This window comes from Methylobacterium sp. WL69, assembly GCF_008039485.1.
Taxonomy (GTDB): domain Bacteria; phylum Pseudomonadota; class Alphaproteobacteria; order Rhizobiales; family Beijerinckiaceae; genus Methylobacterium.
This window is the reverse complement of the sequence record NZ_VRUZ01000030.1, coordinates 1-43,830: the sequence shown is the minus strand read 5'-3', so window position 1 is coordinate 43,830 and position 43,830 is coordinate 1. Positions and strand designations below refer to the sequence as shown.

The following is a 43,830-nucleotide window of genomic DNA, read 5'->3' as shown; positions in this document are numbered from 1 at the left end:
CCTCGTGGGCGGGCGGGGCTCGCTGGCGACGCCAAAGCCGGTGCAGACGGTGGGCAGCTACTGGCCCTACGCCACCACCCTGTTCGACTACATCCGCCGCACCATGCCCTACGACGCGCCGCAATCCCTCGGCCCGGACGAGACCTACACCCTCAGCGCCTACATCCTCAGCCGCAACGGCCTCCTGCCCGACGATGCGGTGCTGGATGCCGGCACCCTGGCGGGGGTCCGGATGCCGAACCGGGACGGTTTCACCGCCGACGCCCGCCCGGACGTCCCGGCGGCCGGGCGCTGATCCGGGCTGCGCCTCAGCTCAGGGCGGGATGGAGGAACCGGTGGATCGTCTGCACCACCACCGAGCCTTCGCCGACGCCCGACGCGACGCGCTTCACCGATCCCGAGCGGACGTCCCCGACGGCGTAGATGCCGGGCGTCGTCGTCGCGAACGGCGACGGCAGGGCGCGGCCCTCGGCGTCCACCCCGGTCAGGACGAAGCCGTTGGCGTCCAGCGGCAGGCAGCCGGACAGCCACTCGGTGTTGGGCGCGGCCCCGATCATTACGAACAGGGCGCCGATGCCGTGCGCCGCGGCGAGGCCGGTTCGACTGTCGCGCCAGGTCACGGTTCGCAGGAAGGCGTCGCCGTCGAGCCCCGTGACCTCCGTGAACGGATGCACCGTGACCCGGTTCGAGGTCGTGATCCGCCGGACGAGGTAATCCGACATCGTCGCGGCGAGGCCGGGGCCGCGGACCAGGATATGGACGTGGCTCGCCGTACCGGAGAGGAACATGGCGGCCTGTCCGGCGGAATTGCCGCCGCCCACGACCACCACCTCCTGATGCTCGCACAGGCGGGCCTCCATGCCCGTCGCGGCGTAGTAGATGCCCTGGCCCTCGAACCGATCGTAGTTGGCGAGGTCGAGCTTGCGGTAGCGGGCGCCGGTGGCCACCACCAGGGCCCGCGCCCGCACGGACCCGCCGTCCTCCAGGGCGATCCGGTACGGCCGGCCGTCGCAGTGCAGCCCGCTCGCCGCCCGCGAGATGGCGAGGCGGGCGCCGAACTTCTGGGCCTGGACCTGGGCCCGTCCGGCGAGGGCCTGGCCGGAGATGCCCGTGGGGAACCCGAGATAGTTCTCGATCTTCGACGACGTCCCCGCCTGGCCGCCCGGCGCCTCCTGCTCGATGACGATGGTCGAGAGGCCCTCGGACGCCGCATAGACCGCCGCCGCGAGGCCGGCCGGGCCCGCCCCCACCACCGCGAGGTCGAACACCGTCGCGGCATCAATGGGTTCGGTCAGGCCGAGGCGGTCGGCCAGCGCCCAGGTCGTCGGGTTGGAGAGGACGACCCCGCCGGGCGCGATGACGGCGGGAAGGCGGTGGACGTCGAGGGCGTAGCGCTGGAGCAGGCCGGCCGCCTCGGGATCGCGGTCGGTGGCGACGACGCGGAGCGGGTAGCCGTTGCGCGTGAGGAAGCGCTGGAGGCGCAGGGTCTCGGCGCAATGGCTGGAGCCCAGCAGCGTCACCCCGCCATGGCCGTACCGGATGAACCCGACGCGGCGCAGGATGAAGGCCCGCATCACGATCTCGGCGATGTCGGGTTCGGCGGCCATCATCCGGCGGAACTCGCCCCGGGGCATCCGGATCAGCCGCGTATCGGCGCAGGCCTGACTGCTGACGAGGGATTCGCGCCCGTTGAGGAAGTTGGTCTCCCCGACGAACTGTCCGGCCTGATGGGTGGTCAGGACGTGGCGCTCCCCGTTCGGCCCCTCGTCGAAGGTCTCCACGGCGCCGTCGAGGACGAGGACGAAGTCGGCCGCGCGGTCGCCGCGCCGATACAGGAACGCGCCGGCGGGGATCGTCGCCTCGGTGCCGTAGGCGGCCACGCGCGCGACGAGGTCGGGGCCGAGAACCGGGAACGTCTGCGCCTCGCGCCGGTACGGGTCGGTCGGATCGAGGGCGGACGCGCCGGCGTCCGGGTCGGGCTCAAGCATCGCTGGTCCCCCTGTTTCGACGATCCCGCATCAGAACGCGTCTTCCCGGATGGGCATTCGCTGGTCCGGCTCGGCCATCCGGCGCCAGCGGCCCGGACTGATGTCGGCCTCGCGGGCGAAGACGCGGGTGAAGTGGCTCTGATCGGCAAAGCCGCAGGCCAGGGCGATCTCGGCCAGGGACCGGTCCTGCCGGCGCATCATGGCCTTGGCGCGGGCCACGCGCTGGCGCACCAGCCAGACATGCGGGGAGGTGCCGACGGATCGGCGGAACGCGCGGGTGAAGTGGCTCACGGACAGGCCGCACTCCGCCGCCACCGCCGGGAGGTTCGGTGCATCGCCGAGTCCGGCGCGGATGCGCTCCTGCGCCCGCCGCAGCTGCCACGGCGCCAGGCCGCCCCGGGTGGGCGCGGCGGCGGACCCGGACTCGGCGTGGACGCCGAGGAGGTGGGCCGCCAGGGCGCGGGCCAACTGAACGCGGAAGATGGCGGCCCCGCGATCCGGGCGGTCGAGGGTCGCGACGGCGCTGGCCACGAGGTCGTGGATGGTGGGATCGACCAGGATGCTTCCGTGCACGGGTCTCAGGGCCTCCATCGGGTCGAGGTCGGCGAGCCCCATGCTGTCGGCGACCTCGCCCAGGACCGTGCTGGACAGCCAGATCTGGACGGTGCCGGCGCGGTCCCGGGGTACCGACAGGGCGCGGATGTCGAGCAGGGTCACCGCGCTGGTGCAGATGCGTTCGGGTGCCGCGTGGGACACGCGGCCCGGACGGCGTTCCAGGGGGATTTGCAGCACCAGCCCGTCGCGCGGCAGGACGAATTGGGAGCCCCGGTCCATCGAATCCGTCGCCCGCCAATCCACGAAGGCGATCCCGTCGGCCCGCTCGTCCGGCCGCAGTCCCGCGGGTCCGGAGGGCCGGCCGCCGATTCGGACCGGGGCCGCCCCGGTGCCCCGCGGGCCGGGTGGCCGCCGGATCGGGGGCGTCGGGGCTATGGGCACGATGATGTCGCGCTGCATGGTGGGACTCTCCGCACGAACCTCCGCAGGGGTGAACCCTGCGGGCCGGGGCACCTTCGGTCTTTCGCAGGCCTGCTCGGCCGTGTCGCGATCCTGCGCATCCGCCGGGTCGGACCTCTCCCGCCGTGTCGGAGGCGGGCGCCCCGGCGATCCCGTCAGGGCGCGCGGTGCCGGTACGCCCCGGGCGTGCAGCCGACGACCCGCTTGAACGCCGTGCCGAAGGCGGCCTGGCTCGAGAAGCCGGATGTGAGCGCCACCTCGACCAGGGACATCCTGCGTTCGCTCAGAAGCCGACGCGCCCGCTCGAGCCGCGCGCCGCTGACGTAGGTGCAGGGGGTCTTTCCCGTGACCCGCTTGAACAGGCGGGCGAAGTGGAACGGGCTCAGGCAGGCGATGGCGGCGAGCTCGGTCACGCCGAGGTCGCGGTGCAGGTTGTCGTGGATGAAGTCGATGGCCCGCCGGATGCGCTCCGGGCAGTCGCGGTCGCCGCAGAACGGGTCGTCTGCCTCCGGGCGGTCGTGGCCGTAGGCCTGCGCGACCCGCGCCGTGAGCGCCAGGGCGGCGGCTTCCACCATCATCCGCCCCGCCGAGCTCTCGCGGGTCAGCTCGCCCAGGATCGACAGGCCGATCTGCCGGATCAGCGGGTCCTGCACGTCGGCGAGATAGCGCACCGCGTCGGCCCGGATCCGGGCGTCGCCGTAGAGGCTGGCGAGGGCGGAGAAGCGCTCGGCCGGCAGATAGATGTGCAGCACCTCCGCCAGGGGCGCGGAGATGTTGATGTCGTCCTCGCCGACCCCGACGGGACACAGCCAGATGGTTCCGGCCTCGACGGCCGTGCGCTGGCGGATGCCGTCGCCTTTCCGGCTCACATGGGCGCCCGGACTGCTCCGGGTCGCCAGGGTGATCTCCATCTGGGCCGGGACGATGGCCGGCAGATCGCCGGCCGGATGGCTGCGCAGCTCGGCCGCGACGCCCTGCCAGTTGCGCCCGCCCGAGGAGGCGAGGAGCCCGGCCTGGGGGAACTTGTGCGCGCCGTGCCGATGCAGATCCATGCGCGCATCGTGCAAGCCGGGTGCGGGGGCCGCCATTATACAGGTGTATCGCAGACCGGCGCGCCCGCGCCGGCTACCCTGCCGGGCCGAGGTGGAAGAGCAGCATGCCGCAGGTGTTTTCGCGGTGGCCGAGCCGGGCGAAAGCCGCGCCGCACGGTGGCCCGGTCGACACGGGTGATCTGCCGGCCTGGATGCTGGCCCGGCCGCCGAAGCGGCGGTGGGTCCGCCTCGAACGATCCGGCACGGTGGCTTTGCTGGTGGTCGCCCCCGCGATCCTCGCCGCCGCGGCGGGCTGGGCCGCGGCGACCCCGTCCGGACCGGCGACGCCGCTCATCGCCGGCATCGCGGGCCTCGCCGTGGGCGCGGCGGCCGTCCGGGTCATGCGGTCGGAGCGCGCCCTCGAAACCAGCCGGGCCCGGCTGACGACGCTGTTCGAGCGGGCCGGCATCGCCCTGTGGCGCGAGGACTGGACCGCCGTGGGCGAGGCCGTCATGGCGCTCCGGCGCGCCGGGATCACCGACCTCGAATGCCATTTCGCGAGCCACCCGGACGAGCTCCGCGCCCTGCGCGCGCGAGTCCTCATCACCGACGTCAACGCCTTCACCCTCGAGGAGACCGGCGCCCCCGACAAGGCCGCCTGTCTCGGGCCCCTCGACCGCCTGCTCCCCGACACCGACCAGACCTTCGTCCAGTGGATCGTGGCGTTTGGCCGGGGCGACCGGTTCTTCCGCTCGGAGGCCCACGTGCGGCGCGCCGACGGGAGCGAGGTCGACATGCTGTTCACCGCGATGCTGCCCTCGGACCTCGCGGGCTTCGCCGAGATCGTCGTGACGGCCCTCGACGTGACGGCGTTCAAGCAGGCGCAGCGGCATTTCGCACTCGCCGATACCGAGCTGGCGCGCGCCTCGCGGATCACCACCATCGGTGCGCTCAGCGCCTCTATCGCGCACGAGGTCAACTCGCCCCTGGCCGTCATCGTCGCCAATGCGCAGGCGGCCCTGCGCTGGCTCCGGCGACCGCAGCCCGATCTCGGCGAGGCGACGGCCGCCCTCGACGACATCGTCGCCGCGGCGACGCGGGCCCGCGACGTCATCGCCCGGACCCGGTCGTATCTCGGCAACGCGCCGCGGGTCTTCGACGCCGTCGATCTGCTCCAGGCGGCCCGTGACGCGAACCTCCTCGTCGAACGGGAGCTGCGGGCCCTCGGGGCGAGCGTCCACCTCGCCGCCGGCGGCGAGGTCCCCCGGATCGCGGCCGACCGCATCGGCCTGCAGCAGGTCTTCGTGAACCTCCTCGTCAACGCCGCGCAGGCGATGGCGGCGGGGGTGGGCCCGCGCGACATCACCGTCGCCATCACCCGGCGGGACGGCCATGTGGCCGTCGCCGTGAGCGATACCGGTCCGGGCATCGGGGCGGAGCGGCGGGCCCGGATCTTCGAGCCGTTCCACTCCACCAAGGTCGGCGGCATGGGCATGGGCCTCGCGATCTGCCGCAACCTCATCGATGCCCATGGCGGCGACATCTGGGTCGATGCGGCGCACGGCGGCGGGGCCGCCTTCCACTTCACCCTGCCGGTCTCCCATGCCTGACGTCGCCGCGGGGGCCGTGGTCGCCATCGTCGACGACGATCCGGCGATCCGTACCGCCCTCGGCCGGCTGACCCGCGCCCTCGGCTACGTCCCCGCCCTGTTCGACGGCGCCGAGCCCCTGCTCGCCGACCCCTCGGGGCTCCGGATCGCCGCAATCGTCACCGATCTCCAGATGCCGGGCCTCTCCGGCCTCGACCTCCTGCGCATCCTTCGCCGGCGCCGTCCCGCCCTCCCCGTCCTCGTCATGACGGCTTATCCGAGCGAGGCCGGCCGGGCGCGGGCCTTGGCGCTGGGCGCCTTCGCCTACCTCGCCAAGCCGTTCGATGCCGAACAGTTCGAGCACTGCCTCACCGTCGCCCTCGGTTCCGCCGGAAACCCCTAACGGGAGGCGAACAATTCGCGCCGGCGCGAAACGATGGTACGCACGCGTGTACGGTAACGAACGCGTGTGCGGCCGCGAGGATGATGCCCGAGGCAACGGTCCATATCGTCGACGATGATCCGACCCTGCGCGCGGCCCTGATCCGCCTGTGCCGCTCGGCCGGGCTGTCGGCCCTGGGGCACCGGGACGCGTCCGATCTCGCCCTCTGCGATGCCCGGACCGCCCCGCACTGCATCGTCCTCGACGTGCGCCTCGCCGACGCGAACGGCCTTGCCGTTCAGGAGGCCCTGCGGGCGGCGGGCAGCACCGTGCCGATCATCTTCCTGACCGGCTACGGCACGATCCCCATGACCGTCCGGGCCCTCCGCGGCGGTGCCGTCGAGTTCCTGACCAAACCCGTCCTGGCGGACGTGCTCCTCGCGGCCGTGACCCGCGCGCTGGAGGCCGACGCCGCCGCCCTGTCCGCCCGCACGGCCCGGCGCGCCCTCGCCGACCGCCTCGACTCCCTGACCCCACGGGAGCAGGACGTGATGCTGTGCGCCATCGGCGGCCTGATGAACAAGCAGATCGCCGGCGAACTCGGGATCACGGAGATCACCGCCAAGGTCCACAAGCGGCGGGTGATGGAGAAGATGCAGGTCCGGTCCCTGGCCGACCTGGTCCGCGCCGCCGACCGGCTCGGACTGGCGGCGACGCGCCAGCGCTGACGAGGGTTCTTTCGGGGTGCCGGAGAATCGGCGGCGGGCTGCGCGAACAATGCCGCTTTCCTTCAAACCGCGGCGGGAATCGGCAAGCCGGGCCGCGCCGGCGCGGCCATAGCTCGGGTCGGCGGTCGCCGGGGGATCGCGGGTGGGTCGGCCCGTGACATCCCCCTCCTTCGAGACAGGACATCCCCATGGCCACCCTCACCACCCAGGACGGCACCGACATCTTCTACAAGGATTGGGGCCCCGAGGGCGCCCAGCCCATCGTGTTCCACCACGGCTGGCCGCTGTCGTCGGACGACTGGGACGCGCAGATGCTGTTCTTTCTCCAGCATGGCTACCGCGTCGTCGCCCATGACCGGCGCGGCCATGGCCGCTCGGCGCAGGTCGATGGCGGCCACGACATGGATCATTACGCCGCCGATGCCTTCGCGGTGGTCGAGGCCCTGGACCTGTGGAACGCCGTGCATATCGGGCACTCCACCGGCGGCGGCGTGGTCGCCCGCTACGTGGCCCGGCACGGGGAGCCCGCCGGCCGCGTCGCCAAGGCGGTGCTGGTCTCGGCCGTGCCGCCGCTGATGCTGAAGACGGACGCCAACCCGGACGGCCTGCCGCTCGAGGTGTTCGACGGCTTCCGCACGGCCACCGCCGCCAACCGCGCCCAGTTCTTCCTCGATGTCGCGAGCGGGCCGTTCTACGGCTTCAACCGCGACGGCGCGACCGCCCTGCCCGGCGTGATCCAGAATTGGTGGCGCCAGGGCATGACCGGCAGCGCCCAGGCCCATTACGACGGCATCAAGGCGTTCTCCGAGACCGACCAGACCGGGGACCTCGCGGCCATCACCGTCCCGACCCTGATCCTGCACGGGGAGGACGACCAGATCGTCCCCATCGCCGCTGCGGCGCTGAAATCGGTCACCCTCCTGAAGAACGGCACGCTCAAGACCTATCCGGGCCTGCCCCACGGGATGCTCACCACCCACGCCGACGTGATCAACCCCGACCTGCTGGCCTTCGTGAAGGCCTGAGCGCCGGGCGGGGGGCGCGCCAAGCGCCCCCGCCCCCCGGCGCCGGAGCGCGCGGCGTCCGGTCGTGTCGGGCACCAGAGACAGGAGATCCCCATGAGCTGGCACGGTGCCGAAGATCCGATTCCGGGCGATCGTTTCACCTGCGACGCGATCCAGACCCTGATCATCCCGCGCTCGCGCGACCTCGGCTCGTTCGCCGTGCGCAGGGCCCTGCCCTCCACCGAATGCCGCATGGTCGGCCCGTTCATCTTCTTCGACCAGATGGGCCCGTCGGAATTCCTCCTCGGCCAGGGCATGGACGTGCGGCCGCACCCGCATATCGGCCTGTCCACGGTGACCTACCTGTTCGAGGGCGAGATCATGCACCGGGACAGCCTCGGGACCGAACTGTCCATCCGCCCCGGCGAATTGAACTGGATGACGGCCGGCCGGGGCATCACCCATTCGGAGCGCACGGGGAGCGCGCTGCGCGAGACCGGCTCGACCCTGTTCGGCCTCCAGAGCTGGGTCGCCCTCAGCGGCCGGGATGAGGAAGCCGCCCCAGCCTTCGAGCATTACGAAGCCGGGGCGCTGCCGGTCCTGACCGGCGAGGGCAAGACCGTCCGGCTCATCGCCGGCGAGGCCTTCGGTGCGAAATCCCCGGTGCGGACCTCGAGCCCGATGGTCTACGCCGACGTGACCCTCGAGGCGGGAGCGGTCCTGCCCCTCGACCCCGACTACGACGAGCGCGCGATCTACACCGTCTCGGGCGCCATCGAGATCGCCGGCGACGGCTTCGGGCCGGGCCAACTCCTGGTCTTCCGGCCGGGCGACCGCATCAGCGTGCGGGCGACGCAGACCGCCCGCTTCATGGTGCTCGGCGGCGAGCCCATGGACGGGCCGCGCCACCTGTGGTGGAACTTCGTCTCGTCGCGCCCCGAGCGCATCGAGCAGGCCAAGGAGGATTGGCGCCGGGCCCGCTTCGACACGGTTCCGGGCGAGTCCGAGTTCATCCCCCTGCCCGAGGACCCCAAGCCCGTGCGCTATCCTTGAGCGTGCGGCGGCCGGCGGGCATCCCCCCTTCACCGAGGTCGAGACTCCATGGCTGCTGACGCATCGGGCGCCGCCGGCGACCTCGTCCAGGTCGTCGCCCTGCTGGCGGCGGGGGTGATCGCGGTGCCGCTGTTCAAGCGCATCGGCCTCGGCTCGGTCCTCGGCTACCTCGTGGCGGGCCTGTGCATCGGGCCCTTCGGCCTCGGCCTGTTCACGGACGCGCACGCGATCCTGCACGTGGCCGAGCTCGGCGTCGTGATGTTCCTGTTCCTCATCGGCCTCGAAATGGAGCCGTCGCGGCTCTGGGGCATGCGGCGCGAGATCTTCGGCCTCGGGCTCGCGCAGGTCGGGGCCTCCATCGCCGCCCTGACCCTGGTCGGCCTCGCCCTCGGGTTCTCCCTCGCCGTGGCCTTCGTCGCCGGCACCGGCTTCGTGCTGACCTCGACGGCCATCGTCATGCAGCTCCTCGAGGAGCGCGGGTCGCTCTCGACCCCGAAGGGCCAGCGCATCGTCGCGATCCTGCTGCTGGAGGATCTCGCCATCGTGCCGCTCCTCGCCGTCGTCGCCTTCCTCGCGCCGGGCGGGGCGGCGACGGGCACGGCGGACCGGGCCTACGCCGTCGGGCTCGCCCTCCTGTCCGTGGCCGCCCTCGTGGCGGCGGGACGCTGGCTGCTCAACCCGATGTTCCGCCTGCTGGCGGCGGCGAAGGCCAGGGAGGTGATGACGGCGGCGGCCCTCCTGGTGGTGCTCGGCGCGGCCCTCGCCATGCAGTTCGGCGGCCTGTCCATGGCCATGGGGGCGTTCCTCGCCGGGGTCCTGCTCTCGGAATCGAGTTTCCGTCACCAGCTCGAAGCCGATGTGGAGCCGTTCCGCGGCATCCTCCTCGGCCTGTTCTTCCTCGGGGTCGGGATGTCCCTCGATCTCACCGTGATCGCGGCGAACTGGGCCCTCATCCTCACGGGCGTCGCCGCCTACATGGTGGTGAAGAGCCTCGTCATCTACGCCGTCGCGCGCCTCCTGCGGGCCGGCCACGCCGAGGCGACGGAGCGCGCGGCCCTGATGGCGCAGGGCGGCGAGTTCGCCTTCGTGCTCTACGCCGCCGCCGCGGGCGCCGGGATCATCGACGGCCCCACCAACGCGATCCTGACGGCGACCGTCATCCTGTCCATGGCCGTCACCCCCCTGATGGTGATCGCCTTCGACCGCCTCGGCCCCAAAGCGACCGCCTCCACGGACGGCGTCGAGGTTCCGGAGAACCTCGCCGGCAGCGCCCTCATCGTCGGGTTCGGCCGCTTCGGTCAGATCGTCAGCCAGCCGCTGATCGCCCGCGGGTGCTCCCTGTCCATCATCGATACCAACCCGGCCGCCATCCGGGTCGCGGAGGATTTCGGGTTCAAGGTCTATTACGGCGACGGCGCCCGCCTCGACATCCTGCACGCGGCGGGCGCCGCGACGGCCCGGGCCATCCTCATCTGCATCGACGACCGCGACGCCGCCCGGCGCATCGCCGCGATCGCGAAGGCCGAGTTCCCCCTGGTGCCCGTCCTCGCCCGCGCCCGCGACCGCGAGCACGCCATCGCGCTCCTCCAGGCGGGTGTCGCGTATCAGCTCCGGGAAACCCTTGAATCGGCCCTGGCCTTTGGCGAGCAGGCGCTCCGGACCCTCGGCGACGATCCCGACGCCGCCCGGGCGGCCATGGCGGAAATCCGCCGCCGCGACGCCGAACGCCTCGCCCTGGAAACCGTCGGCGGCGTCTATGCCGGCCGCGAGCTGATCCATGGCAATTCGGGCCGCGCCCGGCCCGAAGGGGATGGGCGTTTGGAAGAGCGGCGGCTTTGATGGGCGATGATCCTCCCCCCGTGTCACGACACCTTCGACACGCCGTTCGGAGCGGGTTGCGGTCGTTCCCCCGTGAGCATCGACACGGCCCCAGTGGACTCAGCCGCCAAAACCGCAATCTTTTGGGAACGCAATTTTCTTGGGAACCGGGGGCGGGCAACCGCGTTTCGTGTGCGCGAGGCCGGGTTTCGGCTCGCTGAACGGGCGCCGGATCAGGCAGCCGGCGACCCTTGTCATCACGTTGCTCCAAGGAGGATGTGGTCATGAGGACCCTTGATTTTTCCCCTCTCTACCGTTCCACCGTCGGCTTCGACCGCCTGTTCTCGCTGCTGGACCAGGCGACCCAGGCCGAGACGTCCTCGACGTGGCCGCCCTACGACATCGAGCGGGTGGCGGACGACGCGTACCGAATCACGATGGCCGTCGCCGGCTTCGCGCCCGACGAGATCGATCTGACCCAGCACGACACCACCCTCGTGGTCACCGGCCAGAGGAAGTCGTCCGAGGGCGAGCGCCGGCTCCTGCATCGCGGCATCGCCGCCCGGGCCTTCCGCCTGACCTTCAGCCTGGACGACCACGTGAAGGTCATCGGCGCGACCCTCGAGAACGGTCTGCTGACCGTGGCTCTCGAGCGCGAGGTGCCCGAGACCCTGAAGCCCCGGCGCATCCCCATCGGCGGGGCTCAGCCGACCATCGGCCAAGATGCCTCGGGCCGGGATGCGATCGACCAGGATGCTTCGGGCCGGGACAACCCGCAGTCTCGGATCGAGGCCGAGCGCCAAGCGGCCTAAGCCTGCGTTCTGTCCGTCGAATGTCCCCCGCGTACCCGCGCGGGGGACACCGCCCATCCAACCCATGCGTTCAGGAAGGATGATCGATGATGGAGACGTATCTTTCCCGTTCCGGCGCCGTGAACTCCGGTGCCATGAATTCCGGCGCCATGAATTCCGGCGCCATGAACCCCGCCGGCGCGCACCCGGCCGCGTTCGAGGCGTGGCAGGCCCTCGTCGCGCCCGGCGATGTCTTCCGCCACCCGAGGGAGGTGCTGGCCCACCCCGGGCTTTCGCCGGGGGACAAGCGCGCGATCCTCGCCTCCTGGGCGTCGGATGCGAGCGCCCTCGAGCACGCCCCGAACCTGCGCTGCCTCGTCGGGAGCAGGGCCGAACCGGTCTCCGTCGACGCCGTCCTCGCGGCCCTCGGCGAACTCGACCGGATGTCCCGACGCTCGACCGACGCCCGACCGACGCGCCCCTTCCCGCGCCGCCTGCGTCGCCTGGTGGAGCTGCACCGGTCTGTTCGCCCGCGGCGACGCGACGACGACGACGATCCGCCGCCCTGCCCGGCGGCCGCCATGCCACGTCCGAAGACCCCGCCGAGCGACGCACGGGCCGCCGTGATCCCGGCCTGACAAGAGGTCCCGATGCCGGACCGAACACCGCCAGAGCGACGACGGCCCGATGCAGCCCGGCATCGGGCCGTCGTCCCTGAGTCCATTCAATGGCGATGGGCCGGCGCATCACGTTGGCGCGAAGGAATCGAAAACCATGATCATGATGCCGCTGCACCCCGCAGTGAGCCTGATCCGGTCTCGAAAGTTGGTCGAGCAGTTGCGCGATTCGATCGTCAGCAATGAACAGATCACTTCGAGCGAGCGATATGGAACGAGCGGAACGGATTTTCGGACGACGCAAAGGCGGGTATACGGCCGATGAGTTGGCGGCTTACCGGCGATTGCGGATCGAGGCGGACAACGCTCAGCGTAGGCGAGGCATGCCCTCGGCTCCCATTTCGAACGAGATCCAGGGCTTGCGAGGACTGGCTAAAGCCGACCAGGCGCCGGAGCAAAAGAGATCGAGACGGTGGTTCGGTCGCCTAACGCTGTGTGCAGGCTTGGTCGTGCTGCAGTTCGCGACCGCTACGGTCGGCGCTTCGCTCATGGCGTGCGATCGGTGTGACCGGCCCTTCGATATCTTCGTTGATGACGCCTTCGGAAGCTGCGTCGGTCGCGGCACCAAAGAGCAGCGACATTCCCTCGAGACTGATGCCGCCCGGCCGGCATCCACCCTCGGTCGATGAGTAATTGGTCGCCCACTCTCTGGCTGACCAGCCATTCGCGGGCCTTCACGAGTGTTTTCAATATGGAAAACCCGCCCCACGGCACGTTCCCTATGGCGGTAGACCGGGCCGACCCGCGATCGAGTCACACGCTTGTGTCCGATCCCTCTGGCTTCCGATGCGTTGCACGTCCCTACCCAGGCACGACCCAACAGGATTCATGACCAGTCGCCCCTACACCAACGCAAGACGACCCACGACCCATGTCCGCGAAACCCATGCAGAGCGCACGCGATTCGACAAAGGCGCTGCGGAACCCGAGCTCGACGCCGAAGACAAAGGCGTTCACGCCATCGCCACATTGCTGCTTGGGCTAACGATCATCGGAGCGGTGGCGATGCTCGGCTTCCGTTGGACCATGAGCTGAACAGCTGTCGGTGGTCAGGACAGCTCGTGAGGGCCGTGGCAGGGTCGACGGCCACTTTTCAGCCATCGATGGACAGGGTCGCCTCGCGATCGAGTCGCACCCCTCAATCACGATATCTGGGGCGAGTCGGGCGTTGCCCCTCCTGATAGACAGGAGACATCCATGACCGTCAGCACCTACCCCACCGCCGATGCCGGCCGGCCTGCCACCAGCGCCATCAACGCCAGCGCCAACCGCGCAGGGCCCGAGAGCACCTCGATGAAATCCGAGCACCGAGCCGGGAACACCGTCGACAAGGTAGACCAAGTGAGCAGCGTGACGCTGCTCGGCATGGCCATCGTAGGCGCGGTGGCGATGCTCGCCCTTCACTGGCTGGTTGGCTGAGCGTCCCAGAAGACCGGTCAGGACAACCGATTGCGTGGATGGGCTCATGGCAGCTCTGCCCCGGGCTCGAGGGGCATGGGACATGCGCATCCCCGTCTCGGTTCCCTGGCCATTCGCACGGATGCGCGTGGGTGGGGTCGCGGGGGAAAGCGTCTCGCATCACGCGAAGCGGGTGCGGCGGCGTCAGGCCTCGTCGGTTACGCTGCGGGCGCTGCTGCCGGGTCAATGCAGGTGCTGTGAGGCAACACCATATGTGGGCTTGGATAATTCTTTTCCTAGCTCAAGCAACAACATATCGATCAACATTCTGAGAATGCTCGAATTGTCCTGAGCTAAAACATTTCTCAAAGGAATAAGGCTATCGACGAGGCGTTCGATCATGAATATTCGCAGCTCTCCGTCATTGTGGTCAACGTGAGCATTGGTGATGTCGACGGCCATGCCAAGGCAACGGACTGCTTGCCCCTCTTCATCTGCCTCGACTTGGCCACGCGCCGAAACCCAATGTACGGCACCATCGGCACGAATAACCCGAAACTGCGCCGCAAATCGCCCAACCGACCCATGCGCGTCGCGAGCGAGGGCTGACACACGGTCCTGGTCATCGGGATGAATGCCGGCCAGAAACGCGGCCAGTGGCACTCCACACGATGCGTTTTCAGGCGCGATCCCGAGCAGTTCGATCAACGAGCCAGACAGGTAAACCAAATCGGCACGGAGATCATTTTCCCACGTGCCCACGAAACCCGATGCTTCGAGCGCAGACTGGATTTCTGCACTCACAACCCTTTCGCGCTTTCCACGTGCCGGCATGGGGTGGTTCCTGCAAAATAGATTCTAACTGGCTTTCAGTTGCCATGTTCCCTTCGGGCGCCGGGCGACTTCCCGCGCCATTAGGTGATCCGCCTGATGCTCGTCCCGGGTGCCGTCTTTCCGCTGGCGGAACCAGATGCCGTCCCCTCCCCCGTTCTCAAGGATCAACGTCAGGCATGCTGTGATGCCGCCAGGCGCGTGTCGATCCGAATCTCCCTAAGAATTCGCATTTGAGTTGAATTGTTCGCACAATCCCAACAGAATGCTGCCCTAGTACGGGTCAGAAGGCTTGATTCCGCGCCCCATTCTGAAGGACCTCGGATGACTGCAACGGCATGGGATACCCCACTCGAAGGGGGCGAAAACGTATTCGGCTTCATTGGTATCGATGAGCACACTCACAAAGGCTGCGTCATTCAATGCGCAACGGATTTGGGGGTCCGCCTGATTATGCTCGATTCAAGCACGGTTCCGATTGATTTCGTTCTATTTTCATTTGACTTTAATAAATCTTATCCTTGCAAGACCATACGCAGGACAGACGAAGTGATTGACGCTTGGATCGATTCTGACGGCGATGTGATCTGCAACGATTGAGACAGGGGAGCGCCGAATGTCGAAAGGTGTGCTTGATCAGCTTTTTACTGTGCCTGACGACAGCTGGGCAGACCGTTGCCTGTCAGAGATTTCAAGCCTCTCTACTGTGCCGGCCGGATCGCATGAAAAAAGATCCAGTGTTCGGTATGCCGCGTCGGGCGTCGCGATCATTAAACCTGAGTTCGGACTACCCATCACCTGCACTCTCGTGGATCGTTCGGAAGGCGGCGCGAGATTGAAGGTCTTGAGCGTCTTGGGAATACCGGACACTTTTATTTTGATCATCGAAGCTGAGCAGATGATGGCACAGATAGCGTGGCGAAGCGTCGGCGAAATCGGTGTGGCCCTGACGCACGGATAGAACCGCCGACCGGTACCACCCATCACCAGATCCTCATGGGCCGGCTGGCGGTGATCATCAGAGCGGTGATCACACTGAACCCAAACGCCCTGAACCTCAGCCGGGGAACGTGCGGCGCCGCGTGCGTGAAAGCCTAAGGATTCAGCGGATTACTCCGCCGGATCGCGCCGCGCGCCCTGCGCCACGATCCGCATCCGAGCGTCCGGTAGCGGCCGCTGCAACTCCAGAGCGATCTCCGTGGGGGCTGCGAGCCAGGTGCTCCATTCCTCAGGCGTCGTCAGCAGCACCGGCATGGCCTTGGGGTGGACGGGGCCGACGATGCCGTTGGCCTCGCAGGTCAGGAACGAGAACAGGCGGTGCTCTTCCTCCACGCGGTCGGGGTTCTCGGCCTTCGTGCCGCGCACACCCGTCCACGACCGCCAGATGCCGGCGAAGGCGAACAGCGGACGCTCGTCGTCGAGGGCGAACCACGTCGGGGTCTTCTTCGGCTTGGTGTCGGCGTACTCGCTGAAGGATGAGACCGGCACGAGGCAGCGGAACTCCGGCTTGAGCCAGGGCCGCCAGTGCGGGCTCTTCACGTTGCGCACATTGGTGACGGGGTGCTCGCCGAACTGCTTCGGACCGGGGATGCCCCAGCGGAACATCTCCATCACGCGTTCGCCGTCCGCGCCGACGTGCACGATGGGCGCACGCTGGTCGGGAAAGATCCCCGGCATCGCCGGCAGGTTGCCGGTGCGATCGGACGAGACGCCGAAGGAATCCCGGATCTCGGCCTGCGACGTCACCAGGCTGTAGAGGTTGCACATCCGCGTTCCATTCTGTCGCAGCCACGAACCTGCGTCTGCCACGTTGGCCAAGGCTTCAGGAAAGACAGACGATGACCTCTGACCCTCGCAATTCCGGCCCGCGGCCGCCCTTCCCCGGCGATCAGCAGCAGGAGCGTCCGGGCCTGACCTCGCGGATGACGCCCGCTCCGGATCACGGCGAGGACAGTTACATCGGCAAGGGCCTGCTCAAAGGAAAGGTCGCGCTGATCACGGGCGGCGATAGCGGGATCGGCCGGGCGGTGGCCATCGCCTATGCGCGCGAGGGCGCGGATGTCGCGATTTCGTATCTGCCCGTGGAGCAGTCCGACGCCGAGGCGACCGCCCACTGGGTCGAGAAGGCCGGACGCCGAGCCGTGCTGTTGCCGGGCGATCTGCGGGACGAAGCGCACTGTCGCGATCTGGTCGCGCAGACCGTGAAGGCCCTCGGCGGCATCGATATCCTCGTCAACAACGCCGCCGCGCAGACGGTCAACCAGGACCTCGACGACGTGACGGCAGAGGATCTCGAGGGATCGTTCAGGGCCAACGTGTTCGCCATGTACTACCTCTGCCAGGCGGCGGTTCCGCACATGAAGCCGGGCTCGGCCATCGTCAACTCGACGAGCCAGCAGGCCAAGATCGCCGACAGCACGATGCTGATCTACGCCGCGACCAAGGGGGCCATCGCCAGCCTCACCATCGGGCTGTCGAACCTCCTGGCACCCAAGGGCATCCGCGTGAACTGCGTCGCGCCCGGCCCGATCTGGACCCCGATTCAGCCCATCGTGAAGAGCCCGGAGCAGATCGAGAAACTCGGAGAGGACACGCCGCTGGGGCGTGCCGGGCAGCCGGCGGAACTCGCCCCGGCCTACGTGCTTCTGGCGTCGCGCGAGGGCAGCTACATGACCGGCGCGCTGGTTCCCGTCACCGGTGGTACACCGATGTACTAGGTGCGCGAGGGCCGGAGTGTGATGGAGCATCATCGCCGCTGACGCGTCAGGCGGAGGATGCACTGCGACAGGAGTTCTTCACGGCAGCCCCCGAACGACGCCCCGGGTCCGATTTGCCGGGACGACAAGTGCCGGTCCCATCGGGGTGACAGAGTCAGCGCGCGGCCCGGAACCGATTCGTCGGCGATATCCTTGTGGTATCCACTGCCCAGGCCGTCAGCCGACGGAAATCACCCCCATGCCATATCAGGCTGAAGCCGGAGGGCCTTTCGATAGGGGAAAGTGGAGCGGGTACCGGGAATCGAACCCGGGTATTCAGCTTGGAAGGCTGCTGCTCTACCATTGAGCTACACCCGCATCGGGGACCGTATAGCACGATCACCGAGGGTCGAGACAGGGAGCCGGAACCGTCGCCCGCGATCTCGCTAGAGGTTTGGTGGGGGAAGTAGGACTCGAACCTACGAAGCTTACGCAGCGGATTTACAGTCCGCCCCCTTTGCCGCTCGGGACATTCCCCCAAACCGCCGCCCGTGGGCAGCGCGCGGGTCCTTATGATGAGGCCCCGCGCAGGTGTCAACGGGGATCGCGGGCGGATCGGTTCAATCGATGGGGGCGAGGTCGCAGATCCGGACCTGGGCGCGGTCGGCGCCGCGCCAGGTGTCCACCGCGAGGGTGCCGGCGGCGTGGAACTCGCGGCCGATGCCGGCGAGGATGGCCTGGCCCAGGGGGCCCTGCGCCGCCCGGAAGCAGATGGCGCCCACCGCCTGGCCGTCGCGGCTGCGCAGGCGAGCCCGGACGTGGCCGTTGCCGACGATCCCCGCATCGACGATGCGGTGGCGTGGCAGGGCGAAGACCGGTTCGGGCGCGCCCGAACCGAACGGGCCGGCGCGCTGGAGCAGGCGCACCATCTCGGCCGTGGCACCGCCGGCGCTCACGGTGCCGTCGAGGAGGAGCGCCTCGACGGCGCGGGCCTCGCCGACGGCCTGGGCCAAGTCGGCGGCGAGGTGGGCGGCGAACGCGCCCGTGTCGGGCCCCGCCAGGGTGACGCCGGCCGCCATGGCATGGCCGCCGCCCTTGAGGGCGAGGCCGGCCTCCACGGCGGTGCGCACGGCCCGGCCGAGATCGGCGCCCGGGATGGAACGGCCCGAGCCCGTGGCGGTGCCGTCGGGCCGGAGCGCGAAGGCGAAGGCCGGGCGGCCGAAGCGTTCCTTGAGGCGGGCGGCGATGAGGCCGACGACGCCCGGGTGCCAGTCGGCCGAGGCCGCCACCAGCACCGGGCGCTCGGGGTCGCCGGTGAGGGCATGGTCCATCTCGGCCTCGGCGGTGGCGACGGCCTGGGCCTCGATGACCTGGCGCTCGCGGTTGAGCCGGTCGAGCTCGGCGGCGATGCGGGCCGCCTCCGCCGCGTCGTGGGTGGTCAGCAGGCGGGCGCCGAGGCCCGCGTCGCCGATGCGCCCGCCGGCATTGATGCGTGGCCCAACGAGGTAGCCGAGGTGCCAGGCCTCCGGCGCCTCGCTCAAGGCGGCGGCGTCGAGGAGGGCGGCGAGGCCGGGGCGCCCGCGCCCGCGCATCACCTTGAGGCCCTGGACCACGAAGGCGCGGTTGAGGCCCGTCAGGGGCACCACGTCGGCGACGGTGGCCAGCGCCACGAGGTCGAGGGCGGCGGCGAGGTCGGGCAGGTCCGCGACGCCGTCCCGGCGCAGGCGCCGATTGAGGGCCACCAGGGTGAGGAACACCACGCCCGCCGCGCAGAGATGGCCGAGGCCCGACAGGTCGTCGAGGCGGTTGGGGTTCACCACGGCGCGGGCCGGCGGCAGGGTCTCGGGGGCGCCGTGATGGTCGAGGACGAGGACGTCGAGGCCCAGAGCCCGGGCCGCCTCCAGGGGGGCGTGGCCGCTGGTGCCGCAATCGACGCAGACGAGCAAGGTGGCGCCGGCCTCCCACAGGGCGGTGACGGCGGCGACGTTGGGGCCGTAGCCCTCGGTGATGCGGTCGGGGATGTGGATGCGGACATCGAGACCGAAGCCGCGGAGATAGCCGGCCAGGAGCGCGGCGCTGGCGGCCCCGTCGACGTCGTAGTCGCCGAAGATCGCCACGGTCTCCCGGCTCGACACGGCACGGGCGAGGCGGTCGGTCGCCGCCGCCATGTCGACGAGGCAGTCCGGGTCCGGCATCAGGTCGCGCAGGCGCGGATTGAGATGGGCGTCCGACTCCGCCGGACGGATGCCGCGCCCCGACAGCACCCGGGCGAGGAGGTCCGGCAGGCCGTGGGCCTGGGTCATGGTGGCGGCGTAGGCTTGGAGCGCCGGATCGGCGCAGCGGTCGCGCCACGGCCGCCCGAGGACCGAGCGGGAGACATCGAGGAAGGCGCGGGGGATCTCGGCTGACACGGGGGGACCCTACTCCAGTCCAGCCGGCCCGGCTCACGCGAAAACGACGACGGGGCCGGCGATGGACGCCGACCCCGTACGCTGTCCTGGCGGCGCGGGCGAGGCCCGCGCCGGGCTCAGAGGTTTTTGACGATGGAGTCGACGACCTTCTTGGCGTCGCCGAACAGCATCATGGTATTGTCGCGGAAGAACACCTCGTTCTCGACGCCGGCGTAGCCCGAGCCCATGCCGCGCTTGATGAACAGAACGGTCTTGGCCTTCTCGACGTCGAGGATCGGCATGCCGTAGATCGGCGAGGCCTTATCAGTCTTGGCGGCCGGGTTGGTGACGTCGTTGGCGCCGATGACGAAGGCGACGTCGGCCTGCGGGAAGTCGCCGTTGATGTCCTCAAGCTCGTGGACCTCGTCGTAGGGCACGTTGGCTTCGGCGAGGAGCACGTTCATGTGGCCCGGCATGCGGCCGGCGACGGGGTGGATGGCGTACTTCACATCGACGCCCTCCTTCTTGAGCATGTCGACCATCTCGCGCAGCGAATGCTGGGCCTGGGCCACCGCCATGCCGTAGCCCGGCACGATGATGACGCGCTCGGCGTTCTTCAGGATGTAGGCCGCGTCGTCGGCGGACCCCTGCTTGACCGGCCGGGTCTCGACGGCGCCGCCGCCCGCGCCCGCCGCGGCGTCACCGCCGAAGCCGCCGAGGATGACCGAGATGAACGATCGGTTCATCGCCTTGCACATGATGTAGGACAGGATCGCGCCGGACGAGCCGACGAGGGCGCCGGTCATGATCAGCGCGAGGTTGCCCAGGGTGAAGCCGATGCCGGCCGCCGCCCAGCCCGAGTAGGAGTTCAGCATCGACACGACGACGGGCATGTCGGCGCCGCCGATGGGGATGATGAGCAGGCCGCCGAGGGCGAACGACAGTAGGACGATGACCCAGAACACCAGCTTGCTCTCGGTGCCGATGAACACCGCGATGAGGCCCACGAGGGCGATGGCCAGGGCGATGTTGAGGGCATGGCGCTGGGGCAGCATGATCGGCTTGCCGGACATGCGCCCGTCGAGCTTGGCGAAGGCGATGACGGAGCCCGTGAAGGTGATGGCGCCAATGGCGACGCCGAGCGCCATCTCGAACAGCGACTCCTTGTGGATGTGGCCGTTCTCGAGGATGCCCACGGCCTGCGGCGCGTAGAGGGTGCCGGCCGCGCCCGCCACGGCCGCGAGGCCGACGAGGGAGTGGAAGGCCGCCACGAGCTGGGGCATGGCCGTCATGGGCACGCGCTTGGCGATGACCGCGCCGGCCCCGCCGCCGAGGCCGAGGCCGAGGATCACCAGGATCCAGGCGCCGAAGCCCGCCGGCGGATGGCCGACGAGGGTGGTGAGGACAGCGAGCCCCATGCCGACCATGCCGTACAGGTTGCCCTGCCGCGACGTGGTCGGGTGCGAGAGCCCCCGCAGCGCCATGATGAACAGGACACCGGAGACGATGTAGAGAAGGGCGGAGACGTTCTGGGACATCGTCTCAGGCCTTCTTCTTGTACATGCCGAGCATGCGCTGGGTGACGAGGAAGCCGCCGAAGATGTTCACGCTGGCGAGAACGATGCCGAGGAAGCCGAAGAAGCGGGCCCAGCCGGTGCCGTGCTCGAGGAGCGGCACGCCGGCGGCCAAGATGGCGCCGACGATGATCACCGACGAGATGGCGTTGGTCACCGACATGAGCGGGGTGTGCAGCGCCGGGGTCACCGACCAGACCACGTAGTAGCCGACGAAGATCGCCAGCACGAAGATCGCGAGCTGGAACACCGTGGGATCGACGGCGCCGTGGGTGACGGCCGAGAGGCCGTGTCCGAGGCCGTCGGCGTATTTCTGCGCCTGGAGGGCGTGCTGCTGCGCGATGTCGGCAGCGGTTCGGGCCGCGGCGGCGGCGGCGCGCGCCTGCTCGGCGGCCTGATCGGGGGGAAGCGTGGCCATCGTATCCTCCGGCGGGATCAGAATTTGGTCTGGAAGGCGGGATGCACGACCTGCCCGTCATGGGTCAGGTTCGTCGCCTTGACGAGCTCGTCGTCCCGCTTCACCGCCAGGGACTTCGCCTCCTTGTCGATGAGGGTCTCCACGAAGGCGTAGAGGTTGCGCGCGTAGAGGCTCGACGCCGTGGCGGCGAGGCGGCCGGGCACGTTGAGGTGGCCGACGATCTTCACGCCGTGATCCGTGGTGACGATCTCGCCGGCCTTGGCGCCCTCGACGTTGCCGCCGCGCTCCACCGCGAGATCGATGAGCACCGAGCCGGGCTTCATGGTCGCGACCATGGCGGCGGAGACGAGCTGCGGCGCCGGCCGGCCGGGGATCAGGGCCGTGGTGATGACGATGTCCTGCTTGGCGATGTGGGTCGCCACGAGGTCGGCCTGCTTCTTCCTGTACTCGGCCGACATCTCCTTGGCGTAGCCGCCCGAGGTCTCGGCCTGCTTGAACTCGTCGTCCTCGACGGCCACGAACTTGGCGCCCAGGGACTCCACCTGTTCCTTGGTGGCAGGGCGCACGTCCGTGGCGGTGACGACGGCACCCATGCGGCGGGCCGTGGCGATGGCCTGGAGGCCGGCGACGCCGACGCCCATCACGAAGACGCGGGCGGCGGGCACGGTGCCGGCGGCCGTCATCATCATCGGCATGGCGCGGCCGTACTCGGAGGCGCCGTCGACTACGGCGCGGTAGCCGGCGAGGTTGGCCTGGCTCGAGAGCACGTCCATCACCTGCGCGCGGGTGATGCGGGGCATCAGCTCCATGGCAAAGGTGTCGAGGCCGGCCTGCGCCATCTCGCCCAGGGCGGCCTCGTTGCCGTAGGGGTCCATGATCGCCACCACGGTGGCGCCGCGCTTCAGCAGCCCGATCTCGTCGGCGTTGGGGCGGCGGACCTTGAGGACGAGGTCGGCGTCGTTCGCCGCGTCCTGGGCCGAGGATGCGACCGTGGCCCCCGCGGCCTCGTAATCGGCATCCGGGACGCCGGCCGTCAGTCCGGCACCGGACTGAACGGTCACATCGGCCCCGAGGGCGATGAACTTCTTGACCGTTTCGGGCACCGCCGCGACCCGCGGCTCCGCGGGATCAGACTCTGTCAGGACAGCGATGCGCATTCAGGAAGTCCCCCTCGGCGATCGTTCCGGAACGCCGTAACTCAGCAGAAATATAGAGCCTGAACGCTGGTATACCAGCGCGTCCAGGCTACGTCACGCGAAGAAGAGGTAGAGCAGAAGCAAGACCGCGACCACGACGGGGGCCTTCCAGCCCACAGCCGGCGCGAGGGCGCCCACGGCGCCGGCGGCGCCGGACAGGACCACGGCGAGGATGGCCGTCAGCCAGGCCTCGTGGATGCCGCCGATGGCGAGGGCAAGCACCCAGCAGATCACCACCGAGGTGCCGATTTCGACGAAACGAACGAAGCCGCGGTAGGTTTGCTCGTGGGTCTTCTCGTCCATGGCGGGGCTGTAATGTACGCCGGACGCGGTCTTCAAATCGGCCATCTCAGGGTCGTCCCCATGGGTCTATCTTGATTTGTTCCAAGGGGATTTAGCGCATGCCCCGGCCACTCGCAATCAGCATGCGCGCCATGGAAAGACCACGAACGGATTTTTGTCATGCCGACGGGAATCCCCGTCGGCGCCGCCGTCATGCGGGCAGGGCCAGCCCCGCCCGGGTCAGAGCCTCGCCCTGCCGGGCTTCGAGTTCCGAGAGCGAGAAGCGCTCGATCTCGGCCTCGAACAACCGGTGATAGTTCAGCTCCGAACGCAGGTGCAGGAACACCGCGCCGAGGCCGACGGCGGCGCGGTCCATGAACACGAATTCCTGCGGCACCGTCACGGGACCGCGCGCCTTCAGGGCCTGATGCACTTCGAAGGCCTGACGCCGTCCGTACTCGCCGGGCTTGACCCCGTCGGCCACCGTGCGGGTGCGGTCCTCCAGGATCGGCCCGTAGATGAAGCGCGCCCAGATGTTGAGGATCTCGATGAGCTCCTTGTTGAGGTTCTTGAAGCCCCAGACCTCGTAGGCGTGGACGATGCGGGCCTCGTCGTTCTCCAGGAGGCCGCGATAGAGGTCGACCACGCCGCCGACGAAGCGCGGGTGGAAGATGCGCACGCAGCCGTAATCCAGCAGGTTGATGCCCTGCGCTTCGCCGCCCTCGGAGAACACCGTGTAGTTGCCAAGATGCGGGTCGCCGTGGATGACGGCGGCGCGGCTGAACGGATGCCACCACGCCTTGAACATCGCCTTGGCGAGGCGGTTGCGGATCTCGATGGGCGCGTCGGCAAAATCGAGGATGCGTTCGCCCTCGAGCCAGCCGAGGGTGAGGAGGCGCTTGGTCGAGAGATCGCGGTGGATGTCCGGCACCCGGACCTCGGCCACGTCGCGCAGGACGTCGGCGTAGAGCGCCGCGTGCTTCGCTTCCCGCTCGTAGTCGAGTTCCTCGCGCACCCGGGCGCCGATTTCCTTCGCGATCTCACGGGTATCGAGCCAGGAGCTTATGCGCCGGTGCAGGGCGAAGGCGACCTCGAGCTGCTTCAGGTCGGCCTCCACGGCCGATTGCATGTCGGGATACTGGAGCTTGCAGGCGAGCGCCGTGCCGTCGAGCCCAGTCGCCCGGTGGACCTGGCCCAGGGAGGCGGCCGCCGCCGGCTTGAGATCGAAGGTCTTGAACCGCGCCTGCCAGTCGGGGCCGAGTTCGGCCATCATCCGGCGCTTGACGAAGGCCGCGCCCATGGGCGGCGCGTCGGCCTGGAGCTTCTGCAACTCGGTCGCGTATTCGGGCGGCAGCAGGTCCGGCACCGTGGCGAGCAGCTGGGCGACCTTCATGATCGGCCCCTTGAGGCCGCCCAGGGCCTGGGCCAGGGCGGCGGCATTGGTCGGCGCCTCCTTACCGCCGAACAGGCGGGCGCCGGCCATGCGGGCCGCGACCCCGCCCACATTGGCGCCGACGCGGGCGTAGCGGCTGGCGCGCGCGGAGAAGCGGTTGGCTTCGCTGTCGTGATCGGCCATCGGGTTCTTCAGATCTCGGAAAGGATGCGTCCGGAAACCCGGAGACCCCATGGAGATAAGCCCGTCGGCGTCCTGTGCCAGGGCGCTGCGCCGTTGCGGCGCGGTGGGGGTGTCAGGTGGCCGGCCAGTTATCGCGAATCCAGCGGGCGAGGCCCTCTTCGGTAATCTCACCGGCGGCCAGCCCACGGACCATGACGACGGCCTCGGCCTCGTCGGTGACGAAGTCGATGCCGTTGAGACCGAGGAACACGACGAGGGCAAGCAGAGCCGCGCGCTTGTTGCCGTCGACGAACGGATGGTTCTTCGCGATCCCGAACGCGCAGGCAGCCGCGAGTTCGGCGAGATCGGCCTCGCCATGAACGGCTCGGTTCACCGGCCGACCGACGGCCGATTCGAGGGAACTCCCGTCAGGCAAACCCTTTCGACCGCCGAACAACTTGGACTGGCGGACATGAATGGCCTGGACGAGGTTGCTCGTCAGCCGGACGACCGTGGTCATTTGGCCAGCTCGGACAGGGCGTTGCGGTAGGTCTTCATCGCCTTCTCGGCGATCTCCATGCCACGCTCGAAGGTCGGGTCGAGGGGGGACAGCCGGACGGAGCCATCGCTATTTTCAATGACCGAAAGCCAATCGCCCTGTGCGATATTGAGCTTGGTCAAAAGTTCCTTGGGCAGGATCAGCCCGGTGGAGTTGCCGATTTTCTTGACTTCGAGCTTCATGACGATTCGCCTTTCGTTGTACGGAATGTACAACGAAAGGCCGGGTCGGCCAAGCCGTCGTCAGCCCTCCATCGCCTCCAGCTCGGCGATCATGCCCTCGATCATGTTGAGGCCGATCTGCCAGAAGCCCGGATCGCGGGCGTCGAGGCCGAAGGGAGCGAGGAGTTCGCCGTAGGGCTTGGCGCCGCCGGCCGAGAGCAGGGCGAAGTAGCGCTCGACGAACCCGTCCTCGGCCTTGGCGTAGACACCGTAGAGGGAGTTCACGAGGCAGTCGCCGAAGGCGTAGGCGTAGACGTAGAACGGAGAGTGGATGAAGTGCGGGATGTAGGCCCAGAACGGCTCGTAGCCCGCATCGAGGGTGATGGCCGGGCCGAGGCTCTCGGTCTGCACGGACATCCAGAGGGCGTTGATCTGCTCGGCGGTGAGCTCGCCCTCGGCGCGGGCGAGGTGGACCTTGCGCTCGAAGGCGTAGAACGCGATCTGGCGCACCACCGTGTTGATCATGTCCTCGACCTTGGCCGCCAGCATGGCCCGGCGCTGGGTCGTGTTCGTGGTGGCGGCGAGCAGTCGGCGGAAGGTCAGCATCTCGCCGAACACGCTCGCGGTCTCGGCGAGCGTCAGGGGGGTCGGCGCCATCAGGGCGCCGTTGGGGCCGGCCAGCACCTGATGCACCCCGTGGCCGAGCTCGTGCGCCAGGGTCATGACGTCGCGCGGCTTCCCCTGGTAGTTCACCAGCACGTAGGGGTGGGCCGAGGGCACCGTCGGGTGGGCGAAGGCACCGGGCGCCTTGCCGGGCCGCGTCGGTGCGTCGATCCAGTTGCGGTCGAAGAACGTCTTGGCGATGCTGGCCATGCGCGGGGAGAACGCGCCGTAGGCGTCGAGCACCGTGTCCCGGGCCTCCGTCCAGGGGATCGTGCGCTGCTCGACCTTCGGCAGGGGCGCGTTGCGGTCCCAGTACGGCAGGGCCTCGACCCCGAACCACTTCGCCTTCAGGGCGTAGTAGCGATGCGACAGGCGCGGATAGGCCGCCTGCACCGCCTCGACCAGGGCATCGACCACCTCGGGTTCGACCCGGTTCGACAGGTGTCGGGATTCGGCGACATCGGTGAAGCCGCGCCAGCGGTCGTTGATCTCCTTGTCCTTGGCCAGCGTGTTGGTGATGAGCGTGAAGGTGCGGAGATTCGCCCGGAACACCTCACCGAGCGCGCCGGCGGCCTCCTTGCGCACGGCCCCGTCGGGGTCCTGAAGGCGGTTCAGGGTCGGTTCCAGGGTCAGCTGCTCGCCCTGCACGGAGAAGCGCAGGGACGCGATGGTGCCGTCGAACAGGCGGTTCCAGGCCGAGCGGCCGGTCACCGACTTCTCAAGGAACAGCTTTTCCGTGCGGTCGTCGAGCTGGAACGGTTTTTCGCGGCGCAGGTCCTCGATCCAGGGGGCGTAGGCCGCGAGCGGCCCGTCGGCCATGGCCGCGTCCAGGGCGGCGTCGTCGATGCGGTTGAGTTCGAGGGCGAAGAACAGCAGGTGGCTGGAGGCCGTGGTGAGGCGCTCCTGGGTGTCGCCGTAGAATTTCTCGCGGGCCTCGTCGGTGGTGTCGCCCGAGTAGACGAGGCCGGCGAACGACATCAGCCGCCCGAGGAGATCCTCGATGGCCTCGTAGGCCCGGACCGCCTCGGCGAGGCGGGCGGAAGCGTCCGGGCCGGTGGCGAGCGCTTCCAGGCGCCCGGCATAGAGCTCGGAGACCTCCCGGCAGGCCGCCTCGGCCCGGGCGAGGTCGGCGCGGAAGTCGGGGGCGTCGATGCCGGAATAGAGGTCGCTCAGGTCCCATTCGGGCAGGGCGCCGAGGTCGGCGGCGTGCGCGGCCGCCCGTGCGGCGCTCGCCCCCTCGGGAGTGGCGACGATGCCCGCGCGGACGGCATGGGCGACGGCTCGGCTCGGCATGATGGGCTGCTTCCTGGGGCTGGGCACCGGCGTGCCGTGGGCGGTGATATCGAGCGGTCGGGCCCCGCGATCAACCGCCTTGCGCGTGAAAGCCAGGGTCCTCGCGCGGGAAAATTCCGGGTGCGGCGTCGGCAGCCGGCGATCCCCGGAAAAGTCCGATCGTCGTTAAGCGCGGCTTTACGCTCTTGGGGCACCCTGCGGATCGAAACGAAACAGTCCGGCGCCGCCCTCCGAGCCCGTCTCGCGATGCGGCCGCCCTCCCCGGATCGAGGCGCAGCCCATGACGACAACGGTCCTCATCGTCGACGACGATCCCGTGCAGCGTCGCCTCGCCGAGGCGATGGTGCGCCGGCTCGGCTTCGACGCGAAGGTCGCCGAGAGCGGAGAGGACGGCCTCGGCCTCCTGCGCTCGGGCGAGCCCATCGACGTGATGCTCCTCGACCTCGTCATGCCCGGCGGCCTCGACGGCCTCGGCGTCATGGCCGAGATGCGCAAATCCGGCCTCGACGTGCCGGTCATCGTCCAGACCTCCAACGGCTCCATCGACGCCGTCGTCACCGCCATGCGGGCCGGCGCCGTCGACTTCGTGGTCAAGCCCGCCGGCGCCGAGCGCCTGCAGGTCTCCATCAAGAACGCCCTCAAGGTCGATCAGCTCGAGGAAGAGGTCCGCCGCATGCGCCGGCGCGCCTCCGGCTCCCTCTCGTTCAAGGACCTGACCTCGAAGAGCCCGGATATGGAGCGGGTGATCCGCCTCGCCGAGCGCTCGGCCAAATCCAACATCCCGGTGCTCATCGAGGGCGAATCCGGGGTAGGCAAGGAAGTCCTCGCCCGCGTCATCCAGGGCTCGGGCGACCGGCGCGGCAAGGCATTCGTCACGGTCAATTGCGGGGCGATCCCCGACAACCTCGTGGAATCGACCCTGTTCGGCCACGAGAAGGGGGCGTTCACCGGCGCCACCGAGCGCCACATGGGCAAGTTCGTCGAGGCGTCCGGCGGCACCCTGTTCCTCGACGAGATCGGCGAGCTGCCCCTCGACGCCCAGGTGAAGCTCCTGCGCGCCCTGCAGGAGGGCGAGGTCGATCCCGTCGGCGCCAAGCGCAGCGTGCGCGTCGACATCCGCCTCGTCTCGGCGACGAACCGCTCGCTCCTCGATCTCGTCAAGCAGGGCCGGTTCCGCGAGGATCTCTACTATCGCCTCAACGTCTTCCCCATGACCCTGCCGCCGCTCCGCGCGCGCCGCGAGGACATCCCCGACCTCGTGCGCTCGTTCTGTGCCCGGTTCGCGGCGGAGGAAGGCAAGAAGGTCCGCGCCATCACCCCCGAGGCCATGGCGCTGCTCACCCGCTACGGCTGGCCCGGCAACGTCCGTCAGCTCGAGAACGCCCTGTTCCGCGCCGTGGTGCTGGCCGATGGCGACGAACTCACCGTGGCGGAATTCCCGCAGATCGCCGCCCAGGTCGAGGGCTTCGACGTCCGCATCCCGGCCGCACCCGTGCAGCCCATGGTCCAGGCCGGGGCGCCCGAGCCCGTGCGCGAGATCGTCCGGGTCGAGGTCCGCGATCCCCACGCCATGAGTCTCGTGGCCGAGGAGACCGGCGAGATGAAGACCATGGATGGCCTGGAAGCCGAGATCATCCGCTTCGCCCTGCAATTCTACCGGGGCCGGATGTCCGAGGTCTCGCGCCGCCTCGGAATCGGCCGATCCACCCTCTACCGCAAGCTCAAGGAGCTCGGCCTCGACGGCGACGACAAGGCCGAGGAAGCCGCCTGAGCGACCCCACCGGTCGCCCGGAACCGAAATGACACAGGCCCGCCCCTCGAAGGGGCGTGCCATGGGGACGTGCCGTTGCGCACCCGTGCGCGCCGGTCGATATCTTTAACTGAAGCGACCGGCCGTCCGGTCCGCAGGAGTTGCACCCATGGGCGTCACGCGCTCCGCCTCCGTCGCCGTGTCGGCCCTCATCGCGGGCTGCCTCGGCTACGGTGCCCACGCCGAGGTCGCCGCACCGGACCGACCGGACGCGCCCGTCATGCAGAAGGCCTCCGTCGATCCCGCGGTCCCGGAGGCTTCGAAGCCCGTGGCCGCGCCGGCCTCTCCGGTGGCTGCTCCGGCATCTCCCGTGGCTGCGCCGGCTTCCCCCGTGGCTGCGCCGGCTTCCCCCGTGGCTGCGCCGGCTTCCCCCGTGGCTGCGCCGGCTTCCCCCGTGGCTGCGCCGGCCTCGCCCGAAGTCGCCGTTCCGCCGTCCGAGTCGTCCCCCGCGCCCACCGCCGAGGTGCCCCCGCCGGTGCCGAGCGATCCGCTCGCCGCCGCCGTGGCGGCCCGCCTCGCGGATTCCGCGCCCCTGCTGCCCCGCCTGACCACGAAGGATCGCGAGGCGATCCAGGCATTCTACGCCCTGGGCGCCTTCAAGCCCGTCTGGATCGTCGACGGGGCCTATACGGCGGCCGCCAAGGCGGCCGCGGCGCGCCTCGCCACCGCCGGAGAGGACGGCCTCAAGGCCGCCGCCTACCCGGTGCCGGTCCTCGGCACCCAGCCCCTTACCGAAGCCCAGGTGGCGGATGCCGAACTCAAGCTCTCGGCGGCGGTCGCCCTCTACGCCCGCGACGCGCGCGGCGGCCGCATCCACCTGCCCAGCCTGTCGCGCCTCATCACGCCGACCCTCGAGCTGCCCGCCGCCGACGCGGTACTGGGCCGGATCGCCCTGGCCGGGGCGCAGGCCGGCGCCCTGCTCCAGGCCTACAACCCGAGCCAGCCCGGCTACCTCGCCCTGAAGGCCCGCCTCGCCGCCGCCCGGGGCGGCCACGTGCCCGGGGCCGAGCCCACCGTGCAGCTGCCGGCCGGGCCGGTGCTGAAGCTCGGCATGCACGACCCCCGCGTGCCGGCCCTGCGCGCCCGCTTCGGTCTCGCCACCCGCACCGCCGGCACCCTCGACGCCGCGCCGGGCGAGCCCGACACCTACGATTCCGCCGTTTCGGCCGCCGTCGCCGGGTTCCAGCGCCGCCGGGGCCTGCCCGTCACTGGCACCCTGACCCCGCAGACGGTGGCGGCCCTCGGCCGGCCCGACGCCGCCCCGCAGGCCGATGAGAACGAAGGCGCCCTCCTCGTGAACATGGAGCGCTGGCGCTGGCTGCCGGCCGACCTCGGGCGCGACTACGTGATGGTCAACATCCCCGAGTTCCAGGTCCGGGTGTTCAAGGACGGCCGCAAACGCGACGAGGCCCGGGTCATCGTCGGCAAGACCGAGAGCCCGACGCCGATCTTCTCGGGCCTGATGGAATACGCCGTCGTCAACCCGTCCTGGAACGTGCCGCCCTCGATCCTGAAGAACGAGTTCCTGCCCGGCCTCGCCCGCGACCCGAACTACGCCGCGCGCCGCGGCTACGAGGTGGTCTACCGCAACGGCAACGTCTCGGTCCGCCAGCCGCCGGGCGAGCGCAACGCGCTCGGCTTCATCAAGTTCATGTTCCCCAACAACCATGCGGTCTACCTGCACGACACGCCGAACCGGTCGCTGTTCGCCGGGTCGCGCCGGGCCCTCAGCCACGGCTGCGTGCGGGTGGACGATCCGTTCCGCTTCGCCGATTCGGTGCTGCCCGACGCGTGGTCCGGCGAACGCCTGAAGAAACTCATCGGCAAGGGCGAGCGCACGATCCGCCTCGCCGAGAAGCTGCCGGTGCATCTCGCCTACTTCACCGCGTATATCGACGATGTCGGCTCGTATCGCACCCTGCCGGACCTCTACGGCTACGATGCCCGCATGAAGATCGCGCTGGGCCTCGCCCCCGGCAGCCTGCTGGTGGCGAAGGCCGACAAGCCGGCACCCAAGCTCGCAGCCCCCAGGCTCGTCGCGCCCAGGCCCGCCGCCGCGCCGGCCGCCGAGGTACGGCGCAGGCCCGTGCGCGAGGTCCGCTCCGTCGAGGCCGCACCCGTCCGTCCGGCCCGCACCGCCGCCCGCCCGCCGGCGGATTTCGGCGAGCCCGGCCTGTGGACCCCGGCGCCGTCGAGGCCCTCCACCGGCTGGTGGTAGGCGTCTTCGGGGGGAGACCGCCCGAAACCGGTGGGAAACCGCCCCGCGTGCGTCCGCGCACGCCGGGGCACGATTTCGCCACGGTTGGACCTTAGCCATAAAGTGCATCAACCGGCGAACCGCCGAGGACCCGATAACCCGACGTTCACGGTTTTCGGCAACCTTGCGTTCACCATGATCCCGCCGCGCGGGATCTGGCAGAGGGTGAGGACCAACGTGCGTCAATTCCTGCGACACGGACCGCGGTCCAGCGCGCGTCAACCGCGCCTGCGGCGCGCCGCCATCGCCGCCTCCGGCATCGCCCTCGCCCTCGTCGCCGGCACGCGCGGCACCCAGGATGCGGTGGCCAACGGCGACACCCGCACCCTCTCGATCTTCCACAGCCACACCAAGGAAAGCCTCACCGTCACGTTCAAGCGCGACGGGCGCTACGACCGCGCCGCCCTGGAGCAGCTGAACTGGCTCCTGCGCGACTGGCGGGCCGAAGAGGCGACCAAGATGGACCCGCGCCTGTTCGACACCGTGTGGGAGGCCTACCGCTCCGTCGGCTCGGCCGAGCCCATCACCGTCGTCTCGGCCTACCGCTCGCCCGGCACCAACGCCATGCTGCGGCGCCGCTCCCGCGCGGTCGCCGAGTACAGCCAGCACATGCTCGGCAAGGCGATGGACTTCTACCTGCCCGACGTGTCCATCGACCAGATCCGCGCCGTGGGCATGCGGATGCAGCGCGGCGGCGTCGGCTGGTATCCGCGCGCGGGCTCGCCCTTCGTCCACCTCGATGTCGGCTCCGTGCGCTCGTGGCCGCGCATGACCCACGATCAGCTCGCCCGCCTGTTCCCCGACGGTAAGACCGTCCACCTGCCCGCCGACAACCGCCCCCTGCCCGGTTACGAACTCGCCCGCGCCGAGGTCCTGGCCCGCGGCGGCACCGTGCTCGGCATCACCCAGGTGGCCCAGGTGGACGAGGATGACGGCCCGAGCATCCGGGGCTTCTTCGCCAGCCTGTTCGGCGGCGGCTCCAGCAGCGAGACGCCCGCCCCCGCACCGTCCCCCACGGCGCGGACCCGCGCCAAGCCGACGGCGGTCGTGGTGGCGAGTGCCGACCCCGACGACCAGACCGGCACCCGCGCGGCCCTGGCCTACGCGGCGCCCGCCGCCAGCGACACCCTCAACACGGCGCTCCTGCGCCGCGACGGGCGCGACGCCCAGAGCCTGCTAACCGCCGAGACGAATGCGGAGCCCGCGAGCCCCGACGTCGCGGCCAAACCGACGGCCGCGATTCCCCTGCCCCCGCGCCGTCCGGCCGAGTTCGCCGCCGTGGCCGCGGCGCTGGCCATGCCCCTGCCCCCGGCGCGCCCGCCGGTTCAGGTCGCGGGCCTCGGTGTCGCGGGCATGGCCAATCTCGCCCCCGCGCAGACCCAAACGCCAACTCCGGCCCGCCTCGTGGCCGCCACCGCCGATCCGAAACTCCAGCTGCGCGCCCTGTTCGCCGCCGCGGCGCAGGGGGCCTCCGAGCCCGCGAGCCGCGCCGCGCCCGTGCGCCTCGCCGTCACACGGGCCAAGCTCGACGGCGCGCCGGATGGCAGCCTCGGCCAGCCCGCCGCCGTCGCCACCCGGTTCTCGACCCGCGCGCCCGGCGACGACCTGACGGCGGGCCGTTTTTCCGGCTCGGCCACCCGCGCGGTGCCGGGCGCGCGCTGAGCGTCGCACCCCGCCGGAAAACCAGAAGGGCCGCGGGTGGGTTGCCGCGGCCCTTCTGGTTTCAGCCCTGGGCCGGTCCCGGCCTCACACCATGCCGAGCGCCTGCATGTAGAGTTCGAGGATGGCTTCCTCCTCCTGGCGCTCGGCGTGATCTTTCTTCCGCAGGGAGATGATCTTGCGCAGGGCCTTCACGTCGAAGCCGGTGCCCTTGGCCTCCGCGTAGACGTCCTTGATGTCCGAGGCGAGGCCGGCCTTTTCCTCCTCCAGGCGCTCGATGCGCTCGATGAAGCTCTTGAGCTGGTCGGCGGCGACGGACGAAGCATCGACGGCGGGTGCGGCGGAAGCGGCCATGGCTGTCTCAATCCCTGACTGGCGGGGCGCACGATTCGAAGAATGCGCCGGAACCGCTTCACTAAGCGTTCAAGCTTACCGGGTTGTTACGGCCCCCGGCCGGGGCCGGTCCGAAGGGCTAAGCTTTTGTTCCTGAACGGGCTTTCGCCGGCCCCCCGGGCCCGAGTTCAGTGCGGGTCCGCCGCCGCTTTGGCGAAGGCCGCCTGCTGCTCCGGCGTCGCGTCGGGCTGGTGCAGGCGCTTCCAGTCGGCGTAGGGCATGCCGTAGACGGCCTCGCGGCTCGCATCCTTGGTGAGCGGCAGGCCCTTCGCGTCGGCGGCGTCCTTGAGCCAGTTCGACAGGCAGTTGCGGCAGAACCCGGCCATGTTCATCAGGTCGATGTTCTGCACGTCCGTGCGCCCCTGGAGGTGGGCGACGAGGCGGCGGAACACGGCGGCTTCGAGCTCCGTGCGGGTGGCGGCGTCGATTTCGGGCGTGCTGGGCTCGGTCATGGTGATGTCCTCGGTGTCGTGCGGGGCTTCGGTGTGATGCGCGGCTCCCCTGTGACAGGCCGTATCGAGGCCCGCGCCGTCAAGGACGGGGCGGGCAAATCGGATTCGTGGCCTCCGCTTCCACTCGAGTGCCAAACCGCACGACGTCCGGTCCGGGGCGGTCCTACATCAGCGCTACACAAGAACTCACGGCCCACCGCCTTTCCGACGGAGACCGCGATACTGAAAGGCCCAACGTCATGAATATCCGTCTTGCTTCCGTCGCCGCCGCCGCCATCTTGAGCCTGAGCGCCGTTGCTTCGCCGGTTCTCGCGCAGAGCTACACCGCACCCGCGGGTGTCCTGGCCCATGCGGCGCCTGGCTACGCCACCGACCGCGCCCTCGACGACGAGCTCACCACCGGCTCCATCGCCCCGCGCCGGGACGATGTCTCCGCCAAGGAGGGCAACGCCGAGCAGAACAGCTTCCCGGTCTGGCAGTACGGCCGGACCTCGGGCGGCACGCGCTAAGCCCGAAGCGTCCACCAGGATCGGCCGGACGGCGGGGCGAAAGCCCCGCCGTTTTCGCGTGTGCGTCGGGTCAAGGCAGGAGCGGGCGCAGGAGCTTGGCGAAGCGCGTCGCCCATTCGACTTGGCCGGGCTCGTCGGCGATGAGGTCCTGGCGGATCTCCACCAGGGCGTTGCGCAGGCCGCGGGCCAGGGCGTGCCGGTCGATGGTGTCGCCGGGTAGGCCACCGCCATAGGGCTCGTTGTCGCCCACCGTGAGGCCGGCGGGGTCGGCGCGCAGGCCCGCGATGAGGGGCGCGCTCAGGCGGTCGTCGCCGTCCCACAGGATGCCGACGTGCCAGGGGCGCGGCACCGTGCGCCAGTACGGCGTGAAGCTGTGCAGGGTGAGGATCGCCGGCGGCACGCCTGTGGCTTCCGCCGTCGCCACGTGTGCGTCGATGGCGGCGTCGAACGGTTGGTAGAACCGGCGGATGCGCTCCTGCTTGCCCGCCTCGTCGATGCGGGCGTTGCCCGGCACGATGGCGCCGTCGGAGAGGCGCATCACCAGGGTCGGGTCGGCCCGGCCCCGGTTGGGGTCGATGATGAGGCGTGAGAACCGGGTCAGGATCGCGGGCACGCCCAACTGCGCGGCGAGGTGCCGGGTCACGGCCGCCGCGCCGATGTCGTAGGCGATGTGGCGGGCGTACTCGTGATCCGGCACCCCGAGGCGGTCGAGGTCGTCGGGCACGTGGTTCGAGGCGTGGTCGCAGATCAGCAGCAGGCCCCGGGCCGGATCGCCCGGGATGGTCTCGACGGGATGGGGTGGCAGCATGGGCGGCGGGGTCCTGAAGGCTCGGGCAGGCGGGTGCAAACATCCGGCCGCGCGGTCGCACAGCTTGCCGCGACGGCGGGCGTCGGGCACAGCACGTATCGCGGACAAGCGCGGGCACGGCAACAATCCGGCCCGCATGAATCCGTCCCGCGAAACAACGATCCGGCGGGGCAACGCCGGGCGGCCTTCCTCGACCTTACCGCGATACACGGACACGCCATGACCGCGCCCTCCTCCGACCACGACGCCGCCCGCACCCTCCTCCTCGGCATCCTCGACGAGGCCATCGCCGCTGCCCATCCGGCGCGCTGCCTCGTGCCGCACCTGCCGGCCCCCGGCCCCGGCCGGCTCATCATCCTCGGCGCGGGCAAGGCCGGCGGCTCCATGGCGGCGGTGGCGAGCCGGTTCTACCGGGAGGAGCACGGCGTCGATGCGAGCCGCATCGTCGGCCTGGCGGTGGCCCGCCACGGCTACGGCGAGGAGGCGCCGATGATCCGCATGGTCGAGGCCGGGCATCCGGTGCCGGATCAGGCCGGCATCGACGCGACCGCCGACGCCCTGAAGATCGCCGCCGACGCAGGCCCCGACGATGACGTGCTGGTGCTGCTCTCGGGCGGCGGCTCGGCCAACTGGATCGCGCCCGCCGGCGACCTGACGCTCACGGAGAAGCAGTCCATCACCAAGGCGCTCCTGCGCTCGGGCGCGCCCATCAACGAGATCAACTGCGTGCGCAAGCACCTGTCGCGGATCAAGGGCGGGCGCCTCGCCATGATGGCGCGCAACGCCCGCTCGATCCTGACCCTCGCCATCTCGGACGTACCGTTCGACGATCCGGCGGTCATCGCCTCCGGCCCCACCGTGCCCGACCCCTCGACGCTCGCCGAGGCCCGCGCCATCTGCGAGCGGCGCGGCATCCCCCTGCCGGAGACGGCGAAAGCGCTCCTCAACGATCCCATCAACGAGACCCCGAAGGCGGGCGACCCCGCCTTCGCCCGGGCCGAGTACCGCATCATCGCCCGGCCCATCGACGCCCTGGAGGCGGCGGCCGAAGCCGCGCGCCGCGCCGGCTACGAGCCGGTGATGCTCGGCCCCGACGTCGAGGGCGAGGCCCGGGCGGTCGCGGCCGAGCACGCCAAACTCGCCCTCGAGCACCAGGCCCGCGGCGCCAAGGTCGCGCTCATCTCAGGGGGCGAGCTCACCGTCACCATCGTGGGCGAGGGCCATGGCGGTCCTAATCAGGAATACGCCCTGGCGCTGGCGATCGCGCTGGATGGCGCGCCCGGCATCCTCGGCATCGCCGCCGACACCGACGGCACCGATGGCGGGCGCGGCGAGGCTACGGACCCCGCCGGCGGCCTCGTCGATCCCACCACCCTGACGCGCGCCCGCGCCGCCGGCCTCGACCCGGCGGCGATGCTCGCCGACAACGATTCGACCCGGTTCTTCGACACCCTCGGCGACCTCGTCCAGCCGGGCCCGACCCGCACCAACGTCAACGATTGCCGAGTCATCCTTGTTGGGTAAGGGGATGCTTCACCGCTGCTGCGCGAACCCTCTCCCCCGCAGGGGGGGGAGGGTCTTGGCGGCCGTGCTCGGCGTTCTCTGCATGACCGCCGCCCCCGCCCATGCCGACCTGCGCATGTGCAACCTCACCACCAGCAAGGTCGGTATCGCCCTCGGCTACCGCGACACGCAGGGCTGGGTGACGGAGGGGTGGTGGGACGTGGCGCCGAAGGGCTGCGAGACCCTGCTGAAGGGGACGCTGGCGGCGCGGTTCTACTACGTGTTCGCCGTGGACTACACGCGCGGCGGCGAGTGGTCCGGGCGCTCGCTCATGTGCACCAGGGACCGGGAATTCACCATCCGGGGCGTCGAGGACTGCCTCGCCCGCGGCTACGACCGCAACGGCTTCTACGAGGTCGACACCGGCGAGCAGAAGAGCTGGACGATCCAGCTCACCGATCCGAACCAGCCGGCGGGCGTGCCGTAGGTCTGGCGATGGCGGGATGGTGCACATGTCGCCATCCCGCCCTGCCCAGTGCCTCAGGTGGCGCTCAAGGACGCCTGCACCTTCGCGGGCGTGAACGGCACCGAGCGCAGGCGCGCGCCCGTGGCGTCGAACACCGCGTTGGAGATGGCGCTCGACACGATGGCCGCCGAGGGCTCGCCCGCGCCCCAGGGTTTTTCGCCGGGCCGGTCGATGAGCTCCATGACGATCTCGGGCGCCTCGGGGAAGGTGAGGATCGGGTAGGTCGCCCAGTCGAGGCTCGTCACCTGCGCCCGGTCGAAGGTCACCTCCTCCTTCAGGGTCCGGCTCACGGTCTGGAGGATGTTGCCCTCGAGCTGGTTGCGCACCCCGTCCGGGTTGATGATCTGGCCGCAATCCTGGACCACGAAGAATCGCGCCACCCGGATCGCGCCGGACCTGCGGTCCACCTCGACTTCGGCGACGCCCGCCACGTAGGTCCGGTAGAGCTCGTAGCGGACGTAGGAGATGCCGCGCCCGCGCACCACGTCGCCCTGGCTGTCGGCCTTCGGCGAGGGACGCGCCTCCCATTTGGCCAGGGTCATCACCCGGCGCAGAACCTCGGCGCCGCGCGGGTCGTCGAGGACGGCGAGGCGCGCCTCGGCCGGGTCCCGGCCGGCGGCGGCGGCGCATTCGTCGAAGAACGCCTCGTTGGCGAAGGTGTTCTGCATCCGGCCCGGCGTCCGGATCCAGGACGGGCGGAACGGCGTGTCGGCGAGCCGCCGGCACACCGTGCGGACGTTGGGGAGCGTGTAGGGGATCGCCGAGTTGTGGATGATGTTGCCCGGCGACATCGTGGTCTCGTGCGGCAGGCCGGCGAGGTCGGCCGCCACCAGGGGGACGTTGCCGGCCGACCCCTCGGGGATGAGGAACTGCGAGGTCCAGGCGAGGACCTTGCCGTCGGCGTCGAGGCCGGCCTTGAGGTCGATGAGGGTGGGCGGCCCCTTGGGGTCCCAGCCGTGCTCGTCGGCCCGCGACCATTGCACCCGCACGGGGCGGCCGACGGCGCGGGCCAGCAGGGTGGCGTCGGCGGCGGCGTCCTCGTGGCCGTTGCGGCCGTAGCAGCCGGAGCCCTCGACGTAGAGGCAGCGCACCTTGTCCGTCGGGATCGCCGTCATGGCGGCGAGCTGCCGGCGCAGGGCGTGGGTCATCTGCGAGGCGGTCCAGCAGGTGAGCGCCCCGTCCTTGATCTCCGCGATGGCGCAGGACGGCCCGATGGAGCCGTGGGTGTGGATGGCGAAATCGTAGGTCGCCGACAGGGTGCGGGCGGTCTTCGCCAGGGTCGCGTCCGCCGCCCCGACGTTGCTGGTGACATCCTCCTTGGTCACCCGCGTGGCGCGGACGTGATCCCAGAGCTTGGCCTGCTCGGGCAGGCCGGTGCCCGCCGACCAGCGCGCCTCGAGGGCGTCGGCGGCGCGGATGGCGCCCCATTCGGTCTTGGCGATGACGCCGAGGAAGTTGCCCTCGCGGACCACCCGGATCACCCCCGGCAGGGCCAGGGCCCGGCTGTCGTCCACGGATTCCAGGGTGGCGCCGAGGGCCGGCGGGCGCACCACCCGGCCGTGGACCATGCCGGGCACCCGCACGTCCTGCATGTAGGTGAAGGTGCCGAAGATCTTGGCGGGAATGTCGAGGCGCGCCACCGAGCGGCCGACCAGGGTGTAGAGCGCCGGGTCCTTCGGCTTGGCCGCCTTGTCGACCTTGAGGTCGAAAAGCCGGTCGCCGATGAGCTCGGCGAAGGCGATCTTTTGATCGTTGTCCGCGCCGACCACGGACCCGTCCGCGAGGCGCAGGGTCTCGGGCGCGACGCCGAAGCGCTCGGCAGCCATGCCGAGCAGGGCCTTGCGGGCCGTGGCCGCCGCCTGCCGGATCTGCGCGCCGCCGTTCTGGATCGACAGGCTGCCGTAGGTCGGCCCCTGGTCGGGGGTGAGGCCGGTGTCGCCCTGGATCAGCGTCACGGCGGCGAGCGGCAGATCGAGTTCCTCCGCCGCCATCTGGGTCAGGGCCGTGCGCACGCCGGTGCCGAGATCGACCTTGCCGGAATAGACGGTGACGCGGCCGTCCGCCCCGATGGTGAGGTAGGCATCGACTTCGTCGACGTTGACGGGTTTCGTCAGGCCCGCCGTCGGCAGGCCGGCGGGCGTGGCGGCGGGGGCCGCCGGGGCCTGGGCGGCCGCCGGACGGAGGGAGAACCCCACCACCAGGGCGCCGGCGCCGCCGAGCAGGGCGCGGCGCGAGAGGGCGGGTGTGTCGGAGATCATGCTGGACATGGCCAAAACCTCCCGGATCACAGGGCGGACGCGGCGCGCTGCACGGCGCGCACGATCCGGGCATGGGTGCCGCAGCGGCACAGGTTGTTCGCGAGGGCCTGGCGGATCGCGGCCTCGTCGGGCTTGGGGCTCTCGGTGAGGAAGGCGGCCGACTGCATGATCATGCCGTTGATGCAGTAGCCGCACTGGGCCGCCTGCTCGGCGATGAAGGCGGTCTGCAGGGGATGGGGTGCCTCTTCCGTGCCGAGGCCCTCGAGGGTGACGATCTTCTGCCCCGCCTTCAGGCTGGAGACCGGCGTGATGCAGGAGCGCACGGCGGCGCCGTCGATGTGGACGGTGCAGGAGCCGCACTGCCCCAGGCCGCAGCCGAAGCGCGGCCCGTGCAGGCCGAGATCGTCGCGCAGGACGTAGAGCAGGGGCGTGTCGGGATCGTCGAGGCCGACGCGCACGGCGCGCCCGTTGACGTCGAGGGACACCGGCCGGGCCTTGGAGGCTTCGGCCTTGGACGCTTCGACCTTGGATACTTCGGTCATGGGCGCTTCCTGAATGCTGTATTCTTGAATCGTTCCTAAGAAGGTGCGGGATCGCCGCATGGGGGTCAAGCAGCCCTATGGGGCATCCGCCGCGGCCCTTTCGCAGCCGTCTTCGCACCCCCGCGCCATGCGCCCGTCACGGGGCCGATTTATCCAGGCCGGGCGCGCTCCTTGACGGGGCCGCCATAGGGGTGCTTGTGGCCGCTCGCTTAACGTCCGGCCATCCGCGAGCCGGCGGGGCGCCGAAGTGCTTGGGATGGAGGCCGGTTTTGAAACGCTCACGCCGTACGAAGATCATCGCGACCCTGGGGCCCGCCTCCGATACCCCGGAGATGATCGAGAAGCTGTTTCGCGCCGGCGCCGACGTGTTCCGCCTGAACATGAGCCACCTCCCCCGCGAAAAGCTGCCCGAGAAGATCGAGGTCATCCGCACCATCGAGCGCGAGCTGCGCCGGCCCATCGCCGTGCTGGTCGATCTCCAGGGGCCGAAGCTCCGGGTCGCCGCCTTCGCCGAGGGGGCCGCGATCCTGGAGAACGGCGCCGCCTTCGTCCTCGACAGCGATCCGACGCCCGGTGACGTGACCCGCGTGTTCCTGCCCCACCCCGAGATCCTCTCGGCCCTCGAGCCCGGCCACGTCGTCATCATCGACGACGGCAAGCTGCGCCTCGTCGTGACGGAGGTGTCCGAGGGCCGCGCCGTGACGCGCGTCGTCATCGGCGGCCGCATTTCCAACCGCAAGGGCGTCTCGCTCCCCGACACTGTGATTCCCGTCGCCGCCATGACGGAGAAGGACCGGGGCGACCTCGAGGCCGGGCTCAACGCCGGCGCCGACTGGATCGCCGTCTCCTTCGTGCAGCGGCCCGAGGATGTCGCCGAGGTCAAGAAGGTGGCCGCCGGCCGCGCCCTGGTCATGGCCAAGATCGAGAAGCCGCAGGCCCTGACCCGCCTCGACGAGATCATCGAGATCTCCGACGGCATCATGGTGGCGCGCGGCGACCTCGGCGTCGAGATGCCCCTGGAGCAGGTGCCCGGCGTGCAGAAGCGCATCACCCGCAGCTCGCGCCGCATGGGCAAGCCCGTGGTGGTGGCGACCCAGATGCTCGAATCGATGATCACCGCGCCGGTGCCGACCCGCGCCGAGGTCTCGGACGTCGCCACCGCCGTCTACGAGGGAGCCGACGCCGTGATGCTCTCGGCCGAGAGCGCGTCGGGCGCCTTCCCCATCGAGGCCATCACCATGATGAGCCGCATCGCCGAGCAGGTCGAGCGCGACGCCCTGTACTGGACCATCCTCACGGCCCAGCGCTCCGAGCCCGACGCCACGGCGTCCGACGCCATCGCGGCGGCGGCTCACCAGATGGTGGATGCCCTGAAGCTCACGGCGATCATGGCCTGGACCCATTCGGGCTCCACCGCCCTGCGCCTCGCCCGCTCGCGGCCCAACGCCACGATCATCGCGCTGACCCCTAAGCGCGAGACCGCCCGGCGCCTGGCCCTGTGCTGGGGCACCCACCCCATCGTCACCAACGACGCCAGCGACGTCGACGACATGGCGTTCCGGGCGGCGAAGTTCGCCGTGCGCGAGCGCTTCGCCGAGATCGGCGACCGGGTGATCGTGGTCGCCGGCGTGCCGTTCGGGACGCCGGGCGCCACAAACCTCGTCCGCATCGCCTTCGTCACCCGCGAGCACGCCGCCAAGGCGTGAGAGCGGTTCTCACGAATCCCAGCCCCTGGCCGGGCTTCGTCAGGTTCGGCGGATAATTGCCGCCGTGCGGTTGCGCGGCCAGACCTCATCGGGGTCTGGCCCGAGACTCAAGGCGCGACCGGGCCCCGTTCCGCGGCGATCCGGTCGGCCAGGCGCGCGACTTCGTCCGCCAGGGCGTCGACGGCGACGTACTGGAGCATGTGGCCGATGCCCGGCAGCAGGACGAGGCGGGCGTTTGGGATCGCGGCGGCCAGCGGCACCGCCTGCCGGCCGGCGGGCACGGCTCCGTCGGCGTCGCCGGAGATCACCACCGTCGGCACCCTGAGGGTGGCGTAGCGCGGCGCCTGGACGGCGAGGGCGCCGGGCAGGCCGGCGAGGTCGTGGAGGTTCGCCCGGATCGAGCCGGGGCGCAGCACCAGGGCGGCGCGGCTGCGGTCGAGGTAGTCCGCCGGCGCCTCCTGCGGGCGGAACACCGCGCCGCCGACCCGCGGCAGGTAGTACAGCCCCACGGGGGTCGCGAGGGTCTGGCTGAGGAGCCAGGTCGCCGGCGGCCACAGGGCCAAGCGATAGGTCCACGGTACCGTTCCGGCCTGCGGATACGGCATCGCCACGGGGGCGGCGAGGACGAGGCCGGCGACCCGCTCGGGGTGGTCGAGGGCGATGGCCGTGGCGAGCGCCCCCGACCAGGAATGGCCGAGCACGATGGCCGGGCTGACCTTCATCCGTTCCAGGGCCTGCGCGATGGCATGCCCTTGCGCGGCCGGCGGGGCCATGTCGCGGCCGCCGAGGCGGTCGCTCCAGCCCGAACCGGGCCGGTCGAAGGCGATCACCCGAAAGCCGTCCGCCGCGAGGCGCCGGCCGATGCCCTCCATGGGGTCGGAGGCGTTGGCCGAAGCGCCGTGCAGGAGCACCACCGTGCCGCGCGCGGAGGGATTCGGACCCGCCTCGAGGCTGGCGAGGCGCCCGCCCGGCACCGGCACGAACGGCCCCTGCGGCGGGTGGCGCGCCTCGATCCGCAGGGTGATGAGCAGGGTCGCCAGGGCGCCGGCACCCAGCACCACCGCGACGAGGCCGAGCAGCCCCGCGAACACCTTGAGAAGCAGCATGGGGCCTACAGGTCCCGCCCGTCGACGTCGGGGGCGAGGCGGTCGATGGCACCCTGCAGCTTGTCCATGCGCGGATACAGGGCGGCGGCCCGCCGGAAGGCTTCCAGGGCCCGGGCCTTCTCGTCCATGGACAGGTAGATCCGCCCCAGCGCCGCCCAGGCCTCGTAGTGCCGGGGCTCGATCACCAGGGTGCGCTTGAGGTCGGTGATGGCGCCGGCGTGGTCCTTGAGCAGCCAGAACACCGTGGCCCGGCGGTTCCAGCCCTCGGACCAGCCCGGCTCCAGGGTGGTGGCCCGGTCGAGCAGCTCGACGGCGAGGGGAAAATCCTGGCCGCTCATGGCCTGGCGCGCCCGCTCCGTGAGCAGGTCCGCCGTGGCGCTGCCCGAGCGCCCGAGGCGCTGCTCGATGAGGCGGGCGACCCCCTTGGCCTCGGCATCGTCCTCCGCCGCCTTGAGGCGGGCGTAGAGGTCGTCCAGGCTGACGGCGGTCCGGGGCTTTTCGGGTTGCCTCGCGGTCGACTCGGGAGCCGGTTGGGCGAGGCACAGGGGGGCGCCGCCCACGCAAAAAGCCGCGACGAGCGCGGCTTTGAGAAACGTCCGAGGCGGGATCTGACTGGGCATGGGGGGAGCTTCCTCGCCCCGCCCGGTGCCGTCAACCTGCCGGCTTGCCGCGCCCGCCTGGAGGCGGGCGGACGGGCCTCAGCCCTGGCGCGCCTTGAAGCGCTTCTGGGTCTTGTTGATGATGTAGACCCGGCCCTTGCGGCGCACGATCTGGTTGTCGCGGTGACGGCCACGCAGCGACTTGAGGGAGTTGCGAATCTTCATCGGTCTCACGTCGGCCGGACTTTGAAGCCCGCCGCCTGTCCATGGGGTCTCGGGAACGAGGCACCTCGAACGGCAGCCTCGGCGATGTGTGCGGACGCATCGCGGAAAGGCGGTTGCCTTATCAGGATTCGTACCGCCAAGGCAAGGCGGCGCGACGCGAATCCCGCCGTGCGGCCATGGCGGCGGCATCGGGGGACCGCAGGCCCGTAGCACGGATCGCCCCGGCGCCCTCCCCCCGAAACGAAACGGCCGCCGGGCGGGTGCCGGCGGCCGTGGTTGGTGCGGATGGCGGGCCGGGCACCCCGCCGGGGCTTCTCAGGGCCGGGGCGCGGCCGGCGCCTCGACGGGAGTCTCGGCCGGAGCCGCGCCCCGGCCCTGAGAAGCCC

43 protein-coding genes, 2 tRNA genes and 1 pseudogene are annotated in these 43,830 nt (G+C 70.4%); 22 read left to right on the top strand and 24 right to left on the bottom strand.

The window, feature by feature from the left end:
- Positions 1 to 295 (top strand): annotated as a pseudogene (locus tag FV218_RS10915) (cytochrome c); the annotation flags it as partial.
- Positions 296 to 308: 13 nt separating this feature from the next.
- Here FV218_RS10915 and FV218_RS10910 read toward each other — a convergent pair.
- The 3 genes from FV218_RS10910 to FV218_RS10900 form a co-directional block, all read right to left on the bottom strand.
- Positions 309 to 1,988 (bottom strand): FAD-dependent oxidoreductase, encoded by a 1,680-nt coding sequence (locus FV218_RS10910; protein WP_147709718.1) that lies wholly within the window; start codon positions 1,986 to 1,988, stop codon positions 309 to 311.
- Positions 1,989 to 2,018: 30 nt separating this feature from the next.
- Positions 2,019 to 3,002 (bottom strand): AraC family transcriptional regulator, encoded by a 984-nt coding sequence (locus FV218_RS10905; RefSeq protein WP_246685072.1) that lies wholly within the window; start codon positions 3,000 to 3,002, stop codon positions 2,019 to 2,021.
- A gap of 155 nt (positions 3,003 to 3,157) precedes the next feature.
- Entirely contained in the window at positions 3,158 to 4,054 is an 897-nt protein-coding gene (locus FV218_RS10900) for an AraC family transcriptional regulator (RefSeq protein WP_187273023.1), read from the bottom strand.
- Between the two features lie 104 nt (positions 4,055 to 4,158).
- On the opposite strand from FV218_RS10900, the gene FV218_RS10895 reads away from it, so the two are divergent.
- From FV218_RS10895 to FV218_RS10845, 11 genes are all read left to right on the top strand, one after another.
- Positions 4,159 to 5,643, top strand: coding sequence for a PAS domain-containing sensor histidine kinase (locus FV218_RS10895; protein ID WP_147709716.1), 1,485 nt, complete (start codon positions 4,159 to 4,161; stop codon positions 5,641 to 5,643).
- Positions 5,636 to 6,025, top strand: a complete 390-nt coding sequence (locus FV218_RS10890; RefSeq protein WP_147709715.1) for a response regulator — start codon at positions 5,636 to 5,638, stop codon at positions 6,023 to 6,025. Before FV218_RS10895 ends, FV218_RS10890 begins: the two co-directional genes overlap by 8 nt.
- An 80-nt stretch (positions 6,026 to 6,105) precedes the next feature.
- Positions 6,106 to 6,732 carry a response regulator gene (locus FV218_RS10885; protein ID WP_056096550.1) on the top strand — a complete coding sequence of 209 codons (627 nt, stop codon included), beginning with the start codon at positions 6,106 to 6,108 and terminating at the stop codon, positions 6,730 to 6,732.
- Positions 6,733 to 6,920: 188 nt separating this feature from the next.
- Positions 6,921 to 7,757 (top strand): alpha/beta hydrolase, encoded by an 837-nt coding sequence (locus FV218_RS10880; protein ID WP_147709714.1) that lies wholly within the window; start codon positions 6,921 to 6,923, stop codon positions 7,755 to 7,757.
- A 93-nt stretch (positions 7,758 to 7,850) separates the two neighbouring features.
- Positions 7,851 to 8,789: a pirin family protein gene (locus tag FV218_RS10875; RefSeq protein ID WP_056096557.1), complete on the top strand. Its 939-nt coding sequence runs from the start codon at positions 7,851 to 7,853 to the stop codon at positions 8,787 to 8,789.
- Between the two features lie 48 nt (positions 8,790 to 8,837).
- Positions 8,838 to 10,628 carry a monovalent cation:proton antiporter-2 (CPA2) family protein gene (locus FV218_RS10870; protein WP_147709713.1) on the top strand — a complete coding sequence of 597 codons (1,791 nt, stop codon included), beginning with the start codon at positions 8,838 to 8,840 and terminating at the stop codon, positions 10,626 to 10,628.
- Between the two features lie 263 nt (positions 10,629 to 10,891).
- Entirely contained in the window at positions 10,892 to 11,419 is a 528-nt protein-coding gene (locus tag FV218_RS10865) for an Hsp20 family protein (protein ID WP_147709712.1), read from the top strand.
- Between the two features lie 134 nt (positions 11,420 to 11,553).
- Complete coding sequence (locus tag FV218_RS10860) at positions 11,554 to 12,036, top strand: hypothetical protein (RefSeq protein WP_147709719.1); 483 nt, start codon at positions 11,554 to 11,556, stop codon at positions 12,034 to 12,036.
- Between the two features lie 49 nt (positions 12,037 to 12,085).
- Positions 12,086 to 12,340, top strand: coding sequence for a hypothetical protein (locus tag FV218_RS10855; RefSeq protein ID WP_147709711.1), 255 nt, complete (start codon positions 12,086 to 12,088; stop codon positions 12,338 to 12,340).
- Positions 12,341 to 12,903: 563 nt separating this feature from the next.
- Complete coding sequence (locus FV218_RS10850; protein ID WP_147709710.1) at positions 12,904 to 13,110, top strand: hypothetical protein; 207 nt, start codon at positions 12,904 to 12,906, stop codon at positions 13,108 to 13,110.
- A 162-nt stretch (positions 13,111 to 13,272) separates the two neighbouring features.
- The gene (locus FV218_RS10845; RefSeq protein WP_147709709.1) at positions 13,273 to 13,494 is read left to right on the top strand and encodes a hypothetical protein; all 222 of its coding nucleotides are present in this window, start codon (positions 13,273 to 13,275) and stop codon (positions 13,492 to 13,494) included.
- A gap of 222 nt (positions 13,495 to 13,716) precedes the next feature.
- Here FV218_RS10845 and FV218_RS10840 read toward each other — a convergent pair whose 3' ends face one another.
- Positions 13,717 to 14,307 carry a PAS domain-containing protein gene (locus FV218_RS10840; RefSeq protein WP_147709708.1) on the bottom strand — a complete coding sequence of 197 codons (591 nt, stop codon included), beginning with the start codon at positions 14,305 to 14,307 and terminating at the stop codon, positions 13,717 to 13,719.
- A 321-nt stretch (positions 14,308 to 14,628) separates the two neighbouring features.
- On the opposite strand from FV218_RS10840, the gene FV218_RS10835 reads away from it, so the two are divergent.
- Both FV218_RS10835 and FV218_RS10830 read left to right on the top strand, forming a co-directional pair.
- Positions 14,629 to 14,904 carry a PilZ domain-containing protein gene (locus FV218_RS10835; protein WP_147709707.1) on the top strand — a complete coding sequence of 92 codons (276 nt, stop codon included), beginning with the start codon at positions 14,629 to 14,631 and terminating at the stop codon, positions 14,902 to 14,904.
- A 16-nt stretch (positions 14,905 to 14,920) separates the two neighbouring features.
- Complete coding sequence (locus tag FV218_RS10830; RefSeq protein WP_147709706.1) at positions 14,921 to 15,265, top strand: hypothetical protein; 345 nt, start codon at positions 14,921 to 14,923, stop codon at positions 15,263 to 15,265.
- Between the two features lie 149 nt (positions 15,266 to 15,414).
- Here the strand turns inward: FV218_RS10830 and FV218_RS10825 are convergent, their stop codons facing one another.
- Entirely contained in the window at positions 15,415 to 16,071 is a 657-nt protein-coding gene (locus tag FV218_RS10825; RefSeq protein WP_056096569.1) for an SOS response-associated peptidase, read from the bottom strand.
- Positions 16,072 to 16,142: 71 nt separating this feature from the next.
- On the opposite strand from FV218_RS10825, the gene FV218_RS10820 reads away from it, so the two are divergent.
- Positions 16,143 to 17,021, top strand: coding sequence for an SDR family oxidoreductase (locus tag FV218_RS10820; RefSeq protein WP_147709705.1), 879 nt, complete (start codon positions 16,143 to 16,145; stop codon positions 17,019 to 17,021).
- A gap of 283 nt (positions 17,022 to 17,304) precedes the next feature.
- Here the strand turns inward: FV218_RS10820 and FV218_RS10815 are convergent.
- From FV218_RS10815 to FV218_RS10765, 11 genes are all read right to left on the bottom strand, one after another.
- Positions 17,305 to 17,378: transfer RNA gene (locus FV218_RS10815), tRNA-Gly, on the bottom strand.
- 77 nt (positions 17,379 to 17,455) lie between these two features.
- Positions 17,456 to 17,539: transfer RNA gene (locus tag FV218_RS10810), tRNA-Tyr, on the bottom strand.
- An 81-nt stretch (positions 17,540 to 17,620) separates the two neighbouring features.
- A complete protein-coding gene (gene recJ, locus FV218_RS10805) occupies positions 17,621 to 19,303 on the bottom strand; it encodes a single-stranded-DNA-specific exonuclease RecJ (RefSeq protein WP_246685073.1) in 1,683 nt (560 codons plus the stop codon).
- A gap of 224 nt (positions 19,304 to 19,527) precedes the next feature.
- Positions 19,528 to 20,928, bottom strand: coding sequence for an NAD(P)(+) transhydrogenase (Re/Si-specific) subunit beta (locus FV218_RS10800; protein ID WP_056096578.1), 1,401 nt, complete (start codon positions 20,926 to 20,928; stop codon positions 19,528 to 19,530).
- Positions 20,929 to 20,932: 4 nt separating this feature from the next.
- Positions 20,933 to 21,382: a proton-translocating transhydrogenase family protein gene (locus FV218_RS10795; protein ID WP_056096581.1), complete on the bottom strand. Its 450-nt coding sequence runs from the start codon at positions 21,380 to 21,382 to the stop codon at positions 20,933 to 20,935.
- Between the two features lie 17 nt (positions 21,383 to 21,399).
- Positions 21,400 to 22,539, bottom strand: a complete 1,140-nt coding sequence (locus FV218_RS10790; protein ID WP_147709703.1) for a Re/Si-specific NAD(P)(+) transhydrogenase subunit alpha — start codon at positions 22,537 to 22,539, stop codon at positions 21,400 to 21,402.
- Between the two features lie 93 nt (positions 22,540 to 22,632).
- The gene (locus FV218_RS10785; protein WP_056096587.1) at positions 22,633 to 22,926 is read right to left on the bottom strand and encodes an aa3-type cytochrome c oxidase subunit IV; all 294 of its coding nucleotides are present in this window, start codon (positions 22,924 to 22,926) and stop codon (positions 22,633 to 22,635) included.
- A gap of 145 nt (positions 22,927 to 23,071) precedes the next feature.
- Positions 23,072 to 24,436 (bottom strand): AarF/ABC1/UbiB kinase family protein, encoded by a 1,365-nt coding sequence (locus FV218_RS10780; protein ID WP_147709702.1) that lies wholly within the window; start codon positions 24,434 to 24,436, stop codon positions 23,072 to 23,074.
- Positions 24,437 to 24,548: 112 nt separating this feature from the next.
- Positions 24,549 to 24,935 (bottom strand): type II toxin-antitoxin system death-on-curing family toxin, encoded by a 387-nt coding sequence (locus FV218_RS10775; protein WP_147709701.1) that lies wholly within the window; start codon positions 24,933 to 24,935, stop codon positions 24,549 to 24,551.
- On the bottom strand, positions 24,932 to 25,156 hold the full coding sequence (locus FV218_RS10770) for an AbrB/MazE/SpoVT family DNA-binding domain-containing protein (RefSeq protein ID WP_147709700.1): 225 nt from the start codon (positions 25,154 to 25,156) through the stop codon (positions 24,932 to 24,934). Before FV218_RS10770 ends, FV218_RS10775 begins: the two co-directional genes overlap by 4 nt.
- A 60-nt stretch (positions 25,157 to 25,216) precedes the next feature.
- Entirely contained in the window at positions 25,217 to 27,091 is a 1,875-nt protein-coding gene (locus FV218_RS10765) for a M3 family oligoendopeptidase (protein ID WP_147709699.1), read from the bottom strand.
- Positions 27,092 to 27,371: 280 nt separating this feature from the next.
- Here FV218_RS10765 and FV218_RS10760 point away from each other — a divergent pair, with 280 nt between their 5' ends.
- The 3 genes from FV218_RS10760 (at position 27,372) to FV218_RS10750 (ending at position 32,820) form a co-directional block, all read left to right on the top strand.
- Complete coding sequence (locus FV218_RS10760) at positions 27,372 to 28,862, top strand: sigma-54 dependent transcriptional regulator (protein ID WP_147709698.1); 1,491 nt, start codon at positions 27,372 to 27,374, stop codon at positions 28,860 to 28,862.
- Positions 28,863 to 29,010: 148 nt separating this feature from the next.
- Entirely contained in the window at positions 29,011 to 31,119 is a 2,109-nt protein-coding gene (locus FV218_RS10755; RefSeq protein ID WP_147709697.1) for a L,D-transpeptidase family protein, read from the top strand.
- A 174-nt stretch (positions 31,120 to 31,293) separates the two neighbouring features.
- A complete protein-coding gene (locus FV218_RS10750; RefSeq protein ID WP_147709696.1) occupies positions 31,294 to 32,820 on the top strand; it encodes a DUF882 domain-containing protein in 1,527 nt (508 codons plus the stop codon).
- 84 nt (positions 32,821 to 32,904) lie between these two features.
- Here the strand turns inward: FV218_RS10750 and FV218_RS10745 are convergent, their stop codons facing one another.
- Together FV218_RS10745 and FV218_RS10740 are read right to left on the bottom strand one after the other, a co-directional pair.
- The gene (locus FV218_RS10745; RefSeq protein ID WP_056096607.1) at positions 32,905 to 33,171 is read right to left on the bottom strand and encodes a DUF2312 domain-containing protein; all 267 of its coding nucleotides are present in this window, start codon (positions 33,169 to 33,171) and stop codon (positions 32,905 to 32,907) included.
- 167 nt (positions 33,172 to 33,338) lie between these two features.
- A complete protein-coding gene (locus FV218_RS10740; RefSeq protein ID WP_147709695.1) occupies positions 33,339 to 33,662 on the bottom strand; it encodes a DUF1244 domain-containing protein in 324 nt (107 codons plus the stop codon).
- Positions 33,663 to 33,901: 239 nt separating this feature from the next.
- On the opposite strand from FV218_RS10740, the gene FV218_RS10735 reads away from it, so the two are divergent.
- Positions 33,902 to 34,171, top strand: coding sequence for a hypothetical protein (locus tag FV218_RS10735; protein ID WP_056096609.1), 270 nt, complete (start codon positions 33,902 to 33,904; stop codon positions 34,169 to 34,171).
- A 70-nt stretch (positions 34,172 to 34,241) separates the two neighbouring features.
- Here the strand turns inward: FV218_RS10735 and FV218_RS10730 are convergent, their stop codons facing one another.
- On the bottom strand, positions 34,242 to 34,979 hold the full coding sequence (locus FV218_RS10730; RefSeq protein ID WP_147709694.1) for an N-formylglutamate amidohydrolase: 738 nt from the start codon (positions 34,977 to 34,979) through the stop codon (positions 34,242 to 34,244).
- Positions 34,980 to 35,198: 219 nt separating this feature from the next.
- Between FV218_RS10730 and FV218_RS10725 the strand changes: the two genes are divergently transcribed.
- A complete protein-coding gene (locus FV218_RS10725; RefSeq protein WP_147709693.1) occupies positions 35,199 to 36,503 on the top strand; it encodes a glycerate kinase in 1,305 nt (434 codons plus the stop codon).
- 82 nt (positions 36,504 to 36,585) lie between these two features.
- Complete coding sequence (locus FV218_RS10720) at positions 36,586 to 36,969, top strand: DUF1036 domain-containing protein (protein WP_147709692.1); 384 nt, start codon at positions 36,586 to 36,588, stop codon at positions 36,967 to 36,969.
- 53 nt (positions 36,970 to 37,022) lie between these two features.
- On the opposite strand, the gene FV218_RS10715 is transcribed toward FV218_RS10720, so the two are convergent.
- Both FV218_RS10715 and FV218_RS10710 read right to left on the bottom strand, forming a co-directional pair.
- A complete protein-coding gene (locus FV218_RS10715; RefSeq protein WP_056096787.1) occupies positions 37,023 to 39,266 on the bottom strand; it encodes a molybdopterin cofactor-binding domain-containing protein in 2,244 nt (747 codons plus the stop codon).
- 26 nt (positions 39,267 to 39,292) lie between these two features.
- Positions 39,293 to 39,808: a (2Fe-2S)-binding protein gene (locus FV218_RS10710; RefSeq protein WP_056096619.1), complete on the bottom strand. Its 516-nt coding sequence runs from the start codon at positions 39,806 to 39,808 to the stop codon at positions 39,293 to 39,295.
- 269 nt (positions 39,809 to 40,077) lie between these two features.
- On the opposite strand from FV218_RS10710, the gene pyk reads away from it, so the two are divergent.
- On the top strand, positions 40,078 to 41,514 hold the full coding sequence (pyk, locus tag FV218_RS10705; RefSeq protein WP_056096622.1) for a pyruvate kinase: 1,437 nt from the start codon (positions 40,078 to 40,080) through the stop codon (positions 41,512 to 41,514).
- Between the two features lie 107 nt (positions 41,515 to 41,621).
- Here pyk and FV218_RS10700 read toward each other — a convergent pair whose 3' ends face one another.
- From FV218_RS10700 to ykgO, 3 genes are all read right to left on the bottom strand, one after another.
- The gene (locus FV218_RS10700) at positions 41,622 to 42,620 is read right to left on the bottom strand and encodes an alpha/beta hydrolase (protein ID WP_147709691.1); all 999 of its coding nucleotides are present in this window, start codon (positions 42,618 to 42,620) and stop codon (positions 41,622 to 41,624) included.
- A 5-nt stretch (positions 42,621 to 42,625) separates the two neighbouring features.
- Positions 42,626 to 43,240 carry a tetratricopeptide repeat protein gene (locus tag FV218_RS10695; protein ID WP_147709690.1) on the bottom strand — a complete coding sequence of 205 codons (615 nt, stop codon included), beginning with the start codon at positions 43,238 to 43,240 and terminating at the stop codon, positions 42,626 to 42,628.
- Between the two features lie 78 nt (positions 43,241 to 43,318).
- Positions 43,319 to 43,444 (bottom strand): type B 50S ribosomal protein L36, encoded by a 126-nt coding sequence (gene ykgO / locus FV218_RS10690; protein WP_055886195.1) that lies wholly within the window; start codon positions 43,442 to 43,444, stop codon positions 43,319 to 43,321.
- Positions 43,445 to 43,830 lie beyond the last annotated feature (386 nt).

Coding starts and splice junctions, on each gene's coding strand:
- FV218_RS10910 (WP_147709718.1), bottom strand. CDS start 1,988: ATGCTTGAGCCCGACCCGGACGCCGGCGCGTCCGCCCTCGATCCGACC.
- FV218_RS10905 (WP_246685072.1), bottom strand. CDS start 3,002: ATGCAGCGCGACATCATCGTGCCCATAGCCCCGACGCCCCCGATCCGG.
- FV218_RS10900 (WP_187273023.1), bottom strand. CDS start 4,054: ATGGATCTGCATCGGCACGGCGCGCACAAGTTCCCCCAGGCCGGGCTC.
- FV218_RS10895 (WP_147709716.1), top strand. CDS start 4,159: ATGCCGCAGGTGTTTTCGCGGTGGCCGAGCCGGGCGAAAGCCGCGCCG.
- FV218_RS10890 (WP_147709715.1), top strand. CDS start 5,636: ATGCCTGACGTCGCCGCGGGGGCCGTGGTCGCCATCGTCGACGACGAT.
- FV218_RS10885 (WP_056096550.1), top strand. CDS start 6,106: ATGATGCCCGAGGCAACGGTCCATATCGTCGACGATGATCCGACCCTG.
- FV218_RS10880 (WP_147709714.1), top strand. CDS start 6,921: ATGGCCACCCTCACCACCCAGGACGGCACCGACATCTTCTACAAGGAT.
- FV218_RS10875 (WP_056096557.1), top strand. CDS start 7,851: ATGAGCTGGCACGGTGCCGAAGATCCGATTCCGGGCGATCGTTTCACC.
- FV218_RS10870 (WP_147709713.1), top strand. CDS start 8,838: ATGGCTGCTGACGCATCGGGCGCCGCCGGCGACCTCGTCCAGGTCGTC.
- FV218_RS10865 (WP_147709712.1), top strand. CDS start 10,892: ATGAGGACCCTTGATTTTTCCCCTCTCTACCGTTCCACCGTCGGCTTC.
- FV218_RS10860 (WP_147709719.1), top strand. CDS start 11,554: ATGAATTCCGGCGCCATGAATTCCGGCGCCATGAACCCCGCCGGCGCG.
- FV218_RS10855 (WP_147709711.1), top strand. CDS start 12,086: ATGCAGCCCGGCATCGGGCCGTCGTCCCTGAGTCCATTCAATGGCGAT.
- FV218_RS10850 (WP_147709710.1), top strand. CDS start 12,904: ATGACCAGTCGCCCCTACACCAACGCAAGACGACCCACGACCCATGTC.
- FV218_RS10845 (WP_147709709.1), top strand. CDS start 13,273: ATGACCGTCAGCACCTACCCCACCGCCGATGCCGGCCGGCCTGCCACC.
- FV218_RS10840 (WP_147709708.1), bottom strand. CDS start 14,307: ATGCCGGCACGTGGAAAGCGCGAAAGGGTTGTGAGTGCAGAAATCCAG.
- FV218_RS10835 (WP_147709707.1), top strand. CDS start 14,629: ATGACTGCAACGGCATGGGATACCCCACTCGAAGGGGGCGAAAACGTA.
- FV218_RS10830 (WP_147709706.1), top strand. CDS start 14,921: ATGTCGAAAGGTGTGCTTGATCAGCTTTTTACTGTGCCTGACGACAGC.
- FV218_RS10825 (WP_056096569.1), bottom strand. CDS start 16,071: ATGTGCAACCTCTACAGCCTGGTGACGTCGCAGGCCGAGATCCGGGAT.
- FV218_RS10820 (WP_147709705.1), top strand. CDS start 16,143: ATGACCTCTGACCCTCGCAATTCCGGCCCGCGGCCGCCCTTCCCCGGC.
- recJ (WP_246685073.1), bottom strand. CDS start 19,303: ATGACCCAGGCCCACGGCCTGCCGGACCTCCTCGCCCGGGTGCTGTCG.
- FV218_RS10800 (WP_056096578.1), bottom strand. CDS start 20,928: ATGTCCCAGAACGTCTCCGCCCTTCTCTACATCGTCTCCGGTGTCCTG.
- FV218_RS10795 (WP_056096581.1), bottom strand. CDS start 21,382: ATGGCCACGCTTCCCCCCGATCAGGCCGCCGAGCAGGCGCGCGCCGCC.
- FV218_RS10790 (WP_147709703.1), bottom strand. CDS start 22,539: ATGCGCATCGCTGTCCTGACAGAGTCTGATCCCGCGGAGCCGCGGGTC.
- FV218_RS10785 (WP_056096587.1), bottom strand. CDS start 22,926: ATGGCCGATTTGAAGACCGCGTCCGGCGTACATTACAGCCCCGCCATG.
- FV218_RS10780 (WP_147709702.1), bottom strand. CDS start 24,436: ATGGCCGATCACGACAGCGAAGCCAACCGCTTCTCCGCGCGCGCCAGC.
- FV218_RS10775 (WP_147709701.1), bottom strand. CDS start 24,935: ATGACCACGGTCGTCCGGCTGACGAGCAACCTCGTCCAGGCCATTCAT.
- FV218_RS10770 (WP_147709700.1), bottom strand. CDS start 25,156: ATGAAGCTCGAAGTCAAGAAAATCGGCAACTCCACCGGGCTGATCCTG.
- FV218_RS10765 (WP_147709699.1), bottom strand. CDS start 27,091: ATGCCGAGCCGAGCCGTCGCCCATGCCGTCCGCGCGGGCATCGTCGCC.
- FV218_RS10760 (WP_147709698.1), top strand. CDS start 27,372: ATGACGACAACGGTCCTCATCGTCGACGACGATCCCGTGCAGCGTCGC.
- FV218_RS10755 (WP_147709697.1), top strand. CDS start 29,011: ATGGGCGTCACGCGCTCCGCCTCCGTCGCCGTGTCGGCCCTCATCGCG.
- FV218_RS10750 (WP_147709696.1), top strand. CDS start 31,294: ATGATCCCGCCGCGCGGGATCTGGCAGAGGGTGAGGACCAACGTGCGT.
- FV218_RS10745 (WP_056096607.1), bottom strand. CDS start 33,171: ATGGCCGCTTCCGCCGCACCCGCCGTCGATGCTTCGTCCGTCGCCGCC.
- FV218_RS10740 (WP_147709695.1), bottom strand. CDS start 33,662: ATGACCGAGCCCAGCACGCCCGAAATCGACGCCGCCACCCGCACGGAG.
- FV218_RS10735 (WP_056096609.1), top strand. CDS start 33,902: ATGAATATCCGTCTTGCTTCCGTCGCCGCCGCCGCCATCTTGAGCCTG.
- FV218_RS10730 (WP_147709694.1), bottom strand. CDS start 34,979: ATGCTGCCACCCCATCCCGTCGAGACCATCCCGGGCGATCCGGCCCGG.
- FV218_RS10725 (WP_147709693.1), top strand. CDS start 35,199: ATGACCGCGCCCTCCTCCGACCACGACGCCGCCCGCACCCTCCTCCTC.
- FV218_RS10720 (WP_147709692.1), top strand. CDS start 36,586: ATGACCGCCGCCCCCGCCCATGCCGACCTGCGCATGTGCAACCTCACC.
- FV218_RS10715 (WP_056096787.1), bottom strand. CDS start 39,266: ATGATCTCCGACACACCCGCCCTCTCGCGCCGCGCCCTGCTCGGCGGC.
- FV218_RS10710 (WP_056096619.1), bottom strand. CDS start 39,808: ATGACCGAAGTATCCAAGGTCGAAGCGTCCAAGGCCGAAGCCTCCAAG.
- FV218_RS10700 (WP_147709691.1), bottom strand. CDS start 42,620: ATGCTGCTTCTCAAGGTGTTCGCGGGGCTGCTCGGCCTCGTCGCGGTG.
- FV218_RS10695 (WP_147709690.1), bottom strand. CDS start 43,240: ATGCCCAGTCAGATCCCGCCTCGGACGTTTCTCAAAGCCGCGCTCGTC.
- ykgO (WP_055886195.1), bottom strand. CDS start 43,444: ATGAAGATTCGCAACTCCCTCAAGTCGCTGCGTGGCCGTCACCGCGAC.